At 61.5% G+C, this 40557-nt stretch carries 41 protein-coding genes and 2 pseudogenes; 20 read left to right on the forward strand and 23 right to left on the reverse strand.

Annotated elements, in window-relative coordinates:
* Window positions 1-137: 137 nt before the first annotated feature.
* The 6 genes from JF542_RS22865 (at window position 138) to JF542_RS22890 (ending at window position 4955) form a co-directional block, all read left to right on the forward strand.
* Complete coding sequence (locus tag JF542_RS22865; RefSeq protein ID WP_479725291.1) at window positions 138-500, forward strand: hypothetical protein; 363 nt, start codon at window positions 138-140, stop codon at window positions 498-500.
* Window positions 501-1057: 557 nt separating this feature from the next.
* Complete coding sequence (locus JF542_RS22870) at window positions 1058-1498, forward strand: c-type cytochrome (protein WP_007803524.1); 441 nt, start codon at window positions 1058-1060, stop codon at window positions 1496-1498.
* A 1-nt stretch (window position 1499) separates the two neighbouring features.
* Window positions 1500-2879, forward strand: coding sequence for a multicopper oxidase family protein (locus tag JF542_RS22875; protein WP_207077541.1), 1380 nt, complete (start codon window positions 1500-1502; stop codon window positions 2877-2879).
* The gene (locus JF542_RS22880) at window positions 2876-3280 is read left to right on the forward strand and encodes a c-type cytochrome (RefSeq protein ID WP_207077542.1); all 405 of its coding nucleotides are present in this window, start codon (window positions 2876-2878) and stop codon (window positions 3278-3280) included. Before JF542_RS22875 ends, JF542_RS22880 begins: the two co-directional genes overlap by 4 nt.
* 77 nt (window positions 3281-3357) lie before the next feature.
* A complete protein-coding gene (locus JF542_RS22885) occupies window positions 3358-4182 on the forward strand; it encodes a DUF6692 family protein (protein ID WP_007803519.1) in 825 nt (274 codons plus the stop codon).
* An 11-nt stretch (window positions 4183-4193) separates the two neighbouring features.
* Complete coding sequence (locus JF542_RS22890; protein ID WP_195903890.1) at window positions 4194-4955, forward strand: glutaredoxin family protein; 762 nt, start codon at window positions 4194-4196, stop codon at window positions 4953-4955.
* Window positions 4956-5002: 47 nt separating this feature from the next.
* Here JF542_RS22890 and JF542_RS22895 read toward each other — a convergent pair whose 3' ends face one another.
* From JF542_RS22895 to JF542_RS22910, 4 genes are all read right to left on the reverse strand, one after another.
* Complete coding sequence (locus JF542_RS22895; protein WP_007803515.1) at window positions 5003-5881, reverse strand: CopD family protein; 879 nt, start codon at window positions 5879-5881, stop codon at window positions 5003-5005.
* Between the two features lie 2 nt (window positions 5882-5883).
* Window positions 5884-6246, reverse strand: coding sequence for a copper resistance CopC family protein (locus tag JF542_RS22900; RefSeq protein WP_009807496.1), 363 nt, complete (start codon window positions 6244-6246; stop codon window positions 5884-5886).
* Between the two features lie 82 nt (window positions 6247-6328).
* Window positions 6329-7045 (reverse strand): copper resistance protein B, encoded by a 717-nt coding sequence (locus JF542_RS22905; RefSeq protein WP_040545970.1) that lies wholly within the window; start codon window positions 7043-7045, stop codon window positions 6329-6331.
* Window positions 7046-7074: 29 nt separating this feature from the next.
* Window positions 7075-8838 (reverse strand): copper resistance system multicopper oxidase, encoded by a 1764-nt coding sequence (locus JF542_RS22910; RefSeq protein ID WP_224888688.1) that lies wholly within the window; start codon window positions 8836-8838, stop codon window positions 7075-7077.
* Window positions 8839-8898: 60 nt separating this feature from the next.
* Between JF542_RS22910 and JF542_RS22915 the strand changes: the two genes are divergently transcribed.
* A complete protein-coding gene (locus JF542_RS22915; protein WP_154657521.1) occupies window positions 8899-9405 on the forward strand; it encodes a hypothetical protein in 507 nt (168 codons plus the stop codon).
* A gap of 55 nt (window positions 9406-9460) precedes the next feature.
* On the opposite strand, the gene JF542_RS22920 is transcribed toward JF542_RS22915, so the two are convergent.
* The 15 genes from JF542_RS22920 to JF542_RS22990 all read right to left on the reverse strand — a co-directional run bounded on the left by JF542_RS22920 (window position 9461) and on the right by JF542_RS22990 (window position 22987).
* Window positions 9461-11008, reverse strand: a complete 1548-nt coding sequence (locus JF542_RS22920) for an LPD7 domain-containing protein (RefSeq protein ID WP_007803504.1) — start codon at window positions 11006-11008, stop codon at window positions 9461-9463.
* Window positions 11001-13127 (reverse strand): type IV secretory system conjugative DNA transfer family protein, encoded by a 2127-nt coding sequence (locus tag JF542_RS22925; protein WP_207077543.1) that lies wholly within the window; start codon window positions 13125-13127, stop codon window positions 11001-11003. Before JF542_RS22925 ends, JF542_RS22920 begins: the two co-directional genes overlap by 8 nt.
* On the reverse strand, window positions 13124-14125 hold the full coding sequence (gene virB11 / locus JF542_RS22930) for a P-type DNA transfer ATPase VirB11 (protein WP_007803500.1): 1002 nt from the start codon (window positions 14123-14125) through the stop codon (window positions 13124-13126). The genes JF542_RS22925 and virB11 overlap by 4 nt, the downstream gene beginning before the upstream one ends.
* A gap of 32 nt (window positions 14126-14157) precedes the next feature.
* Window positions 14158-15321, reverse strand: coding sequence for a type IV secretion system protein VirB10 (gene virB10, locus JF542_RS22935; RefSeq protein WP_207077544.1), 1164 nt, complete (start codon window positions 15319-15321; stop codon window positions 14158-14160).
* A gap of 2 nt (window positions 15322-15323) precedes the next feature.
* Window positions 15324-16175, reverse strand: coding sequence for a P-type conjugative transfer protein VirB9 (gene virB9 / locus JF542_RS22940; protein WP_207077545.1), 852 nt, complete (start codon window positions 16173-16175; stop codon window positions 15324-15326).
* Window positions 16172-16858: a VirB8 family type IV secretion system protein gene (locus JF542_RS22945; RefSeq protein WP_207077546.1), complete on the reverse strand. Its 687-nt coding sequence runs from the start codon at window positions 16856-16858 to the stop codon at window positions 16172-16174. Before JF542_RS22945 ends, virB9 begins: the two co-directional genes overlap by 4 nt.
* Window positions 16855-17055 carry a hypothetical protein gene (locus JF542_RS22950; protein WP_207077547.1) on the reverse strand — a complete coding sequence of 67 codons (201 nt, stop codon included), beginning with the start codon at window positions 17053-17055 and terminating at the stop codon, window positions 16855-16857. The genes JF542_RS22945 and JF542_RS22950 overlap by 4 nt, the downstream gene beginning before the upstream one ends.
* Window positions 17056-17101: 46 nt before the next feature.
* On the reverse strand, window positions 17102-17995 hold the full coding sequence (locus JF542_RS22955; protein WP_207077548.1) for a TrbL/VirB6 family protein: 894 nt from the start codon (window positions 17993-17995) through the stop codon (window positions 17102-17104).
* Window positions 17996-18025: 30 nt separating this feature from the next.
* Window positions 18026-18289, reverse strand: coding sequence for an EexN family lipoprotein (locus JF542_RS22960; RefSeq protein ID WP_207077549.1), 264 nt, complete (start codon window positions 18287-18289; stop codon window positions 18026-18028).
* Between the two features lie 9 nt (window positions 18290-18298).
* Entirely contained in the window at window positions 18299-19015 is a 717-nt protein-coding gene (locus JF542_RS22965; RefSeq protein WP_207077550.1) for a type IV secretion system protein, read from the reverse strand.
* Window positions 19012-21366 (reverse strand): VirB4 family type IV secretion/conjugal transfer ATPase, encoded by a 2355-nt coding sequence (locus tag JF542_RS22970; RefSeq protein ID WP_207077551.1) that lies wholly within the window; start codon window positions 21364-21366, stop codon window positions 19012-19014. Before JF542_RS22970 ends, JF542_RS22965 begins: the two co-directional genes overlap by 4 nt.
* Complete coding sequence (locus tag JF542_RS22975) at window positions 21366-21680, reverse strand: VirB3 family type IV secretion system protein (RefSeq protein WP_242533903.1); 315 nt, start codon at window positions 21678-21680, stop codon at window positions 21366-21368. Before JF542_RS22975 ends, JF542_RS22970 begins: the two co-directional genes overlap by 1 nt.
* A 34-nt stretch (window positions 21681-21714) precedes the next feature.
* Window positions 21715-22002 carry a TrbC/VirB2 family protein gene (locus tag JF542_RS22980; RefSeq protein ID WP_088664335.1) on the reverse strand — a complete coding sequence of 96 codons (288 nt, stop codon included), beginning with the start codon at window positions 22000-22002 and terminating at the stop codon, window positions 21715-21717.
* A gap of 12 nt (window positions 22003-22014) precedes the next feature.
* Window positions 22015-22587, reverse strand: a complete 573-nt coding sequence (locus JF542_RS22985) for a lytic transglycosylase domain-containing protein (protein ID WP_207077553.1) — start codon at window positions 22585-22587, stop codon at window positions 22015-22017.
* Between the two features lie 115 nt (window positions 22588-22702).
* A complete protein-coding gene (locus tag JF542_RS22990) occupies window positions 22703-22987 on the reverse strand; it encodes a hypothetical protein (protein ID WP_207077554.1) in 285 nt (94 codons plus the stop codon).
* A 671-nt stretch (window positions 22988-23658) separates the two neighbouring features.
* Between JF542_RS22990 and JF542_RS24460 the strand changes: the two genes are divergently transcribed.
* From JF542_RS24460 to JF542_RS23010, 4 genes are all read left to right on the forward strand, one after another.
* Window positions 23659-24006: a hypothetical protein gene (locus JF542_RS24460; RefSeq protein ID WP_242533904.1), complete on the forward strand. Its 348-nt coding sequence runs from the start codon at window positions 23659-23661 to the stop codon at window positions 24004-24006.
* A gap of 289 nt (window positions 24007-24295) precedes the next feature.
* Complete coding sequence (gene repC, locus JF542_RS23000; protein ID WP_207077556.1) at window positions 24296-25525, forward strand: replication initiation protein RepC; 1230 nt, start codon at window positions 24296-24298, stop codon at window positions 25523-25525.
* On the forward strand, window positions 25522-25890 hold the full coding sequence (locus JF542_RS23005; RefSeq protein WP_207077557.1) for a hypothetical protein: 369 nt from the start codon (window positions 25522-25524) through the stop codon (window positions 25888-25890). Before repC ends, JF542_RS23005 begins: the two co-directional genes overlap by 4 nt.
* 170 nt (window positions 25891-26060) lie before the next feature.
* Entirely contained in the window at window positions 26061-26648 is a 588-nt protein-coding gene (locus JF542_RS23010; protein ID WP_101754700.1) for a recombinase family protein, read from the forward strand.
* Here JF542_RS23010 and JF542_RS23015 read toward each other — a convergent pair.
* Both JF542_RS23015 and JF542_RS23020 read right to left on the reverse strand, forming a co-directional pair.
* A complete protein-coding gene (locus JF542_RS23015) occupies window positions 26638-27306 on the reverse strand; it encodes an IS110 family RNA-guided transposase (RefSeq protein WP_423734659.1) in 669 nt (222 codons plus the stop codon). The two genes, JF542_RS23010 and JF542_RS23015, sit on opposite strands and share 11 nt — an antisense overlap.
* A 686-nt stretch (window positions 27307-27992) precedes the next feature.
* Window positions 27993-28736, reverse strand: a complete 744-nt coding sequence (locus JF542_RS23020; RefSeq protein WP_132464606.1) for a TetR/AcrR family transcriptional regulator — start codon at window positions 28734-28736, stop codon at window positions 27993-27995.
* 142 nt (window positions 28737-28878) lie between these two features.
* Here JF542_RS23020 and JF542_RS23025 point away from each other — a divergent pair, with 142 nt between their 5' ends.
* The 6 genes and pseudogenes from JF542_RS23025 to JF542_RS23050 form a co-directional block, all read left to right on the forward strand.
* Window positions 28879-29946: an HlyD family secretion protein gene (locus JF542_RS23025; RefSeq protein ID WP_207077558.1), complete on the forward strand. Its 1068-nt coding sequence runs from the start codon at window positions 28879-28881 to the stop codon at window positions 29944-29946.
* Window positions 29943-32681 carry a ribosome-associated ATPase/putative transporter RbbA gene (gene rbbA / locus JF542_RS23030; protein WP_207077559.1) on the forward strand — a complete coding sequence of 913 codons (2739 nt, stop codon included), beginning with the start codon at window positions 29943-29945 and terminating at the stop codon, window positions 32679-32681. The genes JF542_RS23025 and rbbA overlap by 4 nt, the downstream gene beginning before the upstream one ends.
* Window positions 32682-32688: 7 nt before the next feature.
* Window positions 32689-33801, forward strand: coding sequence for an ABC transporter permease (locus JF542_RS23035; RefSeq protein ID WP_038070094.1), 1113 nt, complete (start codon window positions 32689-32691; stop codon window positions 33799-33801).
* Window positions 33802-33806: 5 nt separating this feature from the next.
* Window positions 33807-34886, forward strand: a complete 1080-nt coding sequence (locus JF542_RS23040) for an alpha/beta hydrolase (RefSeq protein WP_107978777.1) — start codon at window positions 33807-33809, stop codon at window positions 34884-34886.
* Between the two features lie 375 nt (window positions 34887-35261).
* A complete protein-coding gene (locus tag JF542_RS23045) occupies window positions 35262-36584 on the forward strand; it encodes a PHA/PHB synthase family protein (RefSeq protein WP_340689178.1) in 1323 nt (440 codons plus the stop codon).
* A 71-nt stretch (window positions 36585-36655) separates the two neighbouring features.
* Window positions 36656-36874: pseudogene (locus tag JF542_RS23050) on the forward strand (IS110 family transposase); the annotation flags it as partial.
* A 53-nt stretch (window positions 36875-36927) separates the two neighbouring features.
* Here the strand turns inward: JF542_RS23050 and JF542_RS23055 are convergent.
* Window positions 36928-37638, reverse strand: a complete 711-nt coding sequence (locus JF542_RS23055) for an IS6 family transposase (protein ID WP_007803496.1) — start codon at window positions 37636-37638, stop codon at window positions 36928-36930.
* 50 nt (window positions 37639-37688) lie between these two features.
* Between JF542_RS23055 and JF542_RS23060 the strand changes: the two are divergent.
* A pseudogene (locus JF542_RS23060) lies at window positions 37689-37874 on the forward strand (transposase domain-containing protein); the annotation flags it as partial.
* A 239-nt stretch (window positions 37875-38113) separates the two neighbouring features.
* Window positions 38114-38377, forward strand: coding sequence for a hypothetical protein (locus JF542_RS23065; RefSeq protein ID WP_040545969.1), 264 nt, complete (start codon window positions 38114-38116; stop codon window positions 38375-38377).
* A 227-nt stretch (window positions 38378-38604) separates the two neighbouring features.
* Here the strand turns inward: JF542_RS23065 and JF542_RS23070 are convergent.
* Window positions 38605-39392 (reverse strand): IS5 family transposase gene (locus tag JF542_RS23070; RefSeq protein WP_207077560.1). Its coding sequence is split into 2 segments (ribosomal slippage): window positions 38605-39053 and window positions 39053-39392, totalling 789 coding nucleotides; the frame shifts between segments, so codons are not numbered across the junction.
* A 161-nt stretch (window positions 39393-39553) separates the two neighbouring features.
* Between JF542_RS23070 and JF542_RS23075 the strand changes: the two genes are divergently transcribed.
* Window positions 39554-40396: a hypothetical protein gene (locus JF542_RS23075; protein WP_007803482.1), complete on the forward strand. Its 843-nt coding sequence runs from the start codon at window positions 39554-39556 to the stop codon at window positions 40394-40396.
* Window positions 40397-40557 lie beyond the last annotated feature (161 nt).

A 40557-nucleotide genomic window follows, 5' to 3' on the forward strand; every position in this document is an offset into this window, starting at 1 on the left:
CCAACATCCCACACTGTGCTCCCCGATGACCTCGGGGGCATCATCCACATCAGTGTAAGGGGGTCATTTTTGGACGCCGATCACCCCGCTACGGGGTCAATTTTGCATGCCGGTTCACACCGCACAGCCATTTCGGCATGACGGGCCCGATCCAGCGCCACACCCTTGTCTATACGGTGGTGGTTGCCTCAGGGCTGGCAGTGTTCTTTGACCTAGGCCGGATCGCATCACTCGGTGCGTTCTTCTATCTGGTCATGGACATGGTGGTCCATTGGGGCGTATGGCGTTTCCGCCGGGAAGACATCGGAGCCCGGAGTCCGATTTTGATAGCGGCATTATGCTTCGACGCCATCGTGCTAACTGCATTTACGGCAATGAAGTTGCAGAGCGATCCCATGATCGTCATCCTCGCTGGCGCGGGGATCTTCACTGTCTTCTTCTTCGAGAGGAGCTATCTATCGAATTGGCTCGCTCCGCAGTATGGCAACCGCGATGAATGATGAATAACGTAGTCCTGAAACAAGGTTATAGTCGGCAGACCGCAGTCTGCGGGATAGGTGTACACGCCTGGAAAACGCAGTGTACGGGGGACAGTAGTGACCATTGTGTCGCGAGATCCCATCTTGCTGGCTGACGACGAAAGGTCCCCATGCGTCTGCTCGCCATCATCGTCCTGACCAGCCTGGTGATGCTGGCTGCCTTCCCGCAAATGTCTGCGGCTGGGCCCGCGATGCATGAATGCGCGGCCTGCCCAGAGGCGATCATCGATGCAAATCAGCAGGCCCCGGCGCACCAGCACCAGGTCGACGCGCCTTGTTCTGACATGGCGACCTGCGCAGGCTGGGCCCTTGTCGATACCAGTCAGCCTCTCCATAGCGCCAACCCGCCACGCCTCCGTCATGCGTGGCCGGAGCCACGAAGTGGCACGACGATCAGTCTGTCCCTTGACCTCCCGCCTCCTCGCGCCTGAGCCAGCTCCAGTTGAACCTGGGTCGTTTCCGATCGACCCATCATCAGAGCGCGCGGCCCGCAAAGCCGTGCAGATCAGGATACTATCATGAACAAATTCACCCTCACCGGGGCCGCGATTCTTGTCGTGGCGCTTGGTGCTTATGCAGTCACTCGCTCCTCCGAGCAAACCGCCCCCGCGCAGGAAACCATGGCGCCAGCGGAGGGCGCGGCCATGGTGGCCGTCACTCTTCCCGATACATTGTCGCCCGAGGGGACGATGGGGAAGCGGGCTTTCGATGCGGTCTGCGCTGATTGCCATGGTGACAATGCCGCCGGGAAAATGGGGATCGCCCCGCCGCTGATCCACAAGATCTACGAGCCGTCGCATCATGGCGATATGGCCTTCCAGATGGCGGCTGCGAACGGCGTACGCGCACACCATTGGAAACTCGGCGACATGCCGCCGCAGCCCGGGGTGACCCGCGCGGATGTGACGTCGATCATCGCCTACATCCGCGAAGTACAGCGCGCCAATGGGATCAACTAACATGAAGATGACACGACGCGCCTTCTGCGCAGGTCTCGCGGCTGTTCCACTGGCGCGCCCTACTCAGGCTCAGGATATGGCGCTCCTGACAGCTAGGGCAGCCACGGTGCAGCTTGCCCCGGATGGCTATCCGGCGACGCCGGTCTGGAGCTACGACGGGACGATCCCGGGCCCGGTCATCCGCGCCGCTCAAGGCAGCCGGTTGCAACGGCGACTTGTGAACACGCTGGAGGTTCCGACCTCTGTTCACTGGCATGGCATCCGTATCGACAACGCCATGGATGGTGTCGCGGGGCTGACCCAGAACGCGGTGCCGCCCGGTGAGAGCTTCGACTACGCCTTCGATCTGCCTGATGCGGGAACCTACTGGTATCACGCCCATACAAATTCGATGGAACAGGTCGCGCGGGGTCTTTCCGGAGCCCTGATCATCGAAGAGGCCACACCGCCTGATGTGGACCGGGACGAGGTCCTGATGATCGACGATTGGTTGCTGGAACCTGATACGGGCCTGTTCGTCGATGACTTCGCAGCGCCGATGACGCGCAGCCACGGAGGCCAGATCGGCAACCTCGTGGGCGTGAACGGGCGCTACGATTACAGCCTGTCGGCCCGGCAAAACGAGCGGCTGAGGCTGCGGCTGATCAACTCGGCCAATGCCCAGATATTCGGTCTGAAGCTGGAGGGGCTGACCGGCTGGACGGTGGCTCTCGACGGCATGCCTCTCGACACGCCAGAACCGGTGACGGATACGCTTGTGCTTGCACCGGCACAGCGCATGGATCTGATCGTCGATATCACCGCCGAGGAAGGGGAAACCGCAGGACTTCTCTTTGCCGCAGCGGATGATACTTGGCGCGTACTGGCTGAAGTTTCTGTCGAAGGGCGTGCCGCTTCAGTTCCGCGCGGTGCGCCTCAGCCCTTGCCACGCAATCCGCGCATGGAGGTTGTGGGCGTCGACACCGCGCCTGTCCTTGAGATGCCGCTGCAGGGCGGTGCGATGCGCGGCCTGGAAAGCGCAGCCTTCAACGGGCAGAAACTGACCTGGCAGGAGTTGGTGCAACAAGGACAGTTCTGGGCGCTGGCCGGACAGGCCGGGCTAGGAGAGGCGCCGTTTGCCACGCTTTCGCGCGGCGAGACGGCCCGCATCCGCATGACCAATGACACGATTTTCCCGCACGCGATGCATCTGCACGGGATGCATTTCAGGACGCGTAAGGAAGACGGAAGCCTTGGTCCTCTACGGGACACGGTTCTCGTCATGCCCAACGAGATGACTGAGATCGCCTTCGTTGCGGACAATCTGGGAAAGTGGCTGCTGCATTGCCATATGCTGGGGCACGCAGCTTCGGGAATGACGAATTGGATCATGGTCGCATGAAGGGCCTGATCGCACTTGCAGCAACTCTTGCAAGCTGGGCGCAGGCCGTTGCGGCAGAGGAAGGCATGGATGGCGCAGCTTTGTATCAGCAGAACTGTGCATCCTGCCATGGGACGGAGCTTCAGGGGCAGCCGGACGGGCGCAGCCTCGGTCCCGACGGCCGCCTGCCTGCGCCACCCCATGATGCAACGGGCCACACTTGGCATCATGGCGACGACATCCTGTTCCGCATCACGCGGGACGGGACTGCAGCGGTGGTCGGCGGGGGATATGAAAGTGACATGCCCGGCTTTGGCGACAGCCTGAGGGATGCGGAAATTAGAGCGATCCTCGACTACATCAAATCCACCTGGCCCGAGCGCGAACGCGCCTATCAACGTGAAAGAACTCAGCAGGAATAGGCCGAGAAAAGCCAACTTTTAGGGAACATTCACCCACTGGAAGGTTGTTATTCCCCTAAACGCACTCGGAGGTGACGATGGCCTATTCCCGCTTTTTCCTGATGATTGCCGTGTCTACGGTTCTGATGTTCGGGTTGATGTACCTGAACACGTATCTGATCAGCCATATCTTCTGGTCAGAAACACGCGCCTATATGGCAATCGTCATGGGGGCGGTTATGGCCTTCGTCATGCTGGCCTTCATGCTCGGCATGTACAAGAACCGCACGCTCAATATCGCGATATTCGCGGGCTCCATCATCGTTTTCGCAGGGGCGCTCTGGCTGGTGCGCAGTCAGGTGACGGTGCAGGACCGGGCTTACATGCGCGCGATGATCCCACACCATTCGATCGCCATCATGACGTCGTCGCGCGCGGAAATCACCGATCCCAGGGTGCGCACTTTGGCCGATGACATCATCTACGCCCAGGATAAGGAAATCGCGGAGATGCGCTATCTGATCGCGGACATTTCGGCGAATGGAGAGGCGACGCCCGCCGGGGATGAACCGGTAGCCGAACTGAAACCCGCTCAGGACGCCTTGTCCAGCGAGGTCGTTTCCAAGGTCGATCCGGAGTTCCTGACGCAGGCAGATATCGCCCAGGTCTTCCCGGATGGGGCCGCGTGCAGCTTCACCTACACTGAAACGAGCCCGCCCGTGTTCGTGTCTGGAAACGGCACTGCCTTGGTCAAGATCAGCGGTGATCTTGTGCAACTCGATGGCGGGGAAGACAGCTTCGCCGCTGACCCGATCACGATTGATGTGCGCAATACGGAAGATGATGGCCTTCAGGATTTCGTCATCAGCGCGGGCCCTGACTACGAGGCCGGTTTCCGCGGTCAGTACGCCTGCACGAATTGAGGAAGATGATCATGCCAAAAGATACCACGAAAACCGCCGTTCTCTACCGCATGGTCATGCCTGAGCACACATGCCCCTTCGGTCTGAAATCCAAGGACTTGCTTGAGCGCAAAGGCTACGCCGTCGAAGATCATCACCTGAAGACCGAGGACGAGACTGAGGCCTTCAAGCGCGAGCATGACGTCAAGACGACGCCGCAGACCTTCATTGACGGGAAACGGATCGGGGGTCATGACGACCTGCGCATTTTCCTCGGGATCGACCCGCCCAAGGAAGAACAGAGCGACACGACATATCGACCTGTCATCGCGATCTTTTCAGTCTGTGCCCTGCTGGCGCTTGGGCTGGCGTGGCACCAATACGGGACGATCCTGACTTGGCAGAGCTTCCAGTGGTTCATCTCGTTGTCCATGACCGTGCTTGCGATCCAGAAGCTTCAAGACGTTGAGCAGTTCTCGACAATGTTCCTGAACTACGACCTGCTGGCGAAACGTTGGGTGCCCTACGGCAAGATCTACCCCTACGGCGAGGCGCTGGCTGGCATCCTGATGACTGCGGGAGTCCTGACATGGATTTCCGCACCCGTCGCCCTTTTCATCGGGACCATTGGGGCGGTCAGCGTGTTCAAGGCGGTTTACATCGACAAGCGCGGATTGAAATGTGCCTGCGTCGGCGGGAACTCCAACGTGCCGCTCGGGTTCATTTCCTTGACCGAGAACCTGATGATGATCGTGATGGGGCTCTGGATGGGCCTGCGCGCCCTCGGGGGCTGAGGTGAGAAACGGGGGCGTTGTCGTGACGCCCCCGGTGCCTTTCTGGGTTAGCCGACGTGCTCAGGTGCGACTGTGGACGTGAAGGTCGCGGTGACCAGCAGGATCACGAGGAAGGCCGCTACCTCCCATCGGATCGACGCCCTCAGCGGGCCGGCGTTTCCGGTCTCGGCCAGGGCAGGGGTCAGCCGAAGCTTGTTCAGCCCGGCGAGGCCGAGAAGCAGGGCCACGACTGCCAGTTTCAGCATCAGGAACTGCCCCCAGGGTTGGGTCAGGACCGCGATGGGATCGCCCGCCAGGATCACCAGGATGACGACGCCCGCCACGACAAGTAGCCCGACCATGACAAGCGCTGCCTGACCGAACCGTTCGACAGTACGCCAGGCTGCCTCGTTGCCGCGCCGCGCCATGTCATAGAGCGGATAGAAGCCCCCGATCCAGAAGCTCGCAGCCAGGATGTGGATGACGAAAAGCGTTGCAAGCGCCAGCCTCGGATCTTCGGTCGCGTGACCACGCAGCGCGAAACTGATGGCAACAAGAATGACGCCAAGGACCGCCACAGGTCGTGTCCAACCGCGATTGAGCGCGATGGTCGCGATGCCGAGAAGGCCAAGAATGTCGGCCTCCACCGACAGGCCGAGCGGGCTGAAGAGCGCGACCTGAAGCATCATCGGATCAAGCGCGCCGCCGAAGCCCCCGTAGAAGAAAGCCGCCCGCAGCGGAATGTTCAGCGCGCTGAAGACAATGCCGACGAAGGCTGACCATGCTGCAAGTCGCCTGAGGCGACGGCTTGCAGGGGCATCCAGCTCCGTCAGGAGCCAGAGGTTGATCACGGAGCCCGCCGCAAGCAGGACACTGACATACATCCCCGCCTTGACGAGGATCGAGGCGATCTGCACCGGTTCCAGTGCGGCAAGAACTCCGCCCATGATCAGTTAGCGACCTTGAACGCGAAGCTGCCGTTCATCGGGTGGCCGTCCGGCGACATGCCGCGCCAGTCGATCTTGTAGCTGCCCGGTGCGAGCTTCGGCAGCTTGCCTTCCCAGGTCTTCACGGCCTGGTTCGCGGCAGGACCGTTGATCTTGTAGGTCTTGCCATCAGGTGCGGCCATCGTGACGGTGGTGATCTGCATGGGATCGGTGAACATCAGGTGCATGACCTTGGTGTCCGCGCCGACCGTCTGGCCGTTGCCCGGCATGGTCATCATGCCCTTGCCGTGGGCCAATGCAGCGCCTGCGCTCAGGGCCATACCGACCGACAGTGCGGCGGACGTCAGGATAGTACGAAGTTTCATTGGGGTGCTCCCTTGGTTGGTTCAGGTTGAAAAGGCTGCGCCCTCTCCGCGGCTTCGAAGTAGCCGAGAGGGCGCAGAAAAATCAGAACATGAAGTTGATGCCGACGACGCCGGTCAGCTCGTCGACTTCATGGCCATGATCGCGGAGAATGTCGGCTGTTCCGCCGAAGGCGCGTTCGTAGTTCACGCCGACATAGGGCGACACGCTGCGGCCGATCAGGTCGTAGCTCAGTCGCAGTCCCAGCTCGACAGAGCCGCCGCCCGCCGCGATTTCGCGCGCGGGATCATCCGCCAGCGGCAGGCTGACTTCGAGAGACGGCGTCAGGATCAGCCGGTTGGTCAGCAGGCCTTCGTACTCCACCTCCGCCCCGATGTAGGGGTATTCGGAAACGTAGAGCGCCGCCTCGACCTCGAACCACTGTGGCGCGAGGCCGGTGACGCCGAAAGCGCCATAGTAGCGCTCGGGCGCGCCGTCCGGCGTGGAGGCGGCGATCCCGATGAAGCCATCGAAGAAATCGGTGATCGGCTTCTGGAGGCGGATCTGGTTGTCCATCTCTTCGAAATCGCCACCTTCGATCTTCGCGCCTTCGCTCTTCCAGACGAGCCGCAGCTCGTCATTGCCCGTCCAGGCCTCGAACCCCCAGGCAAAGGAGTTCTCTTCATCGCCCATCCGGTATTCGAGCTTGTCGGTCCGCACGCCCCAGACTGTCGGGGAAACGCCCACCTCGGCCATCGCGACTGAGGTAAAAGTCAGCGCAAGCGGAAGCCCGAGGGCCGTTCCAAGCAGCAGTTTTTTCATGTGATTGGTTTCCTTGGAATACGCGCCCATCAGGACGGGCCGCCTTCGACGATGACCTTGCGGAACATGCCGCCGGCCATGTGGTAGGAGAGGTGGCAATGGAAGGCCCACTGGCCGGGGGCATCGACTTCGGTCTCGGTGTAGAGCGTCGTTCCGGGTGCGACGCTGACCGTGTGCTTCACGGGGTCGTATGCCCCTTTTCCGGTGTCGATGATCGACCACATCCCGTGCAGATGCATCGGATGCGCCATCATGGTTTCGTTGACGAACTTGAACCGGACCCGCTCGCCGTATTTCAGGCGGATCGGGTCGGCGTCTTCGTATTTCACGCCGTCGATGGACCAGATGTAGCGTTCCATGTTGCCGGTAAGGCGGATCTCGATCTCGCGGGTGGCGGGGCGATCACGGTAGAGCGGCTTGCGCGCCGTGAGGTCTTCGTAGCCAAGGAACTTGCCGCCATTGGCCGCCGTCGGGATCAGCCCGCTGCCCGGCGCGTAGAAGGCAGCGCCCGGTGCGCCTTCAGAAGGAACGACGGGCATGCCAGCGGACATGTCCATGCCGCCCATATCCATCCCGGAATGGTCCATGCCCGACATGTCGAAGCCGCTCATATCATGGCCGGAGTGGTCCATACCGGACATGTCGAATCCGCTCATGTCCATCCCAGACATGTCCATACCGCCCATGTCCATTCCCGAATGATCCATTCCGGACATCATGCCCCCCATGTCGGCCATGGTCAGCAGCGGCTGAGGTCGCATTTTGTAGTAGGGTCCGACCATGCCTTCGGACGGCGCCAGCGTGCCCCGCACCATCGCGGTGCGGCCCGCACTTTCGCCGATGATCGAATAGGCCTTGGCCTCGCGCGGCTGGACGATCACGTCATAGGTTTCAGCCACGGCGATGCGCAGCTCATCCACCACGACCGGCTTCACGTCATTGCCGTCGGCCTGCACTACCGTCATTTTCAGACCGGGCACGCGTACGTCGAAATAGGTCGTCGCCGAGGAGTTAATCAGGCGCAGGCGCACCTTTTCGCCGGGCTTGAAGATGCCGGTCCAGTTCTGCTGGGTGCTGGCTCCGTTGATCAGCGGTGTGAAGCCCTGAACATCCTCGATGTCCGTGGGCATCATACGCATGGCGCCCCACATCTTCCGATCTTGAAGGGCGGCTTTCAAACCTTCGGCACCTGCGTCCTCGATCAGGTCCTGCGCCGTGCGTTGCGCGCGGTTGTAGTAGTCTGCCGAAGCTTTCAGGTTGCGGAAGATCCGCGATCCGCTGTGCGGATGCTTGTCCGTGAACTGCACCACGTAGTCGCGGTTCGTCGGCACGGCCTCGCCGCCTTTTGGGGCGATCACGATGGCGCCATAGGCGCCGTCGGGCTCCTGGAAACCCGAATGGCTGTGGAACCAGTAGGTGCCTGCCTGTTCGATCGGAAAGCGGTAGGTAAAGGTTTCGCCCGGCTTGATGCCGTTAAAACTGATGCCCGGCACGCCGTCCTGCTGGAACGGCAGGATCAGGCCATGCCAGTGGATCGACGTGCTTTCGCGCAGATTGTTCTTCACGCGGATGACGACGTCTTCGCCTTCCTGGAAGTGCAGGATGGTCGGGGTCTGGCTGCCATTGTAGCCGATGCCGTTCTTCTTGAAGGTTCCGGTGTCGATCCGGACCTTGTCGACGGTGATGTCATAGGTGCCAGCCTGCGCGGGCAGGCCGAGGGCAAGCCCCAGCACTACGGCGAGAGGCCGCAGGAAGTTCGTGTGTTTCATGTGTTTTCCGTGAGCGCGGACCAAAAGGATGGCCCCGCAAAGAGGAGATCACTGCCGAGCAGTGAAGGGAGGGAGAAGGATCAGATGCGGCGGGGGATTGCCCCCGTGGAGGGCGCAAATGATCGGATTGCGGGACGTCGCCGCTCAGGCAACGCCGCAATCAACGCCGGACAGGCGTGCTCAGGCCAGAGGGGGCCGAAGGAAGGAAAGAAGAACGGACTGCAGAGCCATGCTCGGTTCGGCTGGATTCAGGTCCGTGATCCGGAAATCTTTGTGCAGGTCGACAGCAGACGTATTTCCAGACTGATCTGTGCAAGCAACGCTGGCACAATGAAGCAGTCCCATTGGCTTGGGCTGCTGCTCAGTCTCGAAGGCAGTGTCGACCACCTGATCCTGAAGAACGGATATTTCGTCACTATGCACATGCTGAGCCGCAGGCTCTGCACAATGTTCGGCCATCGGCATCACATGCGCAAATGCACTCGTCACAACGAGCTGCAATGCAACAAGAATGATGAAGATCCTACCGAGCACACAGTTTCCTTTCGTCCATCGACGATAAACACTTCCCGGCGGTCGGTCGTCAAGTAGAAAGAAGCCCTCCAGTTGCTGGAAGCTAACGACTATGTGAAGTCGATACTTCGCTCTATCTAGAGCGGTTACCCTTGGTTTGATCCAATATCTTGCGCTCAGGAACAACTCTCGCCTCTTTGGTGGTCGCTCCGTGTACTTGGGCCTCCTGCTCCTTGGTCACGTTGGCGAGCTTTTGGATTGGGATCTGCCTTCCGGCCTTCATCCCTTGGGATAGCAGCTTGGCGGCATGGTCGCGGGCGGTCTCGCGGTCCTTTTTAGAGACACCTTCAGCCCGAAGCCGTGCGTCCATGTGGGCCAGAACGCTGGCTGGGCCTTTGGCGGCGTGGTCGCCCGGTTCATAGCGCTTGATCCGGTCTTCTAGCCGATCGGATTTGGTGTCCTGCTCGCGCTGCTTGTCGGCCATAGGTGTTTCCTCAGTGGTTGCCTTCGCCGCAGATTTTCCCTGTGACGCCCGTTGCGGCTGTGCTTCGCGCTCGATGTCCTTGGCGTCCCAGAGGCGGCGGTGTCCCTGGCGTTCGACTTCCTCTCCCGTCTTCTGATCCTTGGTCTTATAGGTCACGGGCTCGACGCCGAGAGAGAAGAAGGTCGCGCGGTCGCCGAGCTTCAGGTCATGCTTTTCGAGCGCGGCGGGCAGGGTGACGCTCCAGATATGCTCTTCCTTGCCTGCTTTGTTGGTCAGGGCGATGAAGGGCACGGGGTCAGCGCCTTCGCGGTTGCGATAGGGGGCGGTGCCGATGTCGGTGATCTTGCCGGAGATGCCGTCAGAGTAGCTTTGGCGCGGCGCGGCCTGCTGGTCTTCGCGGTCGGGCGTCTTGGCATTTCCGGAAAGGGAGGCACGGTCTGTCCGCTCAATGGCACGTTCGCCGATCATCTGGGACCGGCGGGTTGCTTCCTCTTGGTCCTTCTCCGTCGGGCGATAGCCCTGAACCTTCAGGCCCTGGGCGGTACCTTCGACCCACATCTCGCGCCGGAACTCCTCTGGCCCTTTCGCCTTGAGGCTCTGCCAGCCGCGATGCGAGGCCAGCTCGATCATGTCCATTGCAGTCCCGCGATCCGCGTTTCGGGTGCTGAGCTGGTCGCCCTTGTCGACGATCGCAGGCCGGGCGTCATCATAGGAACGGTAGAGGTCCTGCTGACCCTTCGCCTTCGTGACAAGAAACCTGTCGTGGTAGCTGATGGGCAGGTCAAAGCGGTCCAGATCCGGTTTGGTCTTTTGTCTCTCGCTTGGCGAGATCGAGCCTTGGTCTTTGGGCTGCTTTTCCGGGCTGGCCTTCTCCGCGGCCCGTTCATGATAGCCGGTCCAGAAGTCCATGTTGGTCTGCGTCATGCGGGAAGGGGCCGCGCCATCGCGGTTGAGGTCCGTGAGAACCTTGCGGACGCTATCGAGCGTGGGAACGGACTTCTGGATGTCCGTGCCGATGGTGACCGTGTGGGCGACGGTGCGCGCGCCCTTGTCCGTGGCCTCGATCACGCGGGGATGCTGGCTGGCGTCAGCATCCGCGAAGGCACGCCCTGCGTCGGTGGCTGAGGTGAAGCGCTCTTCCTTGTCGTTGTGCGCGTAGGAGAGCGTGAAGCTCGTACTCTTGTCCGTCTCAGGCATTCCGTTTCCTTTCGGCTTTCGCGGGGGCGACGTCACAGCCGAGGGCGGCGAGGATGTCCGCCGCGCCCTTGCGTGTTCCGACCTGTCCGGCCTTGTTCAGCTCCTTGATTTTCGCCTGTGCCTTCTGCCCGCTCAGGGCCAGCCGGTCGAAGGAGATGCCTTCGGGGTTGGCGATCTCATCGTCGGTCATCGGCACTTCGGCAGGTTCGCCATCGGCGACGTTCGCGGCCTGGAAGGCTTTAAGACCGGCCAGCTTGTCGAAGTTGGACTGAAGGACGGAGACGCTCACGCGTAGCATCGCGTTCTCGTCTCTCAGGGAGGCCACGGCGTCCGCCAGGGCGTGGCGGTCGATCCTGGGGACCACGGGTGGCGGCACCTTGGAGCGTTCAAGCAGTGCCGCTTCGGCATAGAACCTGATCTTCTTCGCCCGGATCGGTGGGTGTCCGGCGACGAAGACCAGGGCTTCGCTCTGGTCCATTTGCAGCAGTTCCTGCGGCAGCATGAGGGAGCGTTTCTGTTCGCTGTGGCTGACGGTCGTGCCCTTGCGGTTGGCAAGGTATTTGGACTTGGACTCGCTGCGGGCTTCCACGCCATGCGTGCCGAGCCGTTCCGAGAGGTTACGCGCCTCTTTCACCCCCTTCGGGGTGAAGACGATGCTGACGCCGGAATTGTCTATATAGGCATCGGCGCCGTCCTGGCCGTAGATGTCGGCCAGCTGGGCCGGGGTCTGGACGATGGTCAGCACCTTCATGCCGTAGCCCGCGAAATAGCCAATGCCGCGCTTGAAGGCCGGAAGCTCCCCGACCGAGGCGAACTCGTCCATGCAGAGCAGGATCTTGTGTTTCAGGGCCGGATTATGCTCGGGCAGTTCCTGCATGTTCGCATCGACGCAGGACTGGAAGAAGAGGTTCATCAGCGGCCCGAGGCGACCGAGGTTGTTGGGCGTGATGCCGACATAGATCGTCATCCGCTTGCGGCGCAGATCGGCGAAGGCGAAATCCGAGGCGGCGGTCGCGCGGTCGAGCATCGGGTTGGCGAAGAGGCCGAGGTTGGCGGTGATCGTGGATTTCACGCTCTCGAAGGTGTTTTCACTCTTCGAGAGGAAGTCGTTGAGGGTCGAGACGGTCTGAAGCGACAGCGGACGCCCAGAGGCCTTTCTGTCTTCGATCCGCTTCTGAAAGGTCTGGACGAAGTCCGGGGTCAGGGTGAGCTGGCGGTAGATTTCCCCCAGGGTGAAGGGCCGTTCCGGCGTTTCGGCCAGATAGCCGCCGACGCCGACAAAGGCCGTCTGTGCGGCCCGGTCGAAGAACGGGTCTTTCGAGGCCACAGGAATGAACAGATCGGCCAGCCGCTGAAGATCCTCGATCTGGTAATCCGTACCGCGCCGGACCGTCGAGAGGGGGTTCCAGCGATGCGTGCGACCATCCGGATCGAGGGGGTCGAACAGGAAGACCTCCTGACCGCCCGCCTTGCGGAAGCCTGCGGTCAGGGTCCAGTTCTCCTTCTTGATGTCCAGGACCACGGCAGAGTCCGGCCAGTTGAGGAGGTTCGGGATCACCACGCCGACGCCCTTGCCGGAGCGGGTCGGGGCATAGAGCAGGACGTGTTCGTCGCCGCCATACATCAGCAGGTTTTGGGGCGTCAGATGTCCGGCTTTCTGGATCTTGACCGCGCCGCCTTGCTCGACTGCGCGGCCCCATTTGTCGACCCGCTTACCATAGTGTCGGGAGGGCAGGGAGCCGGTGAAGCCCGCAATGAGGCCTGCCTTCGATCTCATGCCCGCCTGCCGGATATCGCGGGCGCGTGCAAACTCGGCGCGGCCATGCACGTCCGGTTTCGGCTGCGCTTTCAGGATGGCGGCGGCGATGACGATGGTCGGCAGCAGCCCGGCATAGCCGGAGAGCTTGATCCATTTGACTGTCTCGGGATCAGTGTATCCGGCCAGTGCAGCCTGCGGCCAAAGCAACAGGTCGCGGGGCAGGTGGAGCGGGACCTCCAGCCCCCACTGCATGACATAGGCGGCGGTGACCAGCCCCCCGGCCACGGCAAAGACCACCGCGGCCGAGATGGCGGCAGCCCGTGCGGGGGTGCCAAGGCGATGCCAGTTCTGGACGATCATGTGGCAGTCCCCAGCTTTCTGCGGGGATCGAAATAGACCTCGGTGACTCTGCGCCCGGCGGCGGTCTTTTTGATCTGCACGACCACGTCGACCATCTGGGTGAGCATGTCCTTGATCTCGTCGCGCTTGAGATCGCGCCCCGCCTCGCTCTCCTTTACCAGAAGGGCCAGCTGCTCGAAGGCGAGCGTGGCGGAGTCGGCGTGTATGGTGGTGATCGACCCGCCATGCCCGGTATTGACGTTGCGCAGGTAGTAGAAGGCCGAGGCGTCGCGAAGCTCCTGCAGGAAGATGCGGTCGGGCCGCATCCGGAGCGCGCTTTCCAGCAGGTCGCGCGCCGTGACCCTGGCCTCGCCCTGACCACCCTTGGAATAGATCATCCGCACCACGTTGGGCTGCGGAAGCTCCAGCTCGACGGTGTCCTCGATGGTGATCAGCCGTTCATCTGTCGGGATCAGCGGAATCAGCGCCTTCGAGAAAGTTGTCTTGCCCGAGCCGGTGGAGCCCGAAACCAGGATGTTCTTCTTCGCCAGCACGGCGGCGTTCAGGAAGGTCTTCCAGTCGCCGTTGCGGTGATGGTCGAGGAGGGCTTCATCCTCGCCAGACAAGGCAGAGGGGGCGTTGGTGACGGCTTCGAACATGCCCTGACCCAGAAGCTCGTCAAGCGTGAAGGTCCGCTGTGCAGGTTTGCGGATGGTGATGCTGACCGTGCCCGCCGGGACGGCAGGCGGCAGCACGATCTGGATGCGCTCGCCCTGTGGCAGGGAGCCAGACAGGAGCGGCGTCGTCTCGTTGACCTTCTGTCGGGAGAAGGTGCCCACGGTCGCGACGAGGCCAGTCAGGAAGGCATAGGTCAGCTCGGGCAGTTCGACGCGCTCCCATGTCCCTTGGGTATATTCGACGAAGACCTCGCCGGGGCGGTTGATGCAGATTTCCAGAACGTCATGGCGTTCAAGGAAGGGCGACAGCGGGGCCATGTGAGAGGCCAGAGCCGGGGGCATGGGCCTGGCTTGCGGCAGGATGGGCCTCTCCATCATTTCAGCCGGTAGACGCCGGAGAAATCGAGATCGCGCGCCACCATGACCGAGACCTCTTCGCCCTGGTTCTTCCGCAGGATCACGGGCACGTCGATGGTGTTTTCCAGCTCCGTCTGGGCGAGGCTGCGCGCCGCCGCGCGGGAGTTTTCATAGGAGTCATCATCGCCGTCGCCGGAGGTGGTGGCGACGATCAGGGCATCGTCGATGATCGACAGCATCATCGTGCCGCCGAAGCGGGTCCAGAACTGGGTGTCGATATCGCCATCGAAGCCGGTACGACCAAGGGCATCGGCACCGGGCGAGCCGAGGTTCACGATCACGCCGTTCGGTGTTTCGGCTCGGGTCCAGATGACGAAGAGGCGTTTGCGGCCTCGCTGCATCCCGCCCTTGTACTCGCCGACGATACGGGTGCCGCGATCCAGCAGGATCACCGCGCCCGTGGTCGAATAGACATCGTCGGTCACGGTGCAGCGGACCATGCCGGGGGCCGTCGAGTCCATCGCCGTATCGAGTGAACAGGGGATCGTCGTGCCCTGCGTCACGGTCAGGTTCGGATGGGCGAGGACGGTGGCTTTTTCCGATTGCCGGTCGCTGGTGACAAGCTCAGCCGCCAGTCCCGTCAGCTTGCCGCCCGCGCCCTCGGCCGAGCCGCCGAAGAGATTGGCCCCGGCATCGGTGCCTGTCTGGGCCGCCGATCCGGCAAGGCCCGTCAGGTTGCCCTGATAGGCCATGACAGGCGCACGTTTTGAGGACTCGTAAAGCTGTTCGGCCTCGCTCGGTTCCGCCGGAGCCAGTTGTTCTTCCCGGCGCACGCGCTCGATCGGGCCGACCGGCGCTTCGGGTTTGGGGTCAGTCTCCTCCGGTTGGGTCTGCTGTTGCTCTTGGGGCAGTTCCGCAGGCTCGAAGTTCTGCCCGGGTCGGATTGTGGTCTGCTGGCGCTCGGTTTCTTCGGGCGGTGCAGGCTCTTCGTCGGAAGGCCATTGGAGGAAGGCCATCGTGCCGAGAAAGACGAGGCCAGCGGCCACGAGGAATTTCTTGTTCTTCTCGTTCAGCCCGGCGGATTTCGCGCTGGTGATCGAGGAGATGCCGCGCTCGCCCTCTATGCCGTTTTCCATTGGTTCGGGTGCACCGTCCTGCGGCGCTTGCTCTTCAGTCGTCATGATCACTGTCCGATGATTTCGCGCTGCACGGAGCGGCTGGTGGTGCCGGTGCCGGTGTAGCCACCAGACGAAGATCCCAGCCCCATGTTGTAGATTGCGGTGACCTGGTGCCCGAGGCGCAGGCGCATTTCGGGGGCCACGTCATGCACGATGATCTGGTTCTTGCGGACCGTGGTGTTCGCCATGCGCTCGGTGCCGGTGCTGTCCACGAAAAAGACCGAGGGCATCCGGTTCATCCGCGAGAAGGTCAGAACCGTCATTTCCCCGTTGTCGTAGGCCTGCGATGGCTGAAGGTCATGCGACCCGGCGACCAGATAGCGCCAGTTCTTCGAGCCGGAGGTTGCCACGGATTCCGCGAGCCTTGCCTTTGCGGCCTCTTCCTGCGCCCGCGCTTTCTGGTCTGCGGCCTCAGTTCGGCGGCGGTTGGCCTCGTCGGTCGGGTAGGCGAACCTGATCTGAAAGTAGACATCCTTGGAGTTGTTGGTGATCGCGCCGTCCCGGACGATCAGCTCGAAGGAGTAGGTTCGGGTGGTGCCATCCTCGCGCATGGTCGCGATCTGAAGGTTGGTCGGCGGGTTGGCCTCGCGCGGCTTGAGGTAGAGGATATTGCCGCGCGGCACGATCTCCCAGGCGACGGTGTCACCACTGCCCACGTCGATGATTTCCTCGGTCTGGGCGAAGACGACCTGCACGGAGGTTCGCAAGGTGCCAACGACACGGACCACGTCCCATTCGTTGTAGCTGACGGAGCGGACGCGGCTGTCGGAGCGCGACGGGTTCGGGATGTCGAGCGCCAAGGCAGGCGCAGCGGCGCTGAGCGCCAGACAGGCGATGAGGGCTGTACGCAGGATCATTCCGTCACCTCCGGGTCGGCCCGATAGGTGCTGACGATGAAGCCCAGAGGGTTGATCGTACGATCTTCGGTGCTGATCTCCGCATCGGCGTCGAAATCAAAGCCGATGGTCGAGACCCAGAGGCTTTGCGTCGTCAGGTTTTCCCGCTCGTTGGTCTCGGTCTTGTAGAACCGGATCTGTGCCAGCCCGTCATTCAGGAAGGAGATCGAGCGGATCTTGATCTCGGCCTTGGTGTCGGTGCCATAGGCGTATTGCGGGCTCTTGGGGTTGGAGCCGTTGTAATAGGTCGAGAAGCGCGCCTGTTCCTCGGGCGAGGACATCAGCGTCACCTCGTGGAAGATCGCCTCCCGTTCGGCATAGGTGTAGCCCTCGCGTTCACGGACATAGCGGGCGAGGAAATAGCGGGTGACGGCCTCGTCATAGGTGGTTTCGCCGTCGCTCAGCCGGGTCATGACCTCGGGCACACCGCTGGCCTGATCGACCCGGATGACGAAGGGCACCACTTCCTTGAGCGGGGCCATAAAACCGACAGCGGCCACGCTGGTAAGCGCCATGACGCTGGCGGCCCCGGCGATGATCCAGGCTGTCCGCTTGGAGCGTTCGGCGGCGAGGCGGCTGTCATAGTCGAAGCTGCGGGCCTCCTTCAGATAGGCGGCAAGGTCCTTGTCCTGCGATACCGTCATACGTCTTGCCCCTCCCGCGTGTCCGCGATCTGGGGCGTGACGCCGATTTCCTTCTGCTTTTCGAGGACGGCGGTCTGATAGTCCCATTTGGTCGGGTTCAGGGGTCGGACGACCGAGCCTTTCACATCCGGCAGCGGCGTCGTCGTGGCGCAGGCCGAAATGCTGAGGACGGCCATCAGGAGGACAAGTTTCTTCATCGCGTAACCTTGGAGTCTAATCGTGGAAGAGGTGGATTTGTCCGCCTCAGCTCTGTCGTGTCGCGGAGCCGCCGGAAGGGGGCGTGCTGCCTCCCTGCCGGGGTGCCGCATTTCCCAGAAGCTTTCGCTCCACGAAGCGCTGCGCTGCGCCGGTCGAGGCACCGGCCCCGGCGCTCAGCGCCGCCGCGATGGAGGGAAGCAGGAAGAAGAAGATCGTGCCGCAGGCCATTGCGACGAGGAATGCAGAGACTGCCGCCGCGCCGTCCTCGATGCTGAAGCTCGAATAGACGTCGCCGATGAAGGAGGTCACCACCAGCATGAGGACGATGACCAGAAGCTTCAGCAGGGCGAAATTCAGGGCCTGACCCAGCCAGGCGAAGAACCAGCCGCGCGTGACATCGAAGAGGGCGAAGGCGACGAAGAGCGGGCCGATCGCCGCCATGAGCGCCAGCCCGAAATGGACAAGAAGGCTGATCACGAAGGCAATCGCGGCAAAGGGCACGGCGGCGATGATCACGACGATCGACAGGACATAGCCATAGATCGAGCCAGCGATACCCGAGCCGTACTGATCCTGCACCTCGGCACTGATCCGGCCCGCCATCGCCATGACGGGATCGGAGGGCAGGTCGGTCGAGCCGCCGGTCAGCGTTTCCACGAAGTCGGGGATGCCGTTGAGGATCGTGTCCCCGACCCAGGACGAGTAATCGCCGGCGCTGGACACGAGGGTCCAGATGATCGCCAGCTTCACGCCGCGCAGGGTGAAATCCATCAGCGGTTCGTGGATGGAGCCACGGATGATCACCCAGCCATAGAGAACCAGGTAGATCGTCAGGGCCGCCGTCAGCGGTGCAGTCAGCTCGGAAGAGATGGTGCTGCTGATGTCGTTCATCTTGTCGGTGAGACTGTCAGCAAAATTGTCGTAGAGCGCTTGCAGCATGGGACGGCCCTTTCCGGGTGGCGGCGATGATCAGTTGAAGGACGGGTCTCCGAAGAGACGGTCCGAACCTTCACGGTCCTTCTGCGTCTGGGTTTTCTGGGCAGCCTTGCGGGCGTTCACGCAATTGGCGTCATCCATCGCGCGGTCGGACAGCTCGCAGCTTTCCAGCATCGCTGCCCGTTCGGCGGGATTGGCGGTGAAGTAATCGACCGTGTGGTTCTCGGCCTCTTCCTTGCAGCCCGCGAGAAACGCTGAAGCCGCAAGGGTGATGATCAGGGGAAGGGGCAGGTGCATGGTGTCTCCTCAGAAGCTGTCGTCGCCGTAGATGCTGGTGAAGGCCGCGCTTTCCTTGGCACGGCGCTGTGCGGCGACTTCGGTCTGACGCTGCTCTTCGACCTTTGCTTGGGCTTGCTGGAGCATGGCGAGACCCTGAATGCGGTTGGTGTCGTTCTGGAGCATGGCCTGTTCCACCGCGATCCGGGCGTTCAGCGCGTGCACCTCCTTCTGGGTGGAGACGGTGCCGATCTTGCTGCGCAGTTGCTCAAGCCCCGCCAGCCGGTCATCGGACAGCGACACGATCCTATCCCCGACGGCGGTATCACGGGCCGATTGGTTGCGGATGCGGTCCAGCTCGCTCTGGTAGAAATCATCGGCGTCGATATTGGTCCCATCCAGCGCGGAGAAGTCGGCTGCGTCCTGCGCCTTGCCCGCCAGATCGCCCAAGTCATCGAGGTCAATGTCGAAGTCGCTGGCGATCTGCATGGCATCCGGCCCGAGAAGCTCGCGGACATCGGGCGAATTCAGAGCGCTGACGATGGAATCCATGTCCGTCAGGCCGTTGATCGAAGCATAGAGCGCCTTGGCCTGTTCCAACTCTTCGACCATCTGGGCGATTTCCTTGACGAACTCGGCCTTGGCGTTGGCGATGGCCGCGGTGTCTACCACCGGCACGCCTTGGGCATGGGCCGTGGTCGAGAGGGACAGCGCCAGCGCAGCGGCGGGCATGGAGAGCCTTGTCATCTTAGGTCCTTCCTTTTCTGCAACAGGCGGGGGAGCCAGTCTTTCGGGGCAGGGTGGTCCTGCATCAGCGCGTGCATGATGGCGTTGGTGGCGGTGCGGCCCGACAGGACGGTCAGCACGTCATCGAGGCCCGACAGGTCGAGGTCACAGACCACCGAGTTCTGCGCCTGCTTGATCAGGAAATGGCCGAGGGGCAGCTCGTCGCGGACGATCTGGAACTCGCGTTCGGACAGGCCGAACTCGTCGACCAGATCCTTGCGGCTGGCGCGATCGGAGCCGAAGAAGATCTGGCTGGCGCATTGCTCGATGATCGTGCGGGCAATGGGGCTGTTCACCACGTCGGAGGCCGACTGCGTCCCGGCCACGATGATGCCGTTCTGCTTGCGGATGACCTTCAGCTTGTTCTTCACGAAGTCCGAGAAATAGGGGTCGGACAGAGCCTTCCAGAACTCGTCGATGAAGATCGCGATGCGCTGGCCGGTGATCAGGTTTTCGACCCGGCGCATGAGATACATCATGATCGGGTTGCGGATTTCCGGATCGTCGAGGAAGGCCGTGATGTCGAAGCCCACCAGGTCGGCATCGAAGGCGATGGTGTCTTCGGAATTGTCGAAGACCCAGCCGAGCCGTTCGTTGCTGAGCCAGCGATCCAGCCGGTTGCCGATGTCTTCCGCGCCGCCGCCGAACCCCAGCAACTCGCGCAGGGCGGAGACGGTGCGGCCAGTGCGCGGCAGGTTGGACAGGCCCGCGACGGCCATCTCGATCCGCCGGATGTCCTCTGCCGAGAAGGTGGCGCGCTCGCCGCCAAGCATGGATTTGACCAGCTCGACCATGAAGGCCTGGCCGTCCGCATCAAGGTCGATTGCCATGAACGGCGCGCAGCCGGTCGGGCGACCGGATTGGAAATCGAGATAGGAGCCGCCCGAGGCGCGAACGAAAATCTCGGCCCCGTAGTCCTTGTCGAAGAGCACACGCTTGGCCCCGAATTTTTCCAGCTGAGAGAGCAGGAAGGTCTGCACCACCGTCTTGCCGGAGCCGGAGGGGCCGCAGATGAAGGTGTGGCCCAAATCGCCGACATGGAAGTTGAAGTAGAAGGGGCTTCCGGCGCTGGTCTGGAGCTTGCTGACCGCATCGCCCCATTCGTTGCCGTGCCGGTGGCCGGTCGGGTAATTGTGCAGCGGCGACATGGCCGTGTAGTTACGGCTGGTTACCATCGCCACCCGCGCCCGGTGCGCGTGGTTGCCGGGAAGCTGCGCCCAGAATTGCGGCTCAAGCCCCATGTCTTCACGGGCGACGACAGCTCCGGATTCCGACAAGAGGTTATGCGCATCTGCGGCGCGGGCTTTCAGCTCCTTGGCGTCATCGGTCAGGACGGTCAGTGACAGGTTATGTTCGCCCATCACGAACTCGCCCGACATCAGGTCGTCGCGGGCGTCGCGCAGCCCGTCCGCCTGGGACACGGCGGGGTCATTCGCGTTGCGCAGCCGCCCTTCCTTGAGGGTCATCTGGCGCATGGCCTCGTTCTTCGCCGTGCAGCGGAAGGACTGGGTCAGGACGAAGCGGAAGGGGGCCGTCAGCAAGTTGTCGAACATGTTTGGGCGGGTGCGGGCGTGGTATTCCTTGATGCCGAACATCGCGCCATAGGTGCTGGCGGCGGCATGGCGGATTTCCAGCGCCTCCCGCCCGAAGATCACCCGGTCGGTGTAGATCGCGTTGCCGATGGTTCCGTTCACAAGCGGGACTGGCTCATACCGGCCAGAGATCAATTGCTTGAGAACACTGGCAGGCTCAGAGATCAGCAGGTCGCGGTGGTCCCGGATGATCGAGAGCTTCCGAGGCCGGAAGCGGCTGAGGCTGCGGGTCAGCTGCGTGGTCTTGTCGTCGAGGTCGTCCAGAAGATCCTGGTCCACCTCGATCTGGCTGGTGCGGGCACGACGGACGCCCTTTGCCAGCCGACCACCGGGCAGGCTGCGGGGCTGCATGTAGACCGTCAGATACAGATCGTTCCGGAACAGGCGCTTGGCCTCGATGCGGCTGCGATAGCTTTCGTCGATCCAGCGGGCGAGGTCGGTGACAAAGGTGCCAGACGGATAGTCGTCATCGGTGGCCCGGACCACATGGACATAGGCCATGACGGTGTCGTCGGCGATGTTGCGCAGGGCATGGCTGAGCTGGTTGTGCAGCGTGTTGATGAGCTGGGTATCTGCCGTGCGGAAAGAGACGCCCTCAAGCTTCAGCATCTGGAAGGCCCCCCGGTTGCGCGTGATGATCGTGTGCGCGTCCGAGTGGCGGATGAAGGAAAGGTAGCGGTCTGCCGTGTTCTCCGTCTTGATCTTGTCCAGCAGGCCCATCAGTCGATCTCCTCGATCTTGTAGAGGCGGCGGAGACGCAGGGGGGATGTCGATGATCCCCCCCAGAGGCTCCGGTTCCGGCACCGGGCATTTGTGTCCAGCCAGCGAAACAGGATTTGGAAAGCGTTCTGATCGCGCTCGACGATCAGGCGAGAGACGCCAAGCAGGGGGAGCGCAATGGGCAGGTAGAAGATCGAGTCCGCGGCGATCATCGCCAGCCCGCCGATGCCGCAGCACATGGCAAAGGCTTCGACAGGGATGCCGAAGATCATCGCCGGGCGCGTGAGGGCGAGGAACAGCACGTCCTCGTTCATCTTCACCTTTTCCATGCGGTTTCCTCCCTGCCAGTCAGCCGGTGATCATGCTCAGCACCTCGGAGGAGGCGTAGATCAGGACGACGCCGCCAACCGCCCAAGCGGCACGGCGTAGGTCGACGAAGTTGAAGAGCCAGCCCGCGCCGATGAACATGAGCGCGATCAGGGCAATGGGCTGCTTGGCGCTTTCGAACTCGTCGAGGATGTTGTTCAAGAAGTCGGTGAAGCCTGCTGCTGCGGCGGGCTGCGCTGCTGCGGTCAGGACCGCAGCCAGAAACATCGGGGCGCCGATGCTCCGGTGGCGGGTCAGAAAGGTCTTCATGGTTGCGTCCTTCTATTGGAAAACCAAGGCGTTCGATCCGGTGGCCGCGCCGAACACGTCCCATCGTTTCGCGCTGTCCTTGTCGTCGCTCAGGGAGGGTGGCCGCTTTTCTATCGAGGGGGCGGTCACGGACCCCTCTCCCAGCACGCGGGCCACATAGCCGTTGTGGAAACCACGCGTGAAAGAGCCGGTGTTGTAGGAGGAAAGTGCCTGATGCAGGGCCTGCGTCCGGTCCGCTCCGGCATCGCGCGCCCGGTCATAGCCGTCGCGCAGCACGGTTTCCGCAGCCGTCAGGTTGCGGCACGCATCGAACACGGTGGCGGGCGTCAGCCCGAGCCAGGATAGGTTGGCGCTGTTGATCTGTCCGAGGCCCATGTCGATGGACTTGCCTTCTGCGATCAGGCGGGCAGCGATTTGCGCTGCCTCATTGGCGGAGCGCGGCGCATAGGACGCGCGATCCGGGCCGTTCACGCCGATGGCGAACGGGTTGAAGCCACTCTCGGCGGCGACGAGCTTTTCCATGATGGAGGGGGCGACACCGGGCGCGCAGTTTTCGGCGACGGCCCGGAACGCGGTGGCATTCATGGGCTCAGCCTGCGCGAGGCGCGGTGAGCCGACGGTGAATGCGGAAAGGATCGAGAGGGAGAGGAGAGGGCCGCAGAGCGGTCGGAGGATCAGCCAGCGCAGAGCGCCGAGGCGATCACTCGGTGTCTTCGTCTTGTCCAGATTTCGGGGCAGGCACCCAAACGCCTTCGGCGTCAGGGAAGATGCGCATGTGGAAGCTGACCAGCGCATCGGAAGACTTGAAGACGCGGGCTTCGCCAGTCTTCGAGGAAATGACCGGGCTGGCCGCGCCGTTCGACTGAACAGCCCAGAGCTCCCAGTTCCATCCTTTTGGGGTGTGAATCGGGCGGTAGTCGAGCTTGCCACCCTTCTCAAGGAAGTTTTGCACTGCATCAGTCGTAATCACGCGTGGGTTCCACATTGGCTGACACCTGTCGTTGGGAATTTCTGGACAGGTGCTGCGTATCCTTGAATCACGACTTTTTTCAACATTAAAGCCCAAATTTGAAAAAAGCGCCAAACTACATAAAATCGCCTATCCAATGTAGCAGCGCCTATGTAACATACGGCGCATTTGACAAATAGCGCTCCATCTGGAAGTTTGGCGCTATCCTTGTCTTCCTCGGCTATAGGATGATCACCCAGCTGTGACCATCCCGAGAGCGGAGCGCCGGCGGGGACATGCCGAGTTAAGTTCCGAGGGGGCCAGAAGCTTTGTTATACTTTGGACACGCGATGAAGCGCGGTGCCGCGACCGCCCTCACCTGTACGGGCCTACTCTTGGCGGCACCTCCCGCTGCGCAAGCTTACCAAGTAGACTGCGCGATCTTGATCTGTCTGGCGGGAGGCTGGCCCGGAAGCACCGAGTGCAACGAGGCGCGATCTGTCTTCATCAGCAGGATCACGCCCTGGCCGGTGGAGCCGCCTCTGCAGATCTGGAATTGCCCCTTGGGCGTGGGCTACCGTCCACCTGAAGATGAGAGGGCTTTGCCGCTCCTCTATGAGGCGTTCGGCAGGCCTAGACCTTCGGTTCCGCCGCCATTCTCGGCAGCTTTCGATGGGGTGCTTCCCCCGAGGTCGGAGCGGGAGGAGATGCTGTCCCTGATCGCGGATTATGCCGATGACAACGGCGTGGCCGATGTCGACATCAGCGGGGCCGAGTATGACTTCGTCCGCTCCATCCGCGTCTACAACGTCGAGTATGCCCGGCAGCGAGAAAGCGGTGATGGCGACTGTCGCCGAAGCGAAAAGGTCCGCGTCGGCACCTATGGGGTGCAGGGCGACTTCAGCTGGTCCAGCGGTTCGGTGACCTCACTACCGGACGCATTCGAAGGTCTCGCCGGTTGGGGCGAAAGCTGCCCGAACCTCTACCGGAGGGCCGTCTTCATCGATTGGACCGATTACCAGGGGAACTATGGCTACGAGCAGGTGAATTACTGATCACCGCAGGTGCTGGCATCTCCGATGCTGGGTACGCAAAGGGCGCAAGAGTGCGGCTACGAAGGCCATGACGGAGAGGAGCACTAAGGACTTAAGAAATTAAAACCCCCGCGAAGGCGGCAACCTTCCACGGGGGCTGAAGGACTCAGGGCCGGCAAGCCCGTAATCATCCGTAATCATGATTTAGCCTATCAGCTTCCCAACCTTTCAGGCAAGTCAAAACGCACTTGTGCGACCTGTAGACGTTTGCCTTCCGCCGCCTCGCTTCAGACGAACGAGGAGCAAATAGATGCATGTACCCCAATCTTTGCCTATCCCACGGTGCGAGGCCGTCAAACCAACACTTCCGCGGGGCATGGAGCGCGACGGCTTCGTCGCGCTTGTCGATGCGGTTGCGCGCAGCCTTGGCATAGGTGCCGCTGCGATGATGACCTTTCGCACCATGATCGCGTCGACCAGGCCGAGCGCATTCAAGTGCCGCATAGATGAACCCTGCTGTTACCTCAGCCAGAACGAGATCGCGCACAAGCGTGGCGTCACGGCCTGTCGTATCCGGCAACACGAGGCGGCGCTTGTCCGCGCGGGGCTCATCGAGAAGCGGACAATGGCAAATGGGGCGCGGTCCGGCTTCTCCGGTTGCGGCGTCTTCTTCGGCGCGGCGATCGCGCGCGTCGACGAGTTCCTGTCTCTCCGCGACGAGGTCGAGGCAGATCGCAGGGCTCATGCCCGCCTGCGAGGGCAGCGCAGCTCGCACAAACGGCACCTAAAAGGTATCCTGTGCGAGCTGGTCGGGCGTCATGGACTGACAGCAGAGGTCGAGCGCATCCATCAGAATTTCGCAGGGTGGCCGTCAGGCCAGGCGCTTCATCGGATGTCGCTCGAAGAGCTTCAGAACCACGAGGCTGAAGCCGAAGCGCTGACGATTTCCGCGTCTAACTTGCTGCACGAAACGCATGATCGACCGCTCGAAAACGAGCGCTCTTATATACAAGATACAACTCAAGATTCTAACGAAGTACCTTGTAACGACCCTGTCGATAAGCGGAGCGTGGGCAAGCCCACGCGATCCATCTTTTCTGGGCCGCAGCCTGGCGGCCGTGGCCCTTGCTTAGAAAAGCACGATGGGGCGGCCGGCGAGGCGCACAAGTCCAAATTCATTCAGAACCTTGGCTGTGACCGTCTGTATGGCCTTTGTTCCGAAGAGATGAAGATTTGGCTCGATATCGAGCGACATAAGCGGGGCAGGTTGGACCTCCATTCCTTCGTGATCGCCGCCCAGAAACGTCTGCCAGAGCTGGGCATCCATCCATCTGCCTGGGAGGAGGCCGTGTGCCTTCTGGATGAGGATGCAGCGATGCTTTGCGTGCTGATCACCGATGCGAAAGTTGCCGATCCTGAGGTCGACATCCTTTCCGCCGGAGCCTATCTGCGCGGCATGGTGCGGGCGCAGCGGACTGGCTCCCTGAACATCATGGGGAGCCTGATCGGGCTGAATGAGCGGAGCAGAAGGCGCCGATGAAACCATTAATCTTCTCCGCGGCCATGATGGCGGTCCTCGTAGAGCCCGGGACGGCCCAAGAACTGTGTATCGAGCCCATCAGGCCAGAGTCCGCGCACCTTCTAGATGCGGGGTTTTCCGGGGCCGAGGTCCGGGCGGAGTTTCGGCGCTACTTCAGCGAGGTCGAGGACTACCTGAATTGCCTGAACGAAACGTCAGGCCGGATCAGGGATGATGCGAGAGCTGCTGCCTATGACTACCAGCATGTGCTGGAAACGACGGAACCTAGACGAGCCTATCAGGAAGCTGATGGATTTTCGCCCCCAAGTATCGAGATGAAAGACACTGGAGAGCTGTACTTGGATTACCGCCCGGGTACACCGTGACGGCAGGCAAGGCGTACTCAGGGGGCCTAGCTGATTTGTCCGAAAGGGGATCGGTGAGCGGACATGGGGCGAGAGAGTTGAGAACGGTATGGAAACCACACTCCATCATATCTCGTATAGATGGTACGATTTGATTCGCATATGCCACCCCTTATCCGTACACTCTCGGCATGACCGCGATCAAAATTGGCTATGCCCGCTGCTCCACCGATCGTCAGGATCTGACGGCGCAGCGTGCTGCCCTTGCAGAGCTTGGGGTCACCGAAGACCGCATCTACACAGATCACGGTCTGACCGGCACGAACCGCGACCGGCCCGGTCTCGCCCAGGCCCTCGCCGCCGTGCGCGCAGGCGACGTGTTTGTCGTGCCGAAGCTTGACCGCCTCGCGCGCTCGGTCCCCGACGCACGAGCCATCGCGGAACAGTTGGAAAAGAAGGGCGTCAAGCTTGCCCTCGGCGCATCGGTCTACGATCCGACCGACCCGATGGGAAAGATGTTCTTCAACATCCTCGCCACCTTCGCCGAGTTCGAGGCCGACCTCATCCGCATGCGCACCCGCGAAGGTATGGCCATCGCCCGCGCCAAGGGCAAACTCCGGGGAAAGCAGCCGAAACTCTCGGAAAAACAACAAAAAGAACTGAGCCGGATGCACGCCTCCGGCGAATATTCCATCAGCGATCTAGCTGAGCTCTTCTCTGTCTCAAGACCGACCGTCTACAGAACGCTGCAGCGAAATTCCCCAAAAATTAAGCCTTAGCGTAGGATTCTGCCCCCTCCGGCATCAGACCCCAGGCTTCGCTACTGCGATGCCAGACGAGGATGCGCTTTTCCAACGCCGTGATCCGAGCGGTCGCATCCCCTATCTGGCCTGCAAGATGGGAGAGGGTTTCGCGTTCAAGTGGCGACAACCGGTCGTCATCGGCCTTCACGACTTCCAGCAGCTCGGTCACGCCGGTTCTGCCAACGGCGGCGACATGGCCGATCTCCGCCAGGTGCGCACGGAAGGCGTTGATGAGCATGGTTCTCTGCCGGATCAGCAGATCCCGGGCTCGGTGCAGCATGAGAGCGGCCTGCTGGTCCCGCGATTTCACCGGCACGAAACGCATGTCAGGGCGCCCAACCGCTTCGCAGATCGCCGCAGCATCAGCAGCATCGTTCTTCTGCCGCTTCAGATAGGCCTTCACATATTTTGGTGGCATCAGCCGGACTTCATGGCCAAGCGCAGCTATTTCTCGGGCCCAGTAGTGCGCAGTGGCGCATGCTTCCATGCCGACAAGGCAAGGTTCAAGCTTTCCAAAGAAGGCCAAAACCTGGGACCTGCGCAGGTTGCGCGATATGAGCTGCCTTTCGGCGGGGCAGACGCCATGGACGTGGAACACGTTTTTTGCGATGTCGATTCCGATCCTCGCGATCATTCTCTCAGCCTCCTGGTTGGACAGGCCTGCTGCAATTTTTACGATTTCGCGCCGTCTGCGGCGCGCGCCCACTTCCCTGAAGCAGCCCCCGTCAGCGCGGCAGCGCAGGGACGGAGATGGTCAGCACCATCACCGGCCGCGCCACGAACCCCACCATCTGCGGCGCCGGACCCACCGCTTATAGGGTGGGTACTCGTTTCGATCGAGCAGGCCCGCGAGGCATTCTCGCACGGTGCTCGCCTCCTCCGGTTCGAGGACAGGAGCGAGCCTTAGGTCGCAATAGCTTGCAACCCTGTGCGGGATCAGGGACGAACGAGTTGATTTCATTGCCTGTCTTCCGATAGTCGCGGGGCGGCTGAGCTAGCGGAAGTATCGGCGCAACGGAAGAGCGTCGCTGCATCTTCTGATTGCGGGTTCAGTGAGAGCAATCAGGCTCTAGCGTAGTGCTGCGTCGTTGCAGATCGTACTCTGTCGTAGAATATCGTGCAAAATCGTAGAAATGGTTGCGGGGGCGCGCAACCTACGAGACCGACACTCGATCCAAGCGGCCATCTGACCGACCGTATATAGCCGCCTGAAAGCACCTGAGGCGTCCGATCAATCGTGTTGAAATCTCCGCACGAAACGCGGAAATCCCAACATAACTTATACAGGATCGCAGTTGGCAAGCTGACTTGGATAGTGGTCTAGATGGGACGCCAGCCGAATACCCCATCTGAACAACCAGGCAGCATTGCGTTCATCAGGGCGGTTTGCAGCATCTGTCGCTGATCCGCCTCGGGGATAGCCAGCAAATCCGCAGGCCCGAAAATCGCACGATGGGTCACGAAACCGCTGAGAAGGCTAAGCGCGAAATGCGCCCGTCCCGGATCCGCATGGCCAAACGCCCTGCTTAGAGGCAGGGCTAGTGACGTGCCAAAGAATTGCGCAATGATCGCCCGCGCCTCGCTGCAGAGGCTGGACTGTGTCAGTAAATGAAGCGGCCTGACATCTTCTACCTTGCGCGGATCACGCAGGAAGGCCAGATCGCAGATCCGGTTGATCATGGTCGCGCCATCGGGGTCCCCTGCGGCGATGTCATCGAGGGGCGCAAGCGCCAGCAAGGCCTGACGGAATATCTCGGCCTTCGACCCGAAGGCGCGATGGACATAGGCCACATCGACCCCAGCCGCGGCGGCGATGTCGCGCAGGCTGGTGTCGGAATAGGGCATCCGCGCGAAAAGCAGCATCGCCGATGCAAGAATGCGTTCTTTCCCGGTTGCCTGCCCCGGCATGCGGTCGGTCGAGTTGGCTGAGTTGAGCGTCCTTGGCATGGGTGGCTTGTGTTCGTCCGGTGGCTTCGACGCGAAGAAACTGAAAATGCTGCCCCGGAGCAGAGGTGCGGCAAGGTGCAGCCCAGACCGGGTCGTGTTGTTTAGCTGGTTTTTCAACAGCAAACAACCAGCAGCCGCTTTTGCGCGACAATACAGGTTTTTACCCTGTCATCGAGCGTTGACAACAGGGGAGCGTAGGGCGAAAACCGCATCGGGACATGCGCGAAGCATCCATCAGCACAGCAATCAGAGGCAGATCATGGCAAAGCCCGGCAGAAACACCATTATTCTGGGCGGCCTGGCCGTTGTCGCCGTGCTTGGCTGGCTGGCCTGGGACCGGCTGCAACCCGCCGGTCTGCCGGCGGGTTTTGCCAGCGCCAATGGCCGGATCGAGGCGACCGAGGTGGATATCGCGGCGCTCACCGGCGGCCGAATCGCCGAAATCACCGCTGCCGAAGGTGACATGGTCAGCGCAGGCGATGTGCTGGTGCAGATGGACGTGGTGCAGCTGAACGCACAAAAACGTCAGGCCGAAGCGCAGCTTGCCCGCGCCGAAATCGGCGTCGAGACAGCAAGGGCGCTGGTCGCTCAGGCCGAGGCACAAGAGCGCGCGGCCCGGGCCGCGGTTGATCAGGCAGGCTCGGTTGCCGATGCCGCGTCGCGCAGGCTTGAACGCTCTGAGCAGCTTGCAAAGACCAGTGCGATCTCGCAGCAGGTGCTGGATGATGACCGCGCCCGGGACGCCCAGGCCCACGCCGGTGTGGCCTCGGCCGAAGCCAGCCATGCGGCAGCGCTGGCGGGGGTCAGCAGCGCGCAGGCGCAGGTGGTCGATGCAAGTGCGGCCGTCGAGGCGGCAAAGGCGTCGATTGATGCGATCCAGGCCTCTCTGGACGACGCCACGCTGAAAGCGCCGCGCACGGGCCGGATCCAGTATCGCATCGCACAAGAGGGCGAGATTGTCGGCTCTGGCGGGCGGATCCTCAGCCTTGTCGATCTGGGCGATGTCTATATGACGGTTTTTCTGCCGACATCGCAGGTCGGCCGGGTGCAGGTCGGATCAGAGGTGCGCCTTGTCATGGATGCGGCGCGGGAATTCGTGATCCCGGCCACGGTTTCCTATGTTGCCGATGTGGCGCAGTTCACGCCAAAGACGGTCGAGACCGCCGATGAGCGCGAAAAGCTGATGTTCCGCGTCCGTGCCCGCATCGACCCCGAGCTGCTGTCGCGGCATATCGAATATGTCAAAACCGGCCTGCCGGGCATGGCCTATCTGCGGCTTGATCCGGATGCCGCCTGGCCTGACTTTCTTTCCAATGTCGTGAAATGACCGGCTCAGTTGCCGGGGTCTCCGGCCTGACGCTGCGCTATGGCAAGGTCACGGCGCTTGACAATGTGACGCTGGAGATCCCTGAGGGGCGCATGGTCGGGCTGATCGGGCCAGACGGGGTCGGAAAGTCCAGCCTTCTGTCGCTGCTGGCCGGGGCACGTGTGATCCAGCAGGGCAAGGTCGAGGTTCTGGGCGGCGATATGCGCGATGTGGCGCATCGCAACCGCGTCTGCCCCCGCACCGCCTATATGCCGCAGGGTCTGGGCAAGAACCTCTACCCGACGCTTTCGGTCGAAGAGAACCTTGATTTCTTCGGCTCGCTTTTCGGTCATGACAAGGCCGAACGCGAGCGGCGGATCACCGATCTGCTGGCTGCGACCGGCATGACGCCGTTCCGGTCGCGCCCGGCGTCAAAGCTGTCGGGCGGCATGAAGCAAAAGCTGGGTCTGTGCTGCGCGCTGATCCATGATCCCGATTTCCTGATTCTTGACGAGCCGACCACCGGCGTCGATCCGCTGTCGCGCCGCCAGTTCTGGGATCTGATCGACCGCATCCGCGCGACACGGCCGGGGATGAGCGTGATCACCGCCACCGCCTATATGGAAGAGGCCGCGCGCTTCGACTGGCTGGTTGCGATGAATGCGGGCCGGGTGCTGGCCACCGGCACCACCAGCGATCTGCTGTCGCGGACCGGGGCCGACACGCTTGATGCAGCCTTCATCGCGCTTTTGCCCGAAGAAGACCGGGGCGAAGACAGTGCCGTGGTGATCCCGCCGCGGACCACCGATGACAGCGATATCGCCATCGAGGCCGAGGGGCTGACGCAGCGCTTTGGCGATTTCGTGGCGGTCGACAATGTTTCCTTCCGCATCCCCAGGGGTGAGATTTTCGGCTTTCTGGGTTCGAACGGCTGCGGCAAGACGACGACGATGAAGATGCTCACCGGGCTTCTGGAGCCGAGTGAGGGCCGGGCAAAGCTTTTCGGCCATGAGGTCGATGCAAGCGATCTGTCGGTGCGCCGCCGGGTCGGGTTCATGTCGCAGGCCTTCTCGCTCTATTCCGAGCTGACGGTGCGTCAGAACCTTGATCTGCACGCGCGGCTTTTCGATATGGCGGCCGAGAAGATCCCCGCCAGGGTTGACGAGATGATCGCCCGGTTCGATCTGGGCGACGTGACCGACAGCCTGCCCGAGGCGTTGCCGCTGGGTATCCGCCAGCGGCTTTCGCTGGCGGTGGCGATGATCCATGCGCCCGAGATCCTGATCCTTGACGAGCCGACCTCGGGGGTGGACCCGGTGGCGCGCAACGGCTTCTGGCGCATTCTGGCGGAACTTTCGCGCAAGGATGGCGTGACGATCTTTGTCTCGACCCATTTCATGAACGAGGCGGAATGGTGCGACCGCATCAGCCTGATGCATGCGGGCAAGGTGCTGGTCTCGGACACCGCCGAGGGGATCACGAAAGCCAAAGGTTGCGCCACGCTGGAAGACGCGTTCATCGCCTATCTTGAAGAGGCGATTGGCGAGACGGCACCCGCCCCCGCCGCTGCGCCCGAGGCCGCGCCCGAGGCCCCCGCAGCCGGGGTGACCCATCACGCGCAGCAATCCGGCTTCAGCCTGCGGCGACTGCTTAGCTATTCGCAGCTGGAAAGCCTGCAATTGCAGCGCGATCCGATCCGGCTGACCATGGCGTTGGTCGGCAGCCTTCTTCTGATGATCGTGGTGGGGCTGGGCATCAACATGGATGTCGAGGATCTGACCTTCGCCACCCTTGACCGCGACCAGACCACCACCAGCCGCAATTATATCGCCGATATTGCGGGATCGCGCTATTTCATCGAACAGCCGGCCCTGACAAGTTACGACGAGATCGACGCAAGAATGCGCTCGGGCGAGCTGGCGCTGGCGATCGAGATCCCGCCCGGCTTTGCCGCCGATATCGCGGCAGGCAGGGATGTGCAGGTCGGGGCCTGGTTCGACGGCGCCAACCCCAGCCGCGCCAATACGGTGCAGGGCTATGTGCAGGGCATGCATGCCGACTGGATCACACGTCAGGCGCGTCAGCTTTACGGTGACAAGGCGAGCGGCGGCAGTTTCGAACTGGTGACCCGATACCGCTACAACCCCGACGTGCGCAGCCTGAATGCGATGGTCCCGGCGATCATCCCGCTGCTTTTGCTGATGATCCCGGCGATCCTGACCACGCTTTCGGTCGCGCGTGAACGCGAACTGGGCTCGATCATCAATTTCTACGTCACGCCGGTGACGCGGCTGGAATTTCTGCTTGGCAAACAGCTGCCCTATATCGCGCTGGCCATGCTGAATTTCTTCCTGATGATGGCCATGGCGGTCACATTCTTCGCAGTGCCCTTCAACGGCAGTTTTCTGGGCTTTACCCTTTCGGCGCTGATCTATGTCACCGCGACCACGGCGCTTGGTTTTCTGGTGTCGGTCTTCATCGCAAGTCAGGTCGCGGCGCTGTTCGCGACCGCCATGCTGACGATGATCCCGGCGGTCAGCTATTCGGGTTTGATCGACCCGGTCTCTTCGCTGTCGGGTTTTGGTCGGGTTCTGGGCGAGATCTACCCCTCGACCTGGTTTATCACCGCCGCGCGGGGGGCTTTCTCCAAGGCCTTCGGAATGGCGGAACTGGCCGGGCCGATGCTGGCCATGGGCATCGCCATTCCGGTGATTATCGGGCTGGCGGCGGCCTTCCTGAAAAAACAGGCGAAGTGAGGGGCGGATGAACCTGCGCAACACCTTCAATCTGGGCGTCAAGGAATTGCGCGGGCTCTGGCGCGATCCGGTGATGCTGGTGCTGATCGTCTATTCCTTTTCGCTCTCGATCTGGACCTCTGCGAACGCCTCGCCCGAGGCGCTGACGAATGCCGCGATCTCGATCGTGGATGAGGATCAGTCGCATCTCTCCGCCCGCATCACCTCGGCCTTTTATCCGCCCTATTTTGTCGAGCCGCAGATGACCACGACGGCCGAGATGGATCGGCGGATGGATCAGGGGCTGGATACTTTTGCGCTGAACATCCCACCGGATTTCGCGCGCGATGTGCTGGCCGGAAAAAACCCGGCGATCCAGCTGAATATCGACGCGACAAGGATGAGCCAGGCCTTCACCGGCGGCGGCTATATCCAGCAGATCGTGTCCTCCGAGGTTTCGGAATATGTGGCGGGCTACCGGGCCGAGACCGCGCTGCCGGTCGATCTGGCGCTCCGCGCGCGGTATAATCCCTCGCTGGATCCGAAGTGGTTCGGCGCGATTTCCGCCGTGATCCAGTCGATCACCATGCTGTCGCTGGTGCTGACCGGCGCGGCGCTGATCCGCGAAAAGGAACATGGCACGGTCGAGCACCTGCTGGTCATGCCCGTCACCACGACCGAGATCATGTTTTCCAAGATCTGGTCGATGGGGCTGGTGGTGCTGCTGGGGTCGATCTTTTCGCTAAGTGTTGTGGTGCAGGCGCTGATGGCGGTTCCGGTGCAGGGCTCGGTCGTGCTGTTTCTTGCGGGCGCGGTGCTGATGGTTTTCGCCATGACGGGGCTTGGAATTTTCCTTGCCACCATCGCCGGGTCGATGCCGCAATTCGCGCTTTTGCTGATGATGGCGCTTTTGCCGCTGCAGGTGCTGTCAGGCGCGATGACGCCGCGGGAATCCATGCCAGAGATCATCCAGACCATCATGCTTGCAGCCCCCAACACGCATTTCATCATCCTCTCGCAGGGCATCTTGTTCCGAGGTGCGGGGCTTGACGTGGTCTGGCCCCAGTTCGCGGCGCTGGCGGCGATCGGGGTGGCGCTGTTCTGGCTGGCACTGATACGATTCAAGAAATTCCTGCGGTAAGGCATATGTTGGGCCGCCTGCTTCTGATCCTGACGCTTGCGCTTGCAGGCTGCGCTGCGCGTCCGGGGCCGGAAGTTCTGGCCCCCGATGCCGGTGCCCTGCCCGAGGGCGCCCGCCTTGTCCGGGTGCTGACCATGACCACCCGCGCGCCCGAGGCAAATCTGCCGGGGGCCTTTGGCGACTCTCGCTCCATCCGGCCAAGCTGGCTGGAATACGAGGTCTCGGTGCCGCCTGGCCATCGGCCGGGAAAGATTGAATGGCCGGATCGCAATGGCAGCAGCGCCGACCGGAATTTCGTGATGCGCAGCCGGCAGACGCTTAGCCGTGACGCCTTTGCAAAGCGTCTCTCGCGCGAGGGGGTCGGGCTTTATGTCCACGGCTTCAACACCCGCTTTCATGAGGCCTTGTTCCGTACCGCGCAGCTTTCGGTCGATGCGCATATCGAGGAAAAGCCCGTCCTTTTTACATGGCCCTCGGCAGGCTATCCGGGCGCCTATCTGGCTGATCGTGACGCGTCTGACTTTTCCCGCGCGGCGCTTGCCGATCTGCTGCGGCTTTTGACAAAGGGTCGGTCCGCTTCCGACGCGGTGCCGGTGCTGGCTCACAGCATGGGCGCGCGGCTGACGATGGAGACGCTGGTGCAACTGCGTCTTGCCGGGCGGGACGATGTGCTGGACCGGATCGAGGTCATCCTTGCCGCCCCGGATATTGATATCGATCTTTTCCGCGCCCAGATGGTCAGCCTTGGGCCGATGAAGCATCCCATCACGGTGCTCGTCTCCTCGGACGATCTGGCGCTGAAACTGTCGTCGCAGCTTTCGGTACGTCGGATACGGCTTGGGCTTGTCGATGTGCGTGATCCGGCGGTCCAGCGCCTGGCGGTCGCGACCGGAATACGGATCGTGGATATTACCGATATTCCGACCGATGATCCCGCCCACAGCCGCTATGTCGGCCTGCTTTCCGGCGAGGCCGGGGCTGTGGTTGAAAACACCCTTTTCGGTGAGGTACGCTTGGCTGGGGCCTTTGTCTTCAATCAGATCGGTGGTGTCTTCACTGGCATCGGTGATGTGCTGGCGGATTGAGGCCGCGGCCTTGGCCCGGCGTTGGTGCCAGCGGCATTGGCCGGGTCATGGCCTCGACGTCGCGCCGTTTTGCCGGTAATCGTCCATGATGATCAGGGCAGGGACAGGGGATTCCGTGTCCGCCGCCGGACGCCGATGCTTTGCCTGTTCAGTCCGGGGGCGGCTGTTTCGGCGGTTTGACGGCGCTTTACGACATGTCGTCGGCATCGGGCCTTGGGCGCAATGCCTATGTTCAAGAAAAATCTTGAACTCTTTGATTTCGATCAACACTCGTTGATAGTTCTGTGCTAACTTCCGCCGGTAAATTGGAGACGCGACATTGCCCTTACTCCCAAATCAGATGGCTCGGGTGCAACCGGCGATGAAAGCCTTGGCATCGAGGCTTTTCAGGCCGTTGACCGCATACGAGAGGCGCTCTCGGGACAGCTCAGCGGCGGGGTCTCGCCCGGCTCGCTGATGATGGCCTATGTCGACTGGGCCTTTCATCTGGCGCAGGCACCGGGCAAGCAGATGGAACTGGGCGTCAAGGCGGGCCGCAAATGGCAGCGTCTCATGGCGCATCTGATGGCCTCGGCGATGGATCCGCAGGCCGCGCCGGTCATCACGCCCTTGCCGGGCGACCGCCGTTTCGCCGGTGAAGCCTGGGCGAAACCGCCCTTCAGCTGGATGTCGCAGGCTTTCCTGCTGCAGCAGCAATGGCTGCATAACGTCACCCATGAGGTTCCGGGCGTGACGAAGCACCACGAGGATGTGGTGTCTTTTGCCGCGAAACAGATCCTTGATGTCTGTGCGCCTTCGAACAACCCTTTTACCAATCCCGAGGTTGTGGCACGGACCTGGGCTACCGGAGGCATGAACCTTGTGAAGGGCTGGCAGAACTGGCTGCAGGACGTCGTCCGCCAGATCCGGCAGGAGCCGCCAGAGGGTGTCGAGGCCTTTACACCGGGTCGCGATGCGGCGGTGACGCCGGGCAAGGTAATCTTCCGCAACCACCTGATCGAACTGATCCAGTATACGCCCACGACAGAAACCGTGCACCCCGAGCCGGTGCTGATCGTTCCGGCCTGGATCATGAAATACTATATCCTCGACCTCAGCCCGGAGAATTCCCTGATCCGCTGGCTGGTGGCGCAGGGCCACACGGTTTTCGCCATTTCCTGGCGCAATCCGGGTGCAGAGGATCGTGATGTGACGCTGGAGGATTATCGCCGGCTGGGCGTGATGGCCGCGTTGGATGAGATCACCCGTCTAATGCCCGATCAGAAAATCCACGCCACCGGCTATTGTCTGGGTGGCACTTTGCTGTCGATCGCGGCGGCTGCCATGGCGGGGAAGGGGGACGCGCGTCTCGCCTCGCTGACGCTGCTTGCCGCGCAGGTCGATTTCGCCGAACCGGGCGAGCTTGCGTTGTTCATCGACCCAAGCCAGCTGCATCTTCTTGAAAGCATGATGTGGAACCGCGGCTATCTCTCTGCCGATCAGATGGCGGGGGCGTTTCAGCTTTTGCGCTCGAATGACCTCATCTGGTCCCGGATGGTGCGCGATTACATGATGGGCGAGCGGACGGCGATGAATGATCTCATGGCCTGGAATGCCGACAGCACCCGGATGCCCTATCGGATGCATGCCGAATATCTGCGCAGGCTTTATCTGAATAATGAGCTTTCTTCGGGACGCTTCACCGCCGGGGGGCTTTGATGATGTGACCGCCCCCCGACGGCATCTCTGTGTCAAGGTGGGTCTGCGATGATCCACAAAGGAGGACGGTCATGTCGGAGATTATCACGGTCGGGCTCGATCTGGCGAAGAATGTGTTCCAGGTGCATGGGGCGGACGCCGCAGGCGGTGCGGTGCTACGGAAGAAGCTGCGGCGCACGCAGGTGCTGGGGTTCTTTGAGGCTTTGCCGCCTTGCGTCGTGGCGATGGAAGCCTGTGGTGGTGCACATTACTGGGGTCGAGAGATTGGCAAGCTTGGACATGAGGTCCGGCGGGATCGTCAAGTTGTTTCCCGGGATCGAAAGTGGGGGTGCGCTACCTTCTGTCACGCGGCCATGCTTTTCGCACAGTCGTTCCAGCGCTCGAACGCGGCGACGAGGCTCTGACGGTATCTGGAGGCAGTCATTTTGTGGCGGCGAGGGCGGAACAGGTTCGCGGTTTCATCGTGGGCGCAGAGGAACCTTTGCGCCTGCCTTGCCGATTTGAATCGGCCCTGGATTTTCTCGCGCTTTCGCGTGGGTCTGTGCGATCCCTCAATACGATTGTTCAGTCCCTTGTGCGCCCGGTGATCCACGTTCAGCCCGAGCTGCCGCAGGGCCGCGCAGTAGCTGCGCAGTTTATCCGTCACGATGACGCGGGGCTCACCCCAGCGGGCGATCAGCCGTGAAATGAAACGCTTCGCCGCCCGCGCATTGCGGCGCGTTTGCACGAGGATGTCGAGAACTTCGCCGTTGCTGTCCACGGCGCGCCACAGCCAGTGTTGCACGCCGTTGATCATGATCACCACCTCGTCCAGGTGCCATTTGTCGGTGGGCCGCGGGCGCGTAGCGCGGACCCGTTTCGCGATATGCGGCCCGAATTTCCCCACCCATGCCCGGATCGCCTCATAGCTCACCACGATACCGCGTTCGGCCAGCAGATCCTCGACATCACGCAGGCTAAGCGAGAAGCGATAATACGCCCAGACCGCGTAGGAAATGATGGAGCGCGGAAAGCGGTGGCCTTTCAGGCGCGGTGCGGAAATCTGACTGATCATCGCACGGAGCTACATAACTGCCCTGCGGAGGGCAATAACTTGACGATCCCTTGTTCGCCGGTCATGACGAGGGTGGCAAGGCATGGGGCCGCATCGCATCCCTGATCGAGACCGCCAAGATCAACAACGTGGAACCGTTCGCCTATCTGAAGGCTACGCTCGAAGCCATCGCGGCCGGACATCCGCAACACCGCATCGACGAGTTGCTTCCCTGGAACTTCCAGCCGTCAAGCTGAAACCTCAGTGCCTTCCAGACACCGCTTACCATACAATTCTTCTGCCTTAAATAGATCAATACCGAGGGACGCGATGATAGTAAAATATTCGGCATAATTTATCACATTTATGTGTAATAACAGATATTTAGCGATACACTTTGATACACAAAGAAGATGGAATGTATTCTGTAAAATGGATAATCTCATTTTAGCGTATAAGACAATCTTATCGCGCATAGAAACGAAATGAGGTAGTAATGACTTCGAAAATTCTCAAAGGCCTTCTGATTTCTGCGTTTGTCACCGTCTCGGCGACAAACGCTATGGCAAGCAATACATCCGCAGCAACCGTCGCAACGATTGAAAAGTATGCGCCGGATGCCAACGTCAGTGCACTGAACCACAGACAGATTTCCACACTGATGAATGTGATCTCTTCGAGCGACGAGGGGTTTGGCGGCAAACAAAATCAGGTTCAGGCGCTTATTCGGAACTTTGAAAACGGCGTATTTTCAGAATAACAAACCGCTTCCTGAAACCGAACAAGATCACAAGCTGCACTCGACTGAAGTTGAGTGCAGCTTTGTGACTTTCGCAACCCGCCAGCCTCACATCGCCGTCGCAGTACTCTGGCTGAGAGATGCTGTATCGGGGCATGAATTGTGCACTGGCTGTCACGTTTTGCATACCAGCAGTTCGGCTGCCAACGGTTCCACGTTGGATCCAAAATGAGAAAGGGGGGTCTAGGTCATGTTGACAAATGGCGCAGCCAAAGGCGGATCGACGTGATGTCGATGAAGCCGAGGAAGCTCTCTGCAGTCTTGTCGTAACGGGTGGCGACACGGCGGGCGTTTTTCAACTTGTTGAAGCACCGTTCGACCAGGTTGCGCAGCCGGTAGAGTGATCGGTCCACACCGACACGCTTTTTGCGGGACTTGCGCATCGGAATGACCGGTAGGACATCCCGTTTCTCCATGGTTTCCCGAATGCTGTCAGCATCGTAGCCCCGGTCAGCGAGCAGCACGCTGGGGGCAGGCAGGTTGTCGGCCATCACCAGATCGAAGCCGAGGTAGTCAGAGGTCTGGCCGGGTGTGATCTCAGTCCTCATGGGCAGGCCCGCGGCGTTGACGAGGAGGTGGATCTTGGTCGTGAAGCCGCCACGAGAACGTCCAAAACCCTGTCGCGGAGTCCCCCTCTAGCGCCCGCTGCCTGATGATGGGCGCGAACCACAGTGCTGTCGATCATTTGCAAGGCGTGTGGCAGCGCGCCGCTTTCGTTCAGGGCGTCCATGATCTGCTCCCAGAGCCCCGCCAGTGTCCAACGCCGAAACTGCCGATAGACGCTCGACCATTTTCCAAACTCCTCAGGCAGGTCGCGCCAAGGCGCGCCGGTCCGAGCGATCCAGAAAATCCCATCAAGAACAAGGCGGTGATTGGTAGGTTTACGCCCGTTCGGGGCGCGGATTGCAAGGATGAACCGCTCAAAGAACGCCCATTCCTCGTCCGACATCAGGTCTCGTGCCAAGCTGGTCTCCATCGCAGATACCAGCTTGAATCATGCCTAACGGCAACTGTGAATCCCTTTTGTCAACACGGCCTAGCGCACCGCCAAAACACCTGCAACCAGCAAAGTTGTTTTGCTGGCAAGAATGTTGTTGTCTCACGACATGGCGTCGGATCTCCAAGGAGACCTCGACCATGGAACCTACGACCGGCCTGATCCTGCGACGGATCACGCAGACAAATCTCTCTGTTGCAGCGCACAAGCTTGCCACCCTCATCCTCGATGCCATCGCCTGGAAGGATGGCTACAACGGTTTGTCGCGCGGAACGGCAGCCTTCACCCTCTCTGCCCTGGCAGAGAGGATGGGTGTCTCACGACAATATCTTTCGGTTCTTTTGAGCGAACTTGAGACGTCGGAGTTGCAGCTCGAGCGGGCGAAGCCGAATGGCAAGTTCGCGCCCTGGATCTTTCGGTTTTCCGCCTTCGACGAGGAGAGTGAAACCCATGATCTCGTGTCAGGTGAAGGTGACACATCACTATCTAGAGATAATAATAACAAAACTATCTTCGCAGGACTGATCGACATCACAGCGAGTTCGAATGTTTTTCAGACCAGTTGGGCAGAGCTCATCAAAGCAGCGAAGGCCACGTTGCCCTGCTGGAACGTCGACACCCAGGTCATTTGGGACCGCTTCCTCGCCTTCAATCGGTCCCGAGGCAACGGCAGGGTGCCGGCCGGCTTCCTGCTTGGCTTCATGCGCCGATGGCGGAATTCGTCGGGGACTCGGCCTCGTCCCGAGGTGAAACCATCGCAGAAGCGGGTAGCAGACCCCAAAGAGCGCGAATTGCTGAGACAGATGCAAGCCGCCCCGACTGCGAACCGCCAGTTCCACGCGTCCGACCTGTGTCGTTTGATCGGTCACGCTGCCTACGAAGCGCGCGTACTGGATGTAATCCGCAAGTTTGGGTGCCAGAGGTTTTCAGCAACCTTGGCGGTGCACGGACGAGCGGTGTTAGCAGGGGAAATTTCCAGGTAGGTTCGCTTGCCAAGCTTTGGAGCCGAGAAACACGGCGCGATTCATGTTGCAACCAAGTAGAAATGTCACCGGGCTTGCAAAGCAGAAGTGTCACTCTGAGTGCTGTCGGCAGCAAAGCCTGACAGGGCGTAGACCTCAATTATCGCAGCCCTGGCTGGCTT

The organism is Salipiger bermudensis (assembly GCF_017309175.1).
Taxonomy (GTDB): domain Bacteria; phylum Pseudomonadota; class Alphaproteobacteria; order Rhodobacterales; family Rhodobacteraceae; genus Salipiger; species Salipiger bermudensis.

Coding starts and splice junctions, on each gene's coding strand:
- JF542_RS22865 (WP_479725291.1), top strand. CDS start 138: ATGACGGGCCCGATCCAGCGCCACACCCTTGTCTATACGGTGGTGGTT.
- JF542_RS22870 (WP_007803524.1), top strand. CDS start 1,058: ATGAACAAATTCACCCTCACCGGGGCCGCGATTCTTGTCGTGGCGCTT.
- JF542_RS22875 (WP_207077541.1), top strand. CDS start 1,500: ATGAAGATGACACGACGCGCCTTCTGCGCAGGTCTCGCGGCTGTTCCA.
- JF542_RS22880 (WP_207077542.1), top strand. CDS start 2,876: ATGAAGGGCCTGATCGCACTTGCAGCAACTCTTGCAAGCTGGGCGCAG.
- JF542_RS22885 (WP_007803519.1), top strand. CDS start 3,358: ATGGCCTATTCCCGCTTTTTCCTGATGATTGCCGTGTCTACGGTTCTG.
- JF542_RS22890 (WP_195903890.1), top strand. CDS start 4,194: ATGCCAAAAGATACCACGAAAACCGCCGTTCTCTACCGCATGGTCATG.
- JF542_RS22895 (WP_007803515.1), bottom strand. CDS start 5,881: ATGGGCGGAGTTCTTGCCGCACTGGAACCGGTGCAGATCGCCTCGATC.
- JF542_RS22900 (WP_009807496.1), bottom strand. CDS start 6,246: ATGAAACTTCGTACTATCCTGACGTCCGCCGCACTGTCGGTCGGTATG.
- JF542_RS22905 (WP_040545970.1), bottom strand. CDS start 7,045: ATGAAAAAACTGCTGCTTGGAACGGCCCTCGGGCTTCCGCTTGCGCTG.
- JF542_RS22915 (WP_154657521.1), top strand. CDS start 8,899: ATGCGGCGGGGGATTGCCCCCGTGGAGGGCGCAAATGATCGGATTGCG.
- JF542_RS22920 (WP_007803504.1), bottom strand. CDS start 11,008: ATGCCTGAGACGGACAAGAGTACGAGCTTCACGCTCTCCTACGCGCAC.
- JF542_RS22925 (WP_207077543.1), bottom strand. CDS start 13,127: ATGATCGTCCAGAACTGGCATCGCCTTGGCACCCCCGCACGGGCTGCC.
- virB11 (WP_007803500.1), bottom strand. CDS start 14,125: ATGCCCCCGGCTCTGGCCTCTCACATGGCCCCGCTGTCGCCCTTCCTT.
- virB10 (WP_207077544.1), bottom strand. CDS start 15,321: ATGACGACTGAAGAGCAAGCGCCGCAGGACGGTGCACCCGAACCAATG.
- virB9 (WP_207077545.1), bottom strand. CDS start 16,175: ATGATCCTGCGTACAGCCCTCATCGCCTGTCTGGCGCTCAGCGCCGCT.
- JF542_RS22945 (WP_207077546.1), bottom strand. CDS start 16,858: ATGACGGTATCGCAGGACAAGGACCTTGCCGCCTATCTGAAGGAGGCC.
- JF542_RS22950 (WP_207077547.1), bottom strand. CDS start 17,055: ATGAAGAAACTTGTCCTCCTGATGGCCGTCCTCAGCATTTCGGCCTGC.
- JF542_RS22955 (WP_207077548.1), bottom strand. CDS start 17,995: ATGCTGCAAGCGCTCTACGACAATTTTGCTGACAGTCTCACCGACAAG.
- JF542_RS22960 (WP_207077549.1), bottom strand. CDS start 18,289: ATGCACCTGCCCCTTCCCCTGATCATCACCCTTGCGGCTTCAGCGTTT.
- JF542_RS22965 (WP_207077550.1), bottom strand. CDS start 19,015: ATGACAAGGCTCTCCATGCCCGCCGCTGCGCTGGCGCTGTCCCTCTCG.
- JF542_RS22970 (WP_207077551.1), bottom strand. CDS start 21,366: ATGGGCCTGCTGGACAAGATCAAGACGGAGAACACGGCAGACCGCTAC.
- JF542_RS22975 (WP_242533903.1), bottom strand. CDS start 21,680: ATGAACGAGGACGTGCTGTTCCTCGCCCTCACGCGCCCGGCGATGATC.
- JF542_RS22980 (WP_088664335.1), bottom strand. CDS start 22,002: ATGAAGACCTTTCTGACCCGCCACCGGAGCATCGGCGCCCCGATGTTT.
- JF542_RS22985 (WP_207077553.1), bottom strand. CDS start 22,587: ATGAATGCCACCGCGTTCCGGGCCGTCGCCGAAAACTGCGCGCCCGGT.
- JF542_RS22990 (WP_207077554.1), bottom strand. CDS start 22,987: ATGTGGAACCCACGCGTGATTACGACTGATGCAGTGCAAAACTTCCTT.
- JF542_RS24460 (WP_242533904.1), top strand. CDS start 23,659: ATGCTGTCCCTGATCGCGGATTATGCCGATGACAACGGCGTGGCCGAT.
- repC (WP_207077556.1), top strand. CDS start 24,296: ATGCATGTACCCCAATCTTTGCCTATCCCACGGTGCGAGGCCGTCAAA.
- JF542_RS23005 (WP_207077557.1), top strand. CDS start 25,522: ATGAAACCATTAATCTTCTCCGCGGCCATGATGGCGGTCCTCGTAGAG.
- JF542_RS23010 (WP_101754700.1), top strand. CDS start 26,061: ATGACCGCGATCAAAATTGGCTATGCCCGCTGCTCCACCGATCGTCAG.
- JF542_RS23015 (WP_423734659.1), bottom strand. CDS start 27,306: ATGATCGCGAGGATCGGAATCGACATCGCAAAAAACGTGTTCCACGTC.
- JF542_RS23025 (WP_207077558.1), top strand. CDS start 28,879: ATGGCAAAGCCCGGCAGAAACACCATTATTCTGGGCGGCCTGGCCGTT.
- rbbA (WP_207077559.1), top strand. CDS start 29,943: ATGACCGGCTCAGTTGCCGGGGTCTCCGGCCTGACGCTGCGCTATGGC.
- JF542_RS23035 (WP_038070094.1), top strand. CDS start 32,689: ATGAACCTGCGCAACACCTTCAATCTGGGCGTCAAGGAATTGCGCGGG.
- JF542_RS23040 (WP_107978777.1), top strand. CDS start 33,807: ATGTTGGGCCGCCTGCTTCTGATCCTGACGCTTGCGCTTGCAGGCTGC.
- JF542_RS23055 (WP_007803496.1), bottom strand. CDS start 37,638: ATGATCAGTCAGATTTCCGCACCGCGCCTGAAAGGCCACCGCTTTCCG.
- JF542_RS23065 (WP_040545969.1), top strand. CDS start 38,114: ATGACTTCGAAAATTCTCAAAGGCCTTCTGATTTCTGCGTTTGTCACC.
- JF542_RS23075 (WP_007803482.1), top strand. CDS start 39,554: ATGGAACCTACGACCGGCCTGATCCTGCGACGGATCACGCAGACAAAT.